At 58.9% G+C, this 54,857-nt stretch carries 52 protein-coding genes and 1 pseudogene; 32 read left to right on the top strand and 21 right to left on the bottom strand.

Going from position 1 to position 54,857, the window contains the following annotated elements; translation table 11 throughout:
• The 4 genes and pseudogenes from WD429_RS02260 to arsC form a co-directional block, all read right to left on the bottom strand.
• Nucleotides 1-465 (bottom strand): annotated as a pseudogene (locus WD429_RS02260) (type II/IV secretion system protein); the annotation flags it as partial.
• A gap of 12 nt (nt 466-477) precedes the next feature.
• Nucleotides 478-846: a DUF2069 domain-containing protein gene (locus tag WD429_RS02255; protein ID WP_368420552.1), complete on the bottom strand. Its 369-nt coding sequence runs from the start codon at nt 844-846 to the stop codon at nt 478-480.
• Nucleotides 847-893: 47 nt separating this feature from the next.
• Entirely contained in the window at nt 894-1,496 is a 603-nt protein-coding gene (gene wrbA, locus WD429_RS02250; RefSeq protein WP_368420551.1) for an NAD(P)H:quinone oxidoreductase, read from the bottom strand.
• 12 nt (nt 1,497-1,508) lie between these two features.
• On the bottom strand, nt 1,509-1,862 hold the full coding sequence (gene arsC, locus WD429_RS02245) for an arsenate reductase (glutaredoxin) (RefSeq protein ID WP_368420550.1): 354 nt from the start codon (nt 1,860-1,862) through the stop codon (nt 1,509-1,511).
• A 69-nt stretch (nt 1,863-1,931) separates the two neighbouring features.
• Here arsC and WD429_RS02240 point away from each other — a divergent pair, with 69 nt between their 5' ends.
• The 17 genes from WD429_RS02240 to WD429_RS02160 all read left to right on the top strand — a co-directional run bounded on the left by WD429_RS02240 (nt 1,932) and on the right by WD429_RS02160 (nt 20,705).
• Nucleotides 1,932-2,399 carry a TlpA family protein disulfide reductase gene (locus WD429_RS02240; RefSeq protein WP_368420549.1) on the top strand — a complete coding sequence of 156 codons (468 nt, stop codon included), beginning with the start codon at nt 1,932-1,934 and terminating at the stop codon, nt 2,397-2,399.
• Between the two features lie 44 nt (nt 2,400-2,443).
• Nucleotides 2,444-5,926 (top strand): DNA polymerase III subunit alpha, encoded by a 3,483-nt coding sequence (gene dnaE / locus WD429_RS02235; RefSeq protein ID WP_368420554.1) that lies wholly within the window; start codon nt 2,444-2,446, stop codon nt 5,924-5,926.
• Nucleotides 5,927-6,105: 179 nt separating this feature from the next.
• Nucleotides 6,106-7,059: an acetyl-CoA carboxylase carboxyl transferase subunit alpha gene (gene accA / locus WD429_RS02230; protein WP_368420548.1), complete on the top strand. Its 954-nt coding sequence runs from the start codon at nt 6,106-6,108 to the stop codon at nt 7,057-7,059.
• Nucleotides 7,043-8,401, top strand: coding sequence for a tRNA lysidine(34) synthetase TilS (gene tilS / locus WD429_RS02225; RefSeq protein WP_368420547.1), 1,359 nt, complete (start codon nt 7,043-7,045; stop codon nt 8,399-8,401). Before accA ends, tilS begins: the two co-directional genes overlap by 17 nt.
• Before the next feature lie 88 nt (nt 8,402-8,489).
• Nucleotides 8,490-10,118: a CTP synthase gene (locus tag WD429_RS02220; protein WP_368420546.1), complete on the top strand. Its 1,629-nt coding sequence runs from the start codon at nt 8,490-8,492 to the stop codon at nt 10,116-10,118.
• Between the two features lie 2 nt (nt 10,119-10,120).
• Nucleotides 10,121-10,966, top strand: coding sequence for a 3-deoxy-8-phosphooctulonate synthase (gene kdsA / locus WD429_RS02215; protein ID WP_368420545.1), 846 nt, complete (start codon nt 10,121-10,123; stop codon nt 10,964-10,966).
• Nucleotides 10,967-11,149: 183 nt separating this feature from the next.
• Nucleotides 11,150-12,445: a phosphopyruvate hydratase gene (gene eno / locus WD429_RS02210; RefSeq protein WP_368420544.1), complete on the top strand. Its 1,296-nt coding sequence runs from the start codon at nt 11,150-11,152 to the stop codon at nt 12,443-12,445.
• 202 nt (nt 12,446-12,647) lie between these two features.
• Nucleotides 12,648-12,920, top strand: coding sequence for a septum formation initiator family protein (locus tag WD429_RS02205; RefSeq protein WP_368420543.1), 273 nt, complete (start codon nt 12,648-12,650; stop codon nt 12,918-12,920).
• 9 nt (nt 12,921-12,929) lie between these two features.
• Nucleotides 12,930-13,631: a 2-C-methyl-D-erythritol 4-phosphate cytidylyltransferase gene (ispD, locus tag WD429_RS02200; protein WP_368420542.1), complete on the top strand. Its 702-nt coding sequence runs from the start codon at nt 12,930-12,932 to the stop codon at nt 13,629-13,631.
• Nucleotides 13,632-13,684: 53 nt separating this feature from the next.
• Nucleotides 13,685-14,164 (top strand): 2-C-methyl-D-erythritol 2,4-cyclodiphosphate synthase, encoded by a 480-nt coding sequence (gene ispF, locus WD429_RS02195; protein ID WP_368420541.1) that lies wholly within the window; start codon nt 13,685-13,687, stop codon nt 14,162-14,164.
• Entirely contained in the window at nt 14,161-15,258 is a 1,098-nt protein-coding gene (truD, locus tag WD429_RS02190) for a tRNA pseudouridine(13) synthase TruD (protein ID WP_368420540.1), read from the top strand. Before ispF ends, truD begins: the two co-directional genes overlap by 4 nt.
• Nucleotides 15,259-15,352: 94 nt before the next feature.
• Nucleotides 15,353-16,114, top strand: coding sequence for a 5'/3'-nucleotidase SurE (gene surE / locus WD429_RS02185; RefSeq protein WP_368420539.1), 762 nt, complete (start codon nt 15,353-15,355; stop codon nt 16,112-16,114).
• Nucleotides 16,114-16,770 (top strand): protein-L-isoaspartate(D-aspartate) O-methyltransferase, encoded by a 657-nt coding sequence (locus WD429_RS02180; protein WP_368420538.1) that lies wholly within the window; start codon nt 16,114-16,116, stop codon nt 16,768-16,770. The genes surE and WD429_RS02180 overlap by 1 nt, the downstream gene beginning before the upstream one ends.
• Nucleotides 16,771-16,817: 47 nt before the next feature.
• Nucleotides 16,818-17,708 carry a DUF368 domain-containing protein gene (locus tag WD429_RS02175; protein ID WP_368420553.1) on the top strand — a complete coding sequence of 297 codons (891 nt, stop codon included), beginning with the start codon at nt 16,818-16,820 and terminating at the stop codon, nt 17,706-17,708.
• Nucleotides 17,709-17,958: 250 nt separating this feature from the next.
• The gene (locus WD429_RS02170; protein ID WP_368420537.1) at nt 17,959-18,732 is read left to right on the top strand and encodes a peptidoglycan DD-metalloendopeptidase family protein; all 774 of its coding nucleotides are present in this window, start codon (nt 17,959-17,961) and stop codon (nt 18,730-18,732) included.
• A gap of 196 nt (nt 18,733-18,928) precedes the next feature.
• Nucleotides 18,929-19,927, top strand: a complete 999-nt coding sequence (gene rpoS / locus WD429_RS02165) for an RNA polymerase sigma factor RpoS (RefSeq protein WP_368420536.1) — start codon at nt 18,929-18,931, stop codon at nt 19,925-19,927.
• Nucleotides 19,928-20,129: 202 nt separating this feature from the next.
• Nucleotides 20,130-20,705: a chalcone isomerase family protein gene (locus tag WD429_RS02160; protein WP_368420535.1), complete on the top strand. Its 576-nt coding sequence runs from the start codon at nt 20,130-20,132 to the stop codon at nt 20,703-20,705.
• Here the strand turns inward: WD429_RS02160 and nth are convergent.
• Genes nth through metG form a run of 8 tightly spaced genes read right to left on the bottom strand, consistent with a single transcriptional unit; the run spans nt 20,696 to nt 28,941 of the window.
• Entirely contained in the window at nt 20,696-21,334 is a 639-nt protein-coding gene (nth, locus tag WD429_RS02155) for an endonuclease III (protein WP_368420534.1), read from the bottom strand. The genes WD429_RS02160 and nth overlap by 10 nt on opposite strands.
• 1 nt (nt 21,335) lies before the next feature.
• On the bottom strand, nt 21,336-22,052 hold the full coding sequence (locus tag WD429_RS02150; RefSeq protein WP_368420533.1) for an electron transport complex subunit E: 717 nt from the start codon (nt 22,050-22,052) through the stop codon (nt 21,336-21,338).
• Between the two features lie 2 nt (nt 22,053-22,054).
• A complete protein-coding gene (gene rsxG / locus WD429_RS02145; protein ID WP_368420532.1) occupies nt 22,055-22,756 on the bottom strand; it encodes an electron transport complex subunit RsxG in 702 nt (233 codons plus the stop codon).
• 3 nt (nt 22,757-22,759) lie between these two features.
• Entirely contained in the window at nt 22,760-23,812 is a 1,053-nt protein-coding gene (gene rsxD, locus WD429_RS02140) for an electron transport complex subunit RsxD (protein WP_368420531.1), read from the bottom strand.
• A 40-nt stretch (nt 23,813-23,852) separates the two neighbouring features.
• Nucleotides 23,853-25,637: an electron transport complex subunit RsxC gene (rsxC, locus tag WD429_RS02135; protein ID WP_368420530.1), complete on the bottom strand. Its 1,785-nt coding sequence runs from the start codon at nt 25,635-25,637 to the stop codon at nt 23,853-23,855.
• Nucleotides 25,637-26,215, bottom strand: a complete 579-nt coding sequence (rsxB, locus tag WD429_RS02130) for an electron transport complex subunit RsxB (protein ID WP_368420529.1) — start codon at nt 26,213-26,215, stop codon at nt 25,637-25,639. Before rsxB ends, rsxC begins: the two co-directional genes overlap by 1 nt.
• 50 nt (nt 26,216-26,265) lie before the next feature.
• A complete protein-coding gene (rsxA, locus tag WD429_RS02125) occupies nt 26,266-26,847 on the bottom strand; it encodes an electron transport complex subunit RsxA (RefSeq protein WP_368420528.1) in 582 nt (193 codons plus the stop codon).
• Between the two features lie 60 nt (nt 26,848-26,907).
• The gene (metG, locus tag WD429_RS02120) at nt 26,908-28,941 is read right to left on the bottom strand and encodes a methionine--tRNA ligase (RefSeq protein ID WP_368420527.1); all 2,034 of its coding nucleotides are present in this window, start codon (nt 28,939-28,941) and stop codon (nt 26,908-26,910) included.
• Nucleotides 28,942-29,130: 189 nt separating this feature from the next.
• Between metG and apbC the strand changes: the two genes are divergently transcribed.
• From apbC to WD429_RS02100, 4 genes are all read left to right on the top strand, one after another.
• On the top strand, nt 29,131-30,231 hold the full coding sequence (gene apbC, locus WD429_RS02115) for an iron-sulfur cluster carrier protein ApbC (RefSeq protein WP_368420526.1): 1,101 nt from the start codon (nt 29,131-29,133) through the stop codon (nt 30,229-30,231).
• Between the two features lie 241 nt (nt 30,232-30,472).
• Nucleotides 30,473-31,039 (top strand): dCTP deaminase, encoded by a 567-nt coding sequence (dcd, locus tag WD429_RS02110; RefSeq protein WP_368420525.1) that lies wholly within the window; start codon nt 30,473-30,475, stop codon nt 31,037-31,039.
• The gene (locus tag WD429_RS02105; protein WP_368420524.1) at nt 31,036-31,635 is read left to right on the top strand and encodes a YjaG family protein; all 600 of its coding nucleotides are present in this window, start codon (nt 31,036-31,038) and stop codon (nt 31,633-31,635) included. Before dcd ends, WD429_RS02105 begins: the two co-directional genes overlap by 4 nt.
• A gap of 64 nt (nt 31,636-31,699) precedes the next feature.
• Nucleotides 31,700-32,971: a valine--pyruvate transaminase gene (locus WD429_RS02100; protein WP_368420523.1), complete on the top strand. Its 1,272-nt coding sequence runs from the start codon at nt 31,700-31,702 to the stop codon at nt 32,969-32,971.
• Here WD429_RS02100 and WD429_RS02095 read toward each other — a convergent pair.
• From WD429_RS02095 to purM, 3 genes are all read right to left on the bottom strand, one after another.
• Entirely contained in the window at nt 32,968-33,720 is a 753-nt protein-coding gene (locus WD429_RS02095; protein ID WP_368420522.1) for a DUF3108 domain-containing protein, read from the bottom strand. The genes WD429_RS02100 and WD429_RS02095 overlap by 4 nt on opposite strands.
• 78 nt (nt 33,721-33,798) lie before the next feature.
• Nucleotides 33,799-34,473 carry a phosphoribosylglycinamide formyltransferase gene (purN, locus tag WD429_RS02090; RefSeq protein ID WP_368420521.1) on the bottom strand — a complete coding sequence of 225 codons (675 nt, stop codon included), beginning with the start codon at nt 34,471-34,473 and terminating at the stop codon, nt 33,799-33,801.
• Nucleotides 34,470-35,534: a phosphoribosylformylglycinamidine cyclo-ligase gene (gene purM / locus WD429_RS02085; RefSeq protein WP_368420520.1), complete on the bottom strand. Its 1,065-nt coding sequence runs from the start codon at nt 35,532-35,534 to the stop codon at nt 34,470-34,472. The genes purN and purM overlap by 4 nt, the downstream gene beginning before the upstream one ends.
• 154 nt (nt 35,535-35,688) lie before the next feature.
• On the opposite strand from purM, the gene WD429_RS02080 reads away from it, so the two are divergent.
• The 5 genes from WD429_RS02080 (at nt 35,689) to WD429_RS02060 (ending at nt 39,468) form a co-directional block, all read left to right on the top strand.
• Nucleotides 35,689-36,960 carry a DUF2066 domain-containing protein gene (locus tag WD429_RS02080; protein ID WP_368420519.1) on the top strand — a complete coding sequence of 424 codons (1,272 nt, stop codon included), beginning with the start codon at nt 35,689-35,691 and terminating at the stop codon, nt 36,958-36,960.
• Between the two features lie 24 nt (nt 36,961-36,984).
• Nucleotides 36,985-37,542 (top strand): CDP-alcohol phosphatidyltransferase family protein, encoded by a 558-nt coding sequence (locus WD429_RS02075; protein WP_368420518.1) that lies wholly within the window; start codon nt 36,985-36,987, stop codon nt 37,540-37,542.
• The gene (gene hda / locus WD429_RS02070) at nt 37,539-38,237 is read left to right on the top strand and encodes a DnaA regulatory inactivator Hda (RefSeq protein ID WP_368420517.1); all 699 of its coding nucleotides are present in this window, start codon (nt 37,539-37,541) and stop codon (nt 38,235-38,237) included. Before WD429_RS02075 ends, hda begins: the two co-directional genes overlap by 4 nt.
• An 81-nt stretch (nt 38,238-38,318) precedes the next feature.
• Nucleotides 38,319-39,116, top strand: a complete 798-nt coding sequence (locus tag WD429_RS02065) for a ParA family protein (protein ID WP_368420516.1) — start codon at nt 38,319-38,321, stop codon at nt 39,114-39,116.
• 13 nt (nt 39,117-39,129) lie between these two features.
• Nucleotides 39,130-39,468 (top strand): YqcC family protein, encoded by a 339-nt coding sequence (locus WD429_RS02060; RefSeq protein ID WP_368420515.1) that lies wholly within the window; start codon nt 39,130-39,132, stop codon nt 39,466-39,468.
• A 7-nt stretch (nt 39,469-39,475) separates the two neighbouring features.
• Here the strand turns inward: WD429_RS02060 and nadC are convergent, their stop codons facing one another.
• Nucleotides 39,476-40,315: a carboxylating nicotinate-nucleotide diphosphorylase gene (nadC, locus tag WD429_RS02055; protein ID WP_368420514.1), complete on the bottom strand. Its 840-nt coding sequence runs from the start codon at nt 40,313-40,315 to the stop codon at nt 39,476-39,478.
• Between the two features lie 262 nt (nt 40,316-40,577).
• Between nadC and WD429_RS02050 the strand changes: the two genes are divergently transcribed.
• The 4 genes from WD429_RS02050 to WD429_RS02035 all read left to right on the top strand — a co-directional run bounded on the left by WD429_RS02050 (nt 40,578) and on the right by WD429_RS02035 (nt 46,531).
• Nucleotides 40,578-42,779: a DUF1631 domain-containing protein gene (locus WD429_RS02050; protein ID WP_368420513.1), complete on the top strand. Its 2,202-nt coding sequence runs from the start codon at nt 40,578-40,580 to the stop codon at nt 42,777-42,779.
• Between the two features lie 70 nt (nt 42,780-42,849).
• The gene (gene ampD, locus WD429_RS02045; RefSeq protein WP_368420512.1) at nt 42,850-43,491 is read left to right on the top strand and encodes a 1,6-anhydro-N-acetylmuramyl-L-alanine amidase AmpD; all 642 of its coding nucleotides are present in this window, start codon (nt 42,850-42,852) and stop codon (nt 43,489-43,491) included.
• Complete coding sequence (locus WD429_RS02040; RefSeq protein WP_368420511.1) at nt 43,491-44,378, top strand: histidine kinase; 888 nt, start codon at nt 43,491-43,493, stop codon at nt 44,376-44,378. Before ampD ends, WD429_RS02040 begins: the two co-directional genes overlap by 1 nt.
• A 122-nt stretch (nt 44,379-44,500) precedes the next feature.
• On the top strand, nt 44,501-46,531 hold the full coding sequence (locus WD429_RS02035; RefSeq protein ID WP_368420510.1) for a methyl-accepting chemotaxis protein: 2,031 nt from the start codon (nt 44,501-44,503) through the stop codon (nt 46,529-46,531).
• Nucleotides 46,532-46,545: 14 nt separating this feature from the next.
• Here WD429_RS02035 and WD429_RS02030 read toward each other — a convergent pair whose 3' ends face one another.
• From WD429_RS02030 to WD429_RS02010, 5 genes are all read right to left on the bottom strand, one after another.
• Nucleotides 46,546-47,103 carry a cob(I)yrinic acid a,c-diamide adenosyltransferase gene (locus WD429_RS02030; protein ID WP_368420509.1) on the bottom strand — a complete coding sequence of 186 codons (558 nt, stop codon included), beginning with the start codon at nt 47,101-47,103 and terminating at the stop codon, nt 46,546-46,548.
• Complete coding sequence (locus tag WD429_RS02025) at nt 47,096-48,016, bottom strand: ketopantoate reductase family protein (protein WP_368420508.1); 921 nt, start codon at nt 48,014-48,016, stop codon at nt 47,096-47,098. Before WD429_RS02025 ends, WD429_RS02030 begins: the two co-directional genes overlap by 8 nt.
• Before the next feature lie 5 nt (nt 48,017-48,021).
• On the bottom strand, nt 48,022-50,874 hold the full coding sequence (locus tag WD429_RS02020) for a valine--tRNA ligase (RefSeq protein ID WP_368420507.1): 2,853 nt from the start codon (nt 50,872-50,874) through the stop codon (nt 48,022-48,024).
• 168 nt (nt 50,875-51,042) lie between these two features.
• On the bottom strand, nt 51,043-51,546 hold the full coding sequence (locus tag WD429_RS02015) for a DNA polymerase III subunit chi (protein WP_368420506.1): 504 nt from the start codon (nt 51,544-51,546) through the stop codon (nt 51,043-51,045).
• Nucleotides 51,533-53,029 carry a leucyl aminopeptidase gene (locus tag WD429_RS02010; protein ID WP_368420505.1) on the bottom strand — a complete coding sequence of 499 codons (1,497 nt, stop codon included), beginning with the start codon at nt 53,027-53,029 and terminating at the stop codon, nt 51,533-51,535. Before WD429_RS02010 ends, WD429_RS02015 begins: the two co-directional genes overlap by 14 nt.
• Nucleotides 53,030-53,163: 134 nt before the next feature.
• Between WD429_RS02010 and lptF the strand changes: the two genes are divergently transcribed.
• Nucleotides 53,164-54,261 (top strand): LPS export ABC transporter permease LptF, encoded by a 1,098-nt coding sequence (lptF, locus tag WD429_RS02005; RefSeq protein WP_368420504.1) that lies wholly within the window; start codon nt 53,164-53,166, stop codon nt 54,259-54,261.
• Nucleotides 54,258-54,857: LptF/LptG family permease (locus tag WD429_RS02000; protein ID WP_368420503.1), on the top strand; the 600-nt coding region annotated here is incomplete at its 3' end. The genes lptF and WD429_RS02000, both read left to right, overlap by 4 nt.

Raw genomic sequence — 54,857 nt, 5'->3', positions numbered from 1 at the left:
CCCAGGGTTGGCAACCACTCGGCGGATATCTTTCTGCACCGCCTGACGCAGGTTGCTTTCCCAGTCATGCTTGAAGGGCTCGGCGCTGGCAATCAAAACTTCGTCTTTGCCAATTTCAACGGCGAGAATGCCATGGCGTTGGGCGAATGCGTAGGACATCACCCGGGCAATGGCGGGGGTGTCTATTTTTAGTGGGTCTATGTGATACCAGGGTTGCCCGGCCCAGTCCGCCAGCCACTGGGTCAGCCTGTCCAGGTCCAGCGTGCGGCCGGAGGTCTGGCTTTTCAGCGCTGCCAGCGCAAACAGCTCAAGCGGATGGCGGTCGTTGGTGTCGGCACCAATGTTGGCCTGAAGAATCCGCTCTGCGTCTTCCTGCGCCAGTTCGCCGCTGGTAACCAGCGCGGTTGCCAGATCACGCAGGGTCAGCGTGCTTCGCGCTGGCGGGGGTGCCTGATGAGTGGTCATAACAGAATCCGCTCAGGTCACCGGTGGGGCGATGGGACGGTTGACCTTCAGGTGCACCATGGACACGGTGAACAGCAGGAACGTCAGCACCGTGAGTATCATCGGGGCGGTGGTGCCCTCGTTCAGCCACGCTGTTACCACGGCCTGGGTGAAGTAGAAAATCACCACGAACGCCAGCCAGATGTAACCCCGGTTGTGGCCCCGGAACACGGGTATGGCAAATGCCAGCAATGGCAAAAGTTTAACGGTAAGCATCAGTGGAACCGACACGCCCTCCACCGGAGCCGGATAGAAGGTGGTAATCAGCAGCGTGGCCAGAACCGCGATGTACAGCGCGATGGTGAGCCTGGCGGTGATGCGGGCTTTGGGGTTATGAAGCATGGGTGCTTTCCGTCAATAAATACGAGTGAATGTCCGCGTTGGCGGTCTTAACGAAGTTTCAGGGCCAGCGTGCCCAGGCGCTCGCCGAAGCTCTGGCAGACCGATTTTTCATGGTCGCTCAGGGGCAACTGTTCACCGGTTCCTGCCCAGTGAGAGGGCCCGTAGGGCGTGCCGCCGGACGTTGTCTCATTCAGTGCCGGTTCGGCGTAGGGTACCCCACACAGCACCATGCCGTGATGCAGCAACGGCATCATCATGGTCAGCAGGGTGGTTTCCTGGCCGCCATGGAGGCTACCAGTGGAGGTAAACGCGCCGGCAGGTTTGTTGGTCAGTGCGCCCGACAGCCAGAGGTCCCCGGTGCCATCCAGGAAATGCTTCAACGGCGCGGCCATGTTGCCGAAGCGGGTCGGGCTGCCAATCGCAAGCCCGGCACAGTGGGCGAGGTCGTCCTTGCTGGCATAAGGTGCCCCGTGGTCGGGAACGGCTGGCAAGGAGGAATCGGTGTCCGGTGACACCGGAGGCACAGTGCGTATGCGGGCCTCAATGCCATTGACTCGCGCAATACCACGGCCAATCTGGCTCGCCATGTCAGCCGTCTGGCCACTGCGGCTGTAATACAGCACAAGCACGTAGGCGTTTTCAGGTGGCATCAGTTGCTCCGGTCAAAAAAGGGTCAGTACGTTTTCTGGCGGGCGGCCAAGCGCTGCCTTGTCGCCCCGAATCACGATGGGTCGTTCAATGAGTTTTGGCGTTGCGACCATGGCGCGGATCAATTCCTGATCACTCAGCTCATTGTTATCCAGGTTCTGGTCGCGGTATTCCTGCTCACCTTTGCGCATGAGCTGGCGTGGTTCCATGCCCAGAACTGATAGAATCTGTCGCAGTTCCTGCGCTGTCGGTGGTGTTTCAAGGTAGCGTATAATTTCCGGCTCCAGGCCACGCTCAACAAGCAGTTCAAGGGTTTGTCTGGATTTTGAGCAGCGCGGGTTGTGGAAAATGCGGGTTGGTTCTGTCATCTTCTGGCCTGAGTTAAATAGGGCTGTCCTGAAATCGGGATGTTCCGTAGTCTAACAGGAGGATTCCCTGTGCAGTACCCTGCAACGTACCGTTTTCGAACGCTGATGATGCGAATGGCCGCCGTGCTGGGCATGGTGATGCTTGCCGGTTGCGACAAAGTCGCCTTTGAGCAGGCCGGGGGCGATCCGGTCGAGTGGGACAGCCTGCGCGGGGATTGGGTGCTGGTAAATTACTGGGCGGAATGGTGCAAGCCCTGCCTGGAAGAAATTCCTGAGCTGAACCAACTGGATGACCGCGACCGCATTACGGTCCTGGGTGTCAATTTTGATGGTATTCAGGGGCAGGAGCTGATTGATCTCGGCGACACCATGGGGATAGATTTTGTCATGTTGACCGACGACCCGGGCACCGAATTTGGTTGGAAAACGCCGGTGGCGTTACCAGCGACGTTCGTGATTGATCCGGACGGAGAGTTGCGTGAAACCCGCTTTGGCCCGCAAACCGAAGAAGAACTCAGAGCACTGATGGGCGGCTGATGCCCGCCATCACTGGAATTCAACAGCAGGAACAGCCCGACGATATGGCGAACACCTTCGTACACCTCCGCGTACACTCCGAATACTCCCTGGTGGATGGACTGGTCCGGGTGAAACCACTGATCAGTCGGGTCGCGGAATTGGGCATGCCGGCCGTTGGGCTCACTGAGCAGTCCAACATGTGTTCACTGGTGCGTTTTTACAAAGCGGCGACCGGTGCCGGTGTAAAGCCCATTATTGGTGCGGACCTCTGGCTGGAAAATCCGGAGGAACCGGAAAGCCCGTTCCGCCTGACGCTTCTTGCTCGTGACAACGAGGGTTATCGCCATCTGACCGAAATCATCAGCCAGGGATACACCGAGGGCCAGCGATACGGCAAGCCGATCATTCAGCGGCCCTGGCTGGAGGCCAGGGCGGGTGGTCTGATTGCGTTGTCGGGCGGAAAAATGGGCGATGTCGGCAAGGCTTTGCTGGCGGGTAAGCCAGAGGTCGCGAGGGAGCGTGCGCAGTACTGGATGGATCTGTACCCGGACAGTTATTACCTTGAGCTCCAGCGCACGGGCCGGGGTGGCGACGAAGATTGCCTGCACCTGAGCATAGAGCTGGCACAACTCCTGAATCTGCCGGTGGTCGCCACCAACGACGTGCACTTCATCAATGCCGAAGATTTCGAGGCGCACGAAGCCAGGGTCTGCATTGGTGAAAGTCGCACTCTGGACGACCCCCGCCGTGACCGCAGGTTCAGTGATCAACAGTACCTGCGCAGCGCCGACGAGATGATCGAGCTGTTCAGTGACATCCCCGAAGCGGTTGAGAACACGGTCGAGATTGCCCGCCGATGCTCGGTGACCGTGCGCATGGGTGAATACTTCCTGCCGAATTATCCCATTCCGGATGGCATGACCATGGACGACTACTTCCGCAAAGTCTCGGAGGAGGGCCTGGAAGACCGTCTGGCGAAAACCCTCAGCAAAGACGATCCGGAATACGATGCGAAGCGGGAAGCCTATTACAAACGTCTGAATTTTGAGCTGGATATCATCATTCAGATGGGGTTCCCCGGTTACTTCCTGATCGTGATGGACTTTATCAAATGGGCCAAGAATAACGGCGTGCCAGTGGGCCCGGGCCGAGGGTCCGGTGCCGGTTCTCTCGTCGCCTACGCCCAGTTGATCACCGACCTGGACCCGCTGGAATACGACCTTCTGTTTGAGCGCTTCCTGAACCCGGAACGGGTGTCCATGCCCGACTTCGACGTCGACTTCTGTATGGAGGGTCGTGACCGGGTCATCGAGTACACCGCTGAGAAATACGGCCGTGAGGCGGTGTCGCAGATCATTACGTTCGGCACCATGGCGGCGAAAGCGGTGGTGAGGGATGTCGCGCGTGTGCAAGGCAAGTCCTACGGGCTGGCGGACAAACTGTCGAAGTTGATTCCGTTCGAAGTCGGGATGACCCTGGAAAGGGCCATTGAGGAAGAGCCGCAGTTAAAGGAGTTCCTGGAGCAGGACGAGGAAGCCCAGGAAATCTGGGAAATGGCGTTGAAACTTGAGGGCGTGTGTCGTAACGCGGGCAAGCACGCCGGTGGTGTGGTGATCGCGCCCACCAAGATTACCGATTTTTCGCCACTGTACTGTGATGACGAAGGCGGTAGCCTGGTGACCCAGTTCGACAAGGGTGACGTGGAAGATGCCGGCCTGGTGAAGTTTGACTTTCTGGGGTTGAGGACGCTCACCATCATCAAGTGGGCGCTCAATATGATCAACCCGCGCCGCGAGAAACGCGGTGAGGGGCTGCTGGATATCAACGATATTCCGCTGAATGACGTTCCCTCCTTCAGCATGCTGAAAAAGGCGGAGACCACGGCGGTGTTCCAGCTTGAATCCCGCGGCATGAAGGACCTGATCCGTCGCCTGCAGCCGGATTCGCTGGAAGACATGATCGCATTGGTGGCGCTGTTCCGCCCCGGGCCGCTGCAGTCCGGCATGGTTGACGACTTTATCGACCGTAAGCACGGCCGCCAGCCGGTGTCATTTCCGCACCCGGATTACCAGTATGATGGCCTGAAGCCGGTACTGGAGCCCACTTACGGGGTCATCCTCTACCAGGAGCAGGTCATGCAGATCGCTCAGGTGATGGCGGGTTACTCCCTGGGCAATGCGGACATGCTGCGGCGGGCCATGGGTAAGAAAAAACCCGAGGAAATGGCCAAACAGAAGCAGTTTTTCCTCGATGGCTGTGAACATAACGGCATCAATAAAACGCTGGCAGAAAACATCTTTGATCTGGTGGAAAAATTCGCCGGTTATGGTTTCAACAAGTCTCACTCTGCTGCGTATGCGCTGGTGTCCTATCAGACGCTCTGGCTAAAAGCCCACTATCCGGCCGAATTTATGGCCGCAGTACTGACGGCTGACATGCAGAACACCGACAAGGTGGTGACGTTGGTGGAAGAGTGCCGGAATATGAAGCTGGACCTCCTGGTGCCGGACGTCAGTCGATCGGAATACACCTTTACCGTTAATGACGAGGGTCAGATCATTTACGGCCTGGGTGCCATCAAGGGCCTCGGTGAGGGGCCAATCGATAGCATTGTGGACGGTCGGGCGAATGGCGAACCGTATCAGGATATCTTTGATTTCTGTCGCCGGGTGGATCCCAAGAAAGTGAACAAGCGGGCGATGGAAGCGTTAATTCGTTGCGGTGCGATGGACAAACTGGGCCCGGGCCGAGCCCAATTGATGGCGAGTATTGAGAAGGCGGTGCAGCAGGCCGGCCAGCAATCCCGCAACGATGCCGTGGGCATGACCGATATGTTTGGCGAGGCCCTGGAGGCTGAGGGCGATGCCAACCCCTATGAAGACGTGTCACGGGTTCGGGAGTGGCCGGAGAAAGAACGGCTGAAAGGTGAAAAAGACACGCTTGGCCTTTACCTGACCGGGCATCCGTTTGATGAGTATGAGAAGGAAGTGCGCCGGTTTGTGCGTTCACCGATTGCTGACCTGAAACCTAACCGGTCCCCGCAGCGGGTTGCTGGTCTGGTGGTTGCCCAGCGCACGATGAAAACCCGTACCGGGTCGACAATGTGCTTCATTACGCTGGACGACCGCAGTGCGCGTATCGAAGCGACGCTGTTTTCAGAAGCGTTCTTCGAGAACCGCGAACTGTTGCAGTCGGATCAGGTGATTGTCGTGGAAGGGCAAGTCAGCCACGATGACTACTCGGGCCAAATGAAAATGCGCGTCAGCTCGGTGATGGACGTAGGCACCGCGCGTCAGCAGTTCAGTCGGGGGCTCCAGTTGTCTTTGCATGCGGACCAGCTTCAGAATGGTTTGCTCGATAAGATCGACAGCACCCTCAGGCCGTTCCGATGTGAAGGCAGCCCGGTCTGGATTGAATACAGCAGCAACGACGCCAGTACCCGAATAGAGCTTGGACAGGCGTGGCGAGTTCAGCCCGATGATGATTTGTTGGTGGAACTTCGCTACCTGGTGGGCGACCAGGCGGTAGAACTGGTCTATGATTGAGGTAGTCCGGCAAGGTTCGGTCCGGTATCGCTGCTGACATCTTGAAAAATTACAGTTTTGTCAGAAAGCGGACTCATACCAATGTCCGCTTTAGCCATGGTCCGGGCACTGTTATCTTTGTCCAAAATTCTGGTTTGGCGGGACGACGGTTCCGTCTGGCAATCAAATGATGGAACATCATGAACCCTAATTATCTGGATTTCGAACAACCCATTGCCGACCTGGAAGCGAAGATTGAAGAGCTTCGTATGGTGGGTAACGACACCGATCTCAATATCTCGGATGAAATCAATCGGCTCAAGAGCAAAAGTGTCAGCCTGACTGAGACTATTTTTTCCGACTTGCAGCCCTGGGATGTGGCCAGGCTGGCACGGCACCCTCGCCGTCCTTACACCCTGGATTATATCGATTTCATTTTCGATGATTTTGACGAGCTGCACGGCGATCGCCGGTACGCGGACGATCTGGCGATTGTCGGCGGAACGGCCCGTCTTGATGATAAGCCGGTGATGATTATTGGCCACCAGAAGGGCCGGGAAGTGCGCGATAAGGTGAAGCGTAACTTCGGCATGCCCCGTCCGGAAGGTTATCGCAAAGCCCTGCGTCTGATGGAAATGGCCGAGCGATTCAAAATGCCCATTCTGACCTTTATTGACACGCCGGGTGCGTATCCGGGTATCGGTGCCGAAGAACGCGGGCAGAGTGAGGCGATCGCCTTTAACCTGGCGGTTATGTCTCGCCTGAAAACACCCATTATCTCGACAGTTATCGGAGAGGGCGGCTCCGGCGGCGCGCTGGCGATTGGCGTGTGTGATCAGCTGAACATGCTTCAATACTCAACCTACGCGGTTATTTCGCCGGAAGGCTGTGCCTCCATCTTGTGGAAGAACGCCGAATACGCGTCTCAGGCTGCAGAGGCCATGGGCGTCACGGCGGATCGGCTCAAATACCTGGGGTTGGCGGACAACGTGATTAACGAGCCGCTGGGTGGTGCACACCGGAACCCCGAAAAGATGTCCGAATCGCTTCGTGATACCCTGAGAAAAGGCGTTGCCGAGCTCAGCCGCCTACCTGCCGATGAACTGGTGTCTCGTCGCTATGAGCGGCTGACCCGATATGACACGGGGCGGTAACTCCGCCCCGGAATTTTCCTGGCCGGCTGCCTTGTGCGAGCCGGTCAGGTGCCTTCCCGATGCGTCACATGTGTGGGTCGCCCTCAGCGGTGGCCTCGATTCTGTACTGCTGCTCCACCTGGTGCGTCACTGCTGTGGCCGTGACCGTACCGTTCAGGCCGTCCACATTAATCATCAGTTGCAGCCCAACGCCGACGTCACCGAGCGGTTCTGCCGGCAGCTGTGCCAGTCGCTGGGTATTGCGTTGACCGTCAGGCGCGTGACCGTGCCGATCAAAGGTGGGAAGCAGTCGACCACCGGCGGAGTTGAGGAGGCGGCGCGCCATGCCCGATACCAAGCGTTCGAGCAGTTGCTTCAGCCTGGTCAGCTTTTGCTGATGGCCCACCACGGTGATGATCAGGCCGAGACGGTACTGTTCCGCCTGTTGCGAGGCAGTGGGGTGAGTGGCCTGGCGGGAATGCCCGCGACACGCCCGTTGGGTGAGGGAGACTTGCATCGACCTTTGCTCGCGTTCAGTCGCCGGCAAATTGACGACTGGGCTCGTCAGGCTGGCCTGACCTGGATCGACGATCCCAGTAATGACAGCGAACAATACGACCGCAACTTCCTGCGCCATTCAATCTTGCCATTGCTTACCGCGCGTTGGCCGTCTCTCGTAAAACGGCTGAACCACAGCGCCCGGGCTTGCGGCGAGCAGGAAGAGCTGGCGGCTGCTCTGGCACAGATTCATTATGCCTCCGTCGCCGGCGGGGAAGGGCGGCTGAGGGTAGCCCAGATGCTGGGGCTGACGGTGACTGAACAAAAAAATCTGCTGCGCTGGTGGATCACCCGGGAGGGCTACCACTTCCCGGCTGTTGCCGACTGGCATCAGGTGCTCGATGACCTTCTGTTGTCCGCGGAGGACCGGAAGCCAGAACTTCGCGGCCAGGGCTTTGCGCTAAGGCGCTTCCATGGCTGGGTGTACCTGGTGCCCGACCAGCCGCCGGAGCCTGTGGCGTCACAACGGCTGTTGCCCGACCACCCGGTGGTGTTGGGGCCGTGGCGCATGGCGTTGAAGCCTGGCGCTACACCCGTTGGCCCCCCGCCGCCAATACGAATATCTACGAGGCGTGGCGGTGAACGCGTCAGGCCCCGCCCCGGTGGTCCGTCAAAACCACTGAAAAAATGGTTGCAGGAGCAACGGGTGCCACCCTGGGAAAGAGCACGGATACCGCTGGTATTCGAGGGTCCTGAGAGCCACGGTGAGCTGGTCGGCGTTGGCGATTTGTGGCTTTCTGACAAATACTGTGGGGAGGCCCCGGCCACCGGCTGGCGCATCATTGTGGAGCGGGAATGTGATTGAGTAAGGGGCGCTCTTCTGGTAGTCTGGCGTCCCATCTTGAGATGACAATCTCCCTCCTTCACCGAACCAGACAAATCACGGAATCTGCATGACGCGTTATATTTTCGTCACCGGCGGTGTCGTGTCCTCCTTGGGGAAAGGTATCGCATCTGCCTCGCTGGCAGCGATCCTCGAGGCACGCGGCCTGAAGGTCACTATTCTCAAGCTGGACCCGTACATCAACGTGGACCCCGGCACCATGAGCCCGTTCCAGCACGGTGAGGTTTTTGTCACCGAAGACGGCGCGGAAACCGACCTCGATCTGGGCCACTACGAGCGTTTTATTCGTACCCCGATGAGCAAGCGCAATAACTTCACCACCGGCCGCGTCTACGAAGAAGTGATCCGCAAGGAGCGCCGTGGTGATTATCTGGGCGGCACGGTTCAGGTTATTCCCCACATCACTGACGAAATCAAGCGTCGGGTCGTTGAGGGCGCAGCCGGAGCTGACGTGGCAATGATTGAGATTGGTGGCACCGTAGGCGACATTGAATCACTGCCGTTCCTTGAGGCCTGCCGTCAATTGAAAGTGGAAGTGGGTGCGCAGCGTGCGTTGTTTATGCACCTGACTCTGGTTCCCTATATCGCGACCGCGGGCGAAATCAAAACCAAGCCGACTCAGCATTCGGTGAAGGAAATGCGCTCCATCGGCTTGCAGCCGGACTTCCTGTTGTGCCGTTCCGAGCATGAGGTGGATGCCAGCTCCCGTCGCAAGATCGCATTGTTTACCAACGTTGAAGAGCGCGCAGTCATTCCGCTGCAGGACGCCAAGTCCATCTACGCCATTCCACGCATGCTTCACGAGTACGGCCTTGACCAGCTAGTGATCGAGCGTTTCAATCTGGACGCCCGCCCGGCCGATCTGCGCGAGTGGGACGACGTTGTCGATTCGCTGATGAACCCCGAGGACGAAGTCACCATATCGATGGTCGGCAAATACATGGAGTTGCTGGACGCCTACAAGTCACTGATTGAATCGCTGCTCCACGCCGGCATCAAGACCCGTACCAAGGTGAACATCAACTACATCGACTCCGAAGACATCGAGCGCGACGGTACCGGTGCACTCGAAAGTGCAGACGCCATTCTGGTGCCCGGCGGCTTTGGCGAGCGTGGGGTAGAGGGCAAAATCCGCACCGTGCAGTACGCCCGTGAGAACAAAGTACCCTACCTGGGTATCTGCCTGGGTATGCAGGTGGCGGTCATCGAATACGCCCGTAACGTCGCCGGCTTGAAAGACGCGCACAGCACCGAGTTCCGTGAGCACACTCAGGAGCCGGTGGTGGGTCTGATTACCGAATGGCTGGACGCCAGCGGCGAGCGTGAGGAACGCACCGAAGAGTCTGACCTGGGTGGCACCATGCGCCTGGGCGCGCAGGATTGTGTCCTCGCTGAAGGCTCCACCATTGCCAACTGTTACGGCAAGAAGACCATTCGTGAGCGCCACCGTCACCGTTACGAGGTGAACAACCATTTCCTGCCGAATCTGGAAGGTGCCGGTTTGAAGGTTTCCGGCCGTTCCACCGATGGCCGGCTGGTGGAAGTGGTTGAGGCTCCCGATCACCCCTGGTTTGTGGCATGCCAGTTCCACCCGGAATTCACGTCAACACCGCGTGATGGTCATCCGCTGTTCAAGGGCTTTGTGCAGGCAGCACTGGCGCGCAAGAAGGAATCCTGAGCATGGCGCAGAGTAGGGTTAACGTCGCAGGTATTGAGGTCGCCAACGATAAGCCTTTTGTGCTGTTTGGCGGCATGAACGTACTGGAATCGCCGGAAATGGCCATGGAAGTGGCAGCAGCCTACGTAGAGGCCACCGGCAAACTGGGGATTCCCTACGTCTTCAAAGCGTCCTTCGACAAGGCAAACCGCTCTTCCGTGAACTCCTTTCGCGGCCCGGGTCTTGAGAAAGGGTTACAGATACTGGCGGACATCAAGAGCAAATTCGGTGTCCCTGTTATTGCTGATGTCCACACTCCGGAACAGGCAGCACCCGCGGCCGAAGTGTGTGACATTATTCAACTACCGGCGTTCCTGAGCCGCCAGACCGATCTGGTGGTGGCCATGGCAAAAACCGGGGCGGTGATCAACATCAAGAAAGCCCAGTTCCTCGCGCCTCAGGAGATGAAACACATCATCACCAAGTGCGAGGAAGCGGGCAACGATAAGGTCATCCTGTGTGAGCGAGGTAGCAGCTTCGGTTACAACAATCTTGTCGTCGATATGCTGGGCTTTGGCATCATGAAAGCGATGAACGTGCCAGTGATGTTCGATGTGACTCACTCTTTGCAGATGCCTGGTGGGCGCGCCGATTCCGCCGGCGGTCGACGTGCACAGGTCACCGACCTGGCGCTGGCGGGCATGTCCCAGGGCCTGGCAGGATTGTTCCTGGAAGCACACCCGGACCCGGATCAGGCCAAATGCGACGGCCCCTGCGCCCTGCGTCTGAGCCAGTTGGAGCCGTTCCTCCAGCGAGTGAAAGCCGTGGACGATCTTGTTAAGAGCTTTAAACCTATCGACACCGCCTGATTGGCGGTGTTTGCGTTTCTGAAGAACTATGGGAGCGAGCGGGGGATGGCTTTACGAAAATGTGCGGAGCCATGGATGGCGGAGCCCAAGCGCACATGGATGTGCTTGTAGCGTTTTTCGTAAAGCCATCCCCCGCTCGCTCTTGCTCCCAATTGTGAAGATATAAACTGGAGACCCAGAAGAATGACCAAGATTGCCAATATCAAAGCCCGTGAGGTTCTGGATTCACGCGGTAACCCCACCGTGGAAGCGGACGTGATTCTTGACGATGGCACGCTGGGCCGTGCTTGTGCGCCTTCTGGAGCCTCAACAGGTTCTCGCGAAGCCCTGGAACTGCGGGACGGTGATCAGTCCCGTTACCTTGGCAAAGGTGTTCGTAAAGCTGTAGAGGCGGTGAACAGCAGGATTCGTGAAGCACTGCTGGGCAAGGACGCTGCCGACCAGCGTGGCCTGGACAACATCATGTTGGAACTGGATGGCACTGAAAATAAGGCCAATCTGGGTGCCAACGCGATTCTGGCGGTGTCTCTGGCGGCCGCCAAAGCCGCGGCGATTTCTCTGGGCAAGCCGTTGTACGAACACATTGCGGACATCAACGACACCTCTGGCAAGTTCTCCATGCCGGTGCCGATGATGAACATACTGAACGGTGGCGAGCACGCAGACAACAACGTAGATATCCAGGAATTCATGGTTCAGCCGGTTACCGCCAAGAGCTTTGCTGAGGCTCTGCGTATCGGGGCCGAGATTTTCCACAGCCTGAAAAAAGTATTGAAAGCTCAGGGTCTGAACACGGCCGTAGGTGATGAAGGTGGCTTTGCGCCAAACCTGCCGTCCAACGAAGCGGCACTGGCGGTGATTCAGGAAGCTGTTGAAAAAGCCGGTTACAAGCTGGGCACCGACGTGATGCTGGCGCTGGATTGCGCGTCTTCCGAGTTTTACAAAGACGGCCAATACCAGCTCTCCGGTGAAGGTAAGAGCTTCGATGCCGAAGGCTTCGCGGATTACCTCGCCGGCCTGTGTGAGCGTTACCCCATCGTTTCCATCGAAGACGGCATGGACGAGAGCGATTGGGACGGCTGGAAGATTCTGACCGACAAACTCGGCAGCAAGATTCAGCTGGTCGGCGACGATTTGTTCGTCACCAACACCAAGATCCTCAAGCAGGGCATCGACAAGGGCGTGGGTAACTCCATCCTGATCAAGTTCAACCAGATCGGCAGCCTGAGCGAAACACTGGATGCCATCAAAATGGCACAGGACGCCGGCTTTACGGCGGTAATCTCCCACCGTTCCGGTGAAACCGAAGACACCACCATTGCCGACCTGGCGGTCGCGACTTGCGCTGGCCAGATCAAAACGGGCTCCCTGTGCCGCTCTGATCGTGTGGCCAAGTATAACCAGTTGCTGCGCATCGAGGAGGCTCTGGACGGCAAGGCACCGTACCGCGGTCTGGTCGAAATTAAAGGGCAGGGCTGAACCCCACAGGCCCATCTGCGGCCTGCCGCTCGGTAGATAACAGGTAACAGAATGTTAAGGCTGTCGTGTTCTGAATGAAAAATCAGTCACGATGGCCTTTTTACACAATCGTTTAGAAGAATTTGTTGTTAATCTACTCTAAGGTCTATACTCAACATTCGATGTTGATTTTTTGTTCAGCTTTTACGAAACGGAATGCGCAATGAAGTTGCTGTGGTCCATCATGGTTGTGCTGATACTCCTGCTGCAGGTTCGCCTGTGGATCGGGGAGGGCAGTTATGCGCAAGTGTGGGCACTGGAGCAATCTATTGCCGAGCAAACGGAAGAAAACGACGAGCTCTCAGTCCGTAATGAACGCCTTTATGCCGAAGTGCGCAATCTGCGCGGCGAGCAGGGTGCCGTTGAAGAGCGGGCGCGAATGAACCTCGGTCTGATTGGTGAGGGTGAAACCTTCTTCCTGGTCGTTGAAAACTGACAGTTGCTGATGACGCCTCCCCGCTTCTGGTTGATTGTCCCCGCCGCCGGCATTGGTCAGCGAATGCAGTCCGAATGCCCCAAGCAGTATCTCCAGATTGACCATCGTTATATCCTCGATATTACCCTGTCCCGAACGCTTGACGCTGCGCCTTTTGCCGGGTGTGTCGTGGCGCTCAGCCCGGAAGATCAGTGGTGGCCCTCCACAGACGCCAGCAAAAGTGGCCGCGTTCAGTCCTGCGTTGGCGGCTCTGAGCGTTTTCAGTCGGTTCTGGCGGCGCTCCATTCGCTGTCCGGACAGGCAGATCCCGAAGACTGGGTGTTGGTTCATGATGCCGCCCGCCCGTGTCTGCACCGGGATGACCTTTCCCGGCTGATGACCCAACTCAGGGATCACAAGGTCGGCGGCCTGCTCGCGGCACCGGTGGCCGACACCATCAAGCAGTGCAGCACCGGTGAACCGCCGGAAATACAGCGTACGGTAGACCGATCGCGACTGTGGCGGGCGCTCACACCACAGATGTTTCGTTATTCAGCGCTGGTGACAGCGTTGCAATGCGCGGTTGATGAAGGTCGCCCGGTCACCGATGAATCCTCTGCGATGGAATTTTCAGGTAACATGCCTGTAGTGGTAGAAGGTCGGTCGGATAACCTCAAGGTGACCGTGCCGGCCGATCTTGCCTTGGCAGGATTTATTCTCAGCCAACTCTGAATATTTCGGCACTTTTTCAGGTACCTCTTCGGCATTTTTCGGGACCATCATGTATGCGTATTGGCCAGGGCTTTGATGTCCACGCCTTCTGTGAAGGCAGTTCTGTCACCCTTGGTGGCGTTCGAATCCCCCATTCACACGGGCTGAAAGCCCATTCCGATGGTGATGTGCTGTTGCACGCGCTGGCAGACGCTCTGCTCGGAGCTCTGGCGCTCGGCGATATTGGCCACCTGTTTCCGGATACCAGCGAGGAGTGGGCCGGGGCCGACAGCCGAGACCTGTTGAAGCGGGTCATGGTGCGAGTGCGGGAAGAGGGTTACGGCGTGGTGAATGTGGATTCCACCCTGATTGCCCAGGCCCCGAAGATGGCACCACATGTCGACACCATGCGGCTCAATATTGCCGAGGATCTTGGGGTTGCCGCCAGCCGTGTCAGTGTAAAGGCAACGACCACGGAAGAGCTCGGTTTTACCGGCCGCCGTGAAGGGATTGCCTGCCAGGCAGTCTGCCTGTTGGAACCGGTGGCCTCATGACGTCAGAATCCGGAACAACCTCGCACTGGACAATCGATTGGCCGACCTCTCGAGGTGGCCGTATCGCCAGCGCAGTACTGAAACAACACCCCGAAGACTTCAAAGTGTTTGAAGACCTGGGCCTTGCCGGCTTTCCCGGGGACGGCGGCGTCGCGGGCGTGTCGGAAGGTGAGCACCTGTGCCTGCTTCTGGAAAAAACCGGTGACAATACCGATTATGTCGCCCGGCAATTGGCGCTGCTATGCGGTTGCCGCCACTTCGATGTGGGCTTCTGCGGGTTGAAAGACCGCCATGCGGTGACGCGTCAGTGGTTCAGCCTTTATCGGCCGGGTATGGAAGGCGAGGATGACGCCTTTATCGCGCGGGTCGAAGAACGCTGGCCGGTGATTGCCTATACCCGATCCCCGCGCAAGCTTCGCCGTGGTGATCACCGTGGCAATGGCTTCGAGATCACCTTACGGGACGTCTCTGGTGAGGTTGAGGCCATTGATCAGGCTCTTGAAATGTTGCGAGCCTCGGGTGCCCCCAATTATTTCGGTCCTCAGCGGTTTGGTCATCAGGGTGGCAACCTGGACCGGGCCCTCACCCTGGACCCGGCCCGGCTGCACCGCTCGGGACGAAAAGGTGGAAGAAAAGGCAGCCGGGGGCGTTCGGGTTCTGGCAGTCAGGACAGTAAAAACGTATTGTACTTTTCTGCCGCGCGGTCATGGCTGTTCAACGAAGTTCTGAGGCAGCGTGTTGCCGACGGCAGCTGGCGTCAGGTTATGGAGGGTGAGCCGGGGCCCGCCGGTCCGGATTCGCGGCCATGGGTCACGGGGCCGCTCTGGGGTGACGGTGGCACCGCCGCAGTGTCAGACCAGGGTGCTCTGGAACGGAGCATCGTCGCGCAATCGCCCGGGCTGGCGGCATTATTCTCCACAACCCGGATGAAACCTGAACGACGCCTTCTGGTTGCCATGCCCGGTCAGTTGCACTGGCGGTGGCTTGAAGAGGGTGTGCTACGGGTAGACTTCTGGCTGGCACCCGGGCAATACGCCACCACCATACTGGCGGATATATTTGAGTTGCGAGACGGGGCAATTGACCCCGAATAAAAAGTATCCGGGCAGGTAATCTGTTACTGGCTGCGAATGGCAGTCTGCCGGACAGATGCGATGCCCCGGAACAGAAAGGCTAGCGGAGAAAATTGTGCGCATACTGTTATCTAACGATGACGGTGTTCATTCACCGGGTCTTCAGGCGTTGTATGAGGGGCTGGCGGGCATCGCAGATCTGGAGGTGGTTGCTCCTGACCGCGATCACAGCGGTGCCAGCAACGCCCTGACACTGAATCGCCCGCTGACGGTGGAAGAACACCCCAATGGTTTCCGGTCCGTGGATGGCACGCCGACCGACTGCGTTCACCTGGCGGTGAATGGGCTGTTCAGCGACGCCTTCGACCGGGTGGTCTCGGGTATCAATACCCACGCCAACCTGGGCGATGACATCATCTATTCTGGCACGGTGGCGGCGGCCACCGAAGGGCGCAACCTCGGTTTGCCCGCCATTGCGGTATCACTGGTAAATGAGGGGCGCTTCCATTATGAGACTGCCGCCCGGGTGGTTCGGGCGCTTCTGGAGCGTAAAAAGCCGCTCTCGCTGGGGCCACGCTGCATATTGAATGTGAACGTGCCGGATGTGCCCTGGTCGCAAATTGCCGGGTTTCGTGTCACCCGACTCGGGCACCGGGATCGCGCTGAAGGAGCCATTCCCATGACCTGCCCGCGAGGCAAGGAACGGTACTGGATCGGTGCCGCCGGCCAGGGGAGTGACGCGGGCCCCGGCACGGATTTTCACGCCGTGCGCGAGAATTATGTGTCAATCACGCCGGTCCAGGTCGATATGACGCGCCACGAAGCGTTGTCATCCCTCCGGGAATGGGTGGAAGACGTTAACGGGGAGGGGCGCTGATGGTCGCGGAGTTGCAGGGCATTGGCATGACTTCTCGCAGAACCCGGATGCGGCTGATTCATCGCCTCAGAGAGGAAGGCATCCAGGACGAACGGGTTCTGGCGGTAATGGCAGAGTTACCACGTCACATCTTTCTCGATGAAGCGCTGGCTCACCGCGCATACGAAGACACCTCGCTGCCCATCGGATACAGTCAGACGCTGTCCCAGCCTTACATTGTCGCGCGGATGACGGAAATCCTTATGGAACATCAGCCTACGCGGGTACTGGAACTGGGCACCGGGTCAGGTTATCAGACCGCGATCCTCGCCCGCCTGACCGATAGGGTATTCAGTGTCGAGCGGATTAAACCCCTTCAGGATCGGGCCCGTGAACGGCTGCGCCAGCTCGGTTTGCGCAATGCGTTGCTCAAGCACGCCGATGGCGGCATGGGCTGGCCAGATAAAGGGCCGTTCGACGGTATCATGCTGACGGCGGCACCCAAGGAAATTCCGGCCGAATTGAAATCGCAACTGGCCGATGGCGGCGTTATTGTGGCTCCCGTGGGGGAGCAGAGCCAGACGTTGGTGAAACTGGTTCGCAGGGGCGACAGTTATGAAGCCACGTCCATTGAGGCCGTCAATTTTGTACCGTTGCTCGGCGGGGTGGTTCGGTGACGGGCCACTCTCGCGAGCACCATCCCTTGGCGATCTTCCTTCGTGGCATGGCTATGGGTGCGGCTGATATCGTGCCGGGTGTTTCTGGAGGCACGATTGCGTTCATCACTGGCATCTATTTCCGCTTGCTGGAAGCTATCAATGCCGTTCCCGGAGCAGCGGTCAGCCAGTTGTTGCGAGGCAACGTACGGGCGTTCTGGCAGCGATGCGACGGTACATTTCTGGTCTGTCTGCTGGGCGGTATTCTTGTCAGTGTTGCCACACTTGCATCGGCAATCAGCTATGTTTTGCAAGAGTACCCCATTCTGATCTGGAGCTTCTTTTTCGGGCTCATCCTGGCCTCGGTGTGGCATGTGGGGCGGCAGGTGCGCACGGTCTCCCCTGTACTGTTGCTGCCACTGGCTGCCGGGATACTGTTTGCGGGGTGGGTGACGACGCTTCCGGCCGGCCAGGCGGACCCTTCCGGCCTGGTGTTTCTTGGTGCCGGGGCGTTGGCGATCTGCGCGATGATACTGCCTGGCATATCCGGCAGCTTTATACTGGTAATCATGGGCATGTACGCGCCAGTGCTGGCGGCGATTCAAAATCTGGAGGCGGGTGTTCTGCTGCTCTTCGCATTGGGTTGCATCGTGGGTATTCTATCCATCGCGCGGGTAATCACCTGGGCTTTTCATCGGTTTCATGATCCGGTGTTGGCGCTATTAACGGGCTTCATGATTGGCGCGTTGAACAAGGTCTGGCCCTGGAAGGAAACTCTGAGTTGGCGGACCAACAGCGCTGGCGAGCAGGTCGCTTTGAATGAAGTCAGTGTCAGCCCCAGCTACTATACTGAGCTGACCGGGCTCGACGCTCAACTGCTGCCGGCAATCGGGATGGTCATAGCCGGTTTCGTTCTGGTGTTACTGGTGGAGTGGATCGGGACGAAACAGCGCGGATAGCACTATCAAAGTGTTACTTTTTGAGCGCCAGGCGTGTGTGAACCGGTAACATGTGTGGCTGCAGAGTAACTTGGAATTGCCTAGAAAATGTGGAATAAATTAGCGAGTTACTCCAATTACTTCAGAAATTGCCGTATTTCTCATACGGAATATTCATAACGGGGCAGTTTTTATACCTGTGAGATGTTTACGACAGTTCCCCAAAGCTGGTCGACGTGCCCGTCTGCGGTCTCTCTACCTGCTCCCTCTGATGACACTGTTGCTTGCCGGCCCGATGCTGATTACCGGCTGCAACACGGCCGCTATCTATCAAGATGATCGCTACAACCCGCCCGTCCATTGGGGGCGTCATGTCGTCAAGCCGGGTGAAACGCTCTACAGTATTGCCTGGCGCTACGGTCGGGATTACCGGGAGTTAGGCAACGCCAATGGCATCAGCGCCCCCTGGACGCTAAAAGCCGGGCAGGTGTTGCGTCTCGATCTTCGTGGCAAGGTGGCATCCTCAGCGCCATCCGGGAACACCAGCAAGGCCGCCACCAGGCCCGCGACGAGACCGACCACCAAAGCACCATCAAAGCCCGAGCCCAAACCTGAGGTTTCCAGAGCCCCGAATAAAAAGTCCGCGCTACCGAATCAGACCCAGACGGTATCGAACATCAGCTGGCGCTGGCCTCACGTTGGCACCGTAATTGCAGGTTATTCAACGTCTGGTAAAGTCAATAAAGGTGTTGATATTGCTGGAAAATCGGGAGATGCTGTCAAAGCAGCCGCCGGTGGCAATGTGGTGTATGCCGGAAGTGGCTTGCTTGGTTACGGTAACCTGATTATTGTTAACCACGATGAGCACTATCTCAGTGCTTATGCCCACAACCGCAAGATACTGGTGCAGGAAGGGGAGGATGTAAAAGCCGGGCAGGTTATCGCAGAGCTCGGCAGCAGCGGCTCAGATCGGCCCAAGTTGCATTTTGAGATTCGTAAAAATGGCAACACGGTAGATCCCATGCATTACTTGCCGCCACGCTGACCGTGAATCCGTAACCGGTTACAGATGTTCCCGGCACTGACAGAAACAGCCGACAGCAAATAATAAAAACAAGGGTTACAGCGGTTGTAACCAGCCAATAGCTAAATGTCCTGAAAAAAGCGAATACAGCAGGTGCTCACAATAATAAGAAGTCGTGGGCAAACAACCAGGATGATTGAAAGGCGGGGCAAGAGACATGTCAGCACAGCAGGATGAACTCATCATTGATCGCGTCAGCGATATCGAAGACGCCGAAGAGCAAATTTTGGCGGAAGACAAAGTCGATAAAGAAACTTCTGATACCGAAGTAGCAGAAGTTGAAGAAGGTATTCCGGCTCAGGGCCGTTATTTCACCAGCCAGAAGCAACTCGACGCGACCCAGCTTTACCTGAACGAGATTGGCTTCTCCCCATTACTTACCCCCGAAGAAGAAGTCTACTTCGCCCGCCTTGCGCGCAGGGGCGAGGAATCCGGCCGTAAGCGGATGATTGAAAGCAATCTGCGGTTGGTGGTGAAAATTGCTCGCCGCTACGTCAACCGGGGCCTGACGTTGCTGGACCTGATTGAAGAGGGCAACCTCGGCCTGATTCGCGCCGTGGAAAAGTTCGATCCTGAGCGTGGCTTCCGGTTCTCAACCTACGCCACCTGGTGGATTCGGCAGACCATCGAACGCGCCATCATGAACCAGACCCGCACCATTCGGCTGCCCATCCATGTGGTCAAGGAGCTAAACCTGTACCTGCGTGCAGCCCGGGAGCTGACTCAGAAGCTCGACCATGAACCGTCGGCGGAAGAAATCGCCCGTATGGTCGACAAGCCGGTAGCCGATGTAAAACGAATGCTGGGTCTGAATGAGCGTGTGGCGTCCATGGACACGCCAATCGGTACCGGCGGCGAAAAATCACTGCTGGATACGGTGGCGGATGAAGGCGCATCTGACCCCGCCGACGTGCTGCAGGATAACAACATAAGTTCCTGCGTCGAAAAATGGATTGATCAGCTCAGTGACAAGCAGCAGGAAGTGCTATCGCGCCGTTTCGGGCTGAGAGGCTATCCCATCAGTACCCTGGAAGAGGTTGGCCAGGAAATCGGCCTGACCCGCGAGCGCGTGCGGCAGATCCAGGTAGAAGCCTTACGCCGTCTCCGGGAGATTCTGGAGAAGGAAGGGCTGTCGGGCACACTGTTGTTCAAGTAAACGTTACCGTCTTGCCATCGTTGAAGGCCGGTCATGAAAATGGCCGGCTTTTCTGTTTCAGTAGACCCGCAATTGAGAACCAGGTTGCGCAAGGCCGCTTCCCCCCCCTGTTAGAATGTTTTCCCCGGGCAGGGATTGGCTGTCGAAACCCGGTATAAAAACGAGAAAATTCTCAATAATAACGACTGAAAAGGAAAGGACGATGAAGAAGGCTCTATCAACAGGCTTTACCTCACTACCACTCGTCGCTGCTCTGGCGGCCCCCGCTTCGGCACTCACGGTTGGTGACGTTAACGTTCCGGACACATACTCCGCGATGGACACCGAACTGAAGCTGAATGGGGCGGGCACACGGTCCAAGTGGTTCATAAATCTGTATATCGGTGGACTTTATGTGCCGGAAACCGTCGATGACGGTGATGCAGTCATCAATGCCGATGAACCCCAGGCGATTACCCTGCACATCATTTCAGGCATGATCACCAGTGAGCACATGACCGAAGCCACCACGGAAGGCTTTGAGAGGGCGACCGATGGCGACCTGTCTGCCATTCAGGATGAGGTGGACCAGTTTCTGTCGGTGTTTGAGGAAGAGATCAAAGAAGGCGATGTATTTGATCTGGTGTACCTCCCGTCAGAAGGTGTGCGCGTTCTGAAGAATGTCGAAGTCCGAGGCACGGTCGGCGATCTGGAGTTCAAGAAAGCGCTGTTTGGTATCTGGCTCTCCGATAAACCGGCACAGGAAGACCTGAAGGAAAAAATGCTGGGTCAGCAATAATCCCGCTTCTGTTTGAACTCACACAGATCTTCAATAATACAGGCACCGCACTTCGGTTTCCGGGCGGTGCAAGTATAGCGCCCGTGCAGAATCAGCCAATGATGGGCGTCCAGCAGGAATTCCCCGGGCACCAGCCTGACCAGGCGTTTTTCCACCTCCACCACGTTTTTACCCTGCGCGATGCCCGTTCGGTTGGAGACACGGAAAATGTGCGTATCGACCGCCATTGTGGGCTGTCCGAACGCGGTGTTGAGAACCACGTTGGCGGTTTTCCGGCCCACCCCGGGCAGGGCTTCCAGGGCTTCGCGGTTATCCGGAACCTCTCCGTCATGCTGGTGCAGCAGGGCTTGGCAGGTTTTGATCACGTTCTCGGCTTTGGTATTGAACAGCCCAATGGTTTTTATATACGCCTTCAGCCCATCAGCGCCCAGAGCCAGTATGGCCGCTGGCGTGTTGGCCACCGGGTAGAGTTTGGCGGTGGCTTTGTTAACCCCGACGTCTGTCGCCTGGGCCGACAAAATCACCGCAACCAGCAGTTCAAACGGCGTTGTGAAGTTGAGCTCTGTCGTCGGGTTGGGGTTCTCGGCCCGCAGCCGACTAAAGATTTCAGTGCGCTTTTCCCTATTCATATCAAGATACCTGCCCGGTTACCCGGACTCGTTTGCTGCCAGCCACCACAGGCTCTGAGACCCGGGCCTTACGGCGGTTCTCTATCCGGTTGTCGATACTGTTTTTGAGGGCAATCAACAGCCCAAGGCCGACAAACGCACCCGGAGGAAGCACCATAAATAGCACGTCGGGATAGTTCTCCAGTGGCCGGATGCCCCAATCGGCAGCCATGGGCCCGAGTAACAGGTCCATGTCGGTGAACAGGGTACCCTGACCAACCAGCTCTCGTAACGCACCCAGAACCATCAACACGACGAGAAAGCCCAGCCCCATCATGACGCCATCGAGTAACGCGGGCAGGGGCGGGTTTTTCGACGCGAAGGCATCCGCCCTGCCAAGAATCGCACAGTTGGTCACAATCAGCGGAATGAAAATACCGAGGATTTGATAGAGCTCGTAGGTAAAGGCCTGCATCATCAGCTCGGCACAGGTCACAAAGGACGCAATGATCATCACGAACGCCGGCAGACGCACCGATTCACTGACAAAGTTGCGGATCAGCGAGACTGCCAGGTTGGAGCCCATGAGTACCAGCAGGGTGGCCAGTCCCAGGCCAATGGCGTTGACCACGGTGCTGGTAACGGCCAGCAACGGACATAGCCCCAATACCTGAACCAGGGCAGGGTTATTGGTCCAGAGGCCATCGCGAATGATGTCTGCGTTCGTCTTGGTTGCCATGATCAGGAGTGCTCCGCTTCGCGCTTGTCGCCGGCTATCACCTCGGGGCTGAGCGGGCTGTTTCTGGGCGCGGGAGGTTCATTGAGTAGTTTACGGATGTCGCTCCGGTTCTGCCGGAAATAGACCAGCGTTCTCTGTACCGCTTTCACCACCGCTCTGGGGGTAATCGTGGCACCGGTAAACTGGTCAAATACGCCGCCGTTCTTCTTGACAGTCCAGCGGTCTGGCTGGGGATCGTCCAGTGAGCGGCCATCGAACGAGCCAATCCAGTCCGACTTTCGGGTTTCAATGCGATCCCCCAGCCCCGGCGTTTCGCGATGGCTGGTGACCCGCACGCCGAGAACGCGGCCTTGGGTATCGATACCGACCAGCAGATGGATATCGCCGGAGTATCCGTCAGGCGCGACGGCCGGAAGAATGAGCCCTAGGGTTCGGCCGTTGTTGCGGGCCACCCACGCGGTGACCGGCCCGTTGATGGAGAGCTGACTGCTCTGCGGAAGCGCAACAGTGTCGCGCAGAAGGTCGTTGTCGTGGCGGCTTTCAGGGATGATGTCAAACAGCGCTCCGGCCTCAGCGCGCGCGGACTGGTCCGCAATACGCTCTGCGGTCATCACCTGGGTAACCGCAATGGTTCCACCGGTGATAATGGCGAACAGGCCAAGACCGAGGGCGCTACGACTGACAGACTTCGCTATAGCAGCCATGACTTACCCCTGTGTCCTGCCGGGAAGACCCCGGCGGGCTTTATGATGGCCGTAGGTGCGCGGTGGCGTGTAATGGTCAATGAAGGGCACGGCAAAGTTCATCAGTAACACGGCGAACGCCACCGCGTCGGGATAATTGCCCCAACTGCGAATCACGTAGATCAGTACGCCGATGCCGGCACCATAAATCAGCTTGCCTTGATGGCTGGTCGCGGCCGATACGGGATCGGTGGCGATGAAAAATGCGCCGAGCATGGTACCGCCGGCCAGCATGTGGAGGCTGAGGGGGGCAGCTTGGTCCGGGTTGCTGCCGAATGCAAGGCTCATGACGGCAAGGCCAGCGAGCATGCTGACCGGAATGTGCCAACTGATGATCTTCAGGGCAATCAGCCCCAGGCCGCCCAGCAAAAATGCGGCATTGACCCACTCCCATCCACGGGCAATGCCGCCGCCAAACGTCGGGTGCTGCAGGACTTCCGCCGCGGTGCCGCTGCCGATCTGATGCTTGTACTCATCCAGCGGCGTCGCCATGGTGTAGGCGTCGACGGTGGTTTGCTGGCCGGAAGCCACAATGCTGAGCGTTTCACCAAAGCTCGGTGCCGATTGCCAAAGCAGCCCGGCTTCGGCCCAGTTGGTGGTCATCGCCACCGGAAAGGAAATCAGCACCAGAGCGTAGCCCACCATGGCGGGGTTGAACGGATTGGAGCCCAGCCCCCCATAGAGTTGTTTGGCCATAACAATGGCGGATATCACCGCAATGGCCGACACCCACAGGGGAGTGAACTGAGGCAGAGACAGCCCGAGCAAGAGGCCGGTGACGGCAGCGGTGTTGTCCCGGAGGAAAAAGGCCAGTGGTTTTTTTCTCAACGAGAGCATCAGTGCTTCGGAGCCGAGAGCAACGACAACGCACCACACCACGTTGATCAGGTTGCCCCAGCCGAAGAACAGGGTCTGCGCCAGCAAGCCGGGCAGGGCCGCCAGCATCACCCAGAGCATCACCTGGGATGTTGGCCTTGCGCTGCGTGCGTGTGGGGAAGACTGTTGTGCTAATGCCATGTCATCGTGACCCTGGTGTTCGTTAATCGGTGCATCGGGTTTACGGCGTTGTTTGAGCGTTCGCCTCGGCCAGCGCCTGCTCCGCCCGCTTTACCCGTTCGTGATTTTTGGCAACGGCCCGCTCCAGTTTATCGACGTTATCCGCCTGCTGGGCTTTGGCATCTTCAAGCATCGATTGCATGGTTTCCAGCTTGGAGGTCGCCTGGGCCAGCTGTTTCTCCAGCTCGGCCCTGTCGGGTGTGTCTGGCTCAGATGCCTGCGACTTCGCTTTCTTGCGGGCGAGCGCTTCCTGGACCCGGGCGGATTTGGCCGCACGTTCATCGGTCACATCAGTCACACCGGTGTCGGTGATCGCATGCTCGGCTTCGACCTTTTTCTTGGCCTGGGCGTCCGCTGCGGCTTTGGCCCGCTCCTGGCGGCGCAGCTCTTTTTCCTGTTGTTCCCGCTCAAGGCGCGCCTGACGGGCTTCGAAGCGTTCCCGGGCACGGTCCGCTTTCAACTGTTCCGCCTGCTGGACACGAATCTCGCCCTTGGCATACCGGTAGTATTGGACCAGTGGAATAGAGCTGGGACAAACGTAGGAGCAGGCCCCGCATTCGATGCAATCGAACAGGTTCAGGTGTTCGGCCTTTTCGAACTCTTCGGCTTTGGAATACCAGAATAGCTGTTGCGGTAGCAGCTCCATGGGGCAGGCTTCCGCGCATTGTCCGCAGCGGATACAGGGCTGCTCGGGGGCGGGGTCCGGCAATTCCTGTGCGCTGGCGGCGATCACGCAATTACTGGTTTTCACGACCGGTACGTCCGGCGTATTCAGCGTATAGCCCATCATCGGGCCGCCGAGCACCAGTCGGTGCAGGTGAGCGTCGTTAAGCCCGGCCTCTGCAAGCAAATCACGCACGGGCGTGCCAATCAGGGCCTCGAAATTGCCGGGTTCCGTCACGGCCTCGCCGGTGATGGTCACCACACGGCTGATCAGCGGTTCGTCTTTGAGTACCGCTTTGCCCACGGCGATGGCAGTGCCCACATTCTGGCACATGACGCCGATATCGGCCGGAATGCCGCCGCTGGGGACCTCCATGCCGGTCAGGATCTGAATCAGCTGTTTTTCGCCGCCAGACGGGTACTTGGTCGGCACCCCCACCACTTCAATCTGGGTCCCTTCAGCCGCCGTGCGCATCGCGGTGATGGCCTCCGGCTTGTTGTCTTCGAGGGCGACCACGCAGCGCTCGGGGCGAAGAATCCACGCCATGATCTTGAGGCCATCGACGATCTCGCCAGCCCGTTCCCGCATGGTCATGTCATCGGCGGTGATGTAGGGCTCACATTCCGCGCCGTTGAGAATCAGCGTGCCGACTTTGCGATCCCTGGGCGGGCGCAGTTTGATGTTGGTCGGAAAACCGGCACCGCCCATGCCCGCAATACCGGCATCACGAAGGTAATCCAGCACGGCTTCCCGCTCGAGTTTCCGGTAATCGGCAATCGGGTTCTTCTGGTGCCACTGGTCCAGGCCATCGGGGGTGAGGATCAGGCACCAGTCGTCCATACCGGAGGGGTGAGGCACTGGCAGGCGGGAAATCGCCTCAATAACGCCGGAAGTCGGGGCGTGAACGGGAACGCCCATGCCGTCAGTGACGTCGGCAATTTTCTGCCCTTTCAGCACCTGCTCGCCCAGCTCAACAATCGCTTCAGCGGCCACGCCAATGTGTTGCTGGAGCGGCAGCACCAGCCGCGCCGGTATAGCCGCGTGACGGATTGGACGGGTGGTGGACTGGTGTTTGTTCTGGGCGGGATGAATACCGCCAGCGAAATCCCAGAGCTGGGTCATCAGGCGTTCGCTCCCTGTCGATCCGTGGCAATGATGCCACCCGGTGGCGGGCTCCAGGTCCAGGTACGAATGTCGGGCTCGACCGTGACCATATCGATGCAGTCCACCGGGCAGGGATCAAGGCACAGGTCGCAGCCGGTGCATTCACTTTCGATAACAGTATGCATGTGCTTGGCTGCCCCGAGAATGGCATCCACCGGGCAGGCCTGAATGCATTTGGTACAGCCGATGCATTCGTCTTCACGAATGACGGCTACCCGTTTCTCCTGCTCAGTACCGTGCTCGGCATCCAGTGGCTCTGGCTCTACATCCAGCAGGTCCGCCAGGGATTTGATGGTTCCTTCACCGCCTGGAGGGCACTTATTGATGGGGCCGCCCTCGGCAATGGATTCGGCATAGGGGCGGCAGCCCGGATAGCCACACTGCCCGCATTGGGTTTGGGGTAACAGGGAGTCAATCTGCTCGACCAGGGGGTTGCCTTCGACCCGGAATCGCTCTGCTGCGTAGCCCAGCAGCCCGCCAAACACGACGGCCAGTGCCAGCAGCACAACAACGGCAATGAGAATACTTGTCCACATACGACTGAAACTCCTAACCCCTGGCCCTTACAATCTTAACTCTGACCCCGTCAAACGCTGACCAGGCCGGTGAAGCCCATGAACGCCAATGACATCAGCCCTGCGGTCACCATGCCGATCGCTGCACCGCGGAAGGCCACGGGCACATCCGCCACGGCGATGCGCTCACGCAGGGCGGCAAACAGCACCAGCACCAACGAAAAACCGGCGGCGGCACCAAACCCATACAGGACAGATTCCACGAAATTGTTGTTCCTGTTCAGGTTCAGCAAGGCCACCCCAAGCACCGCGCAATTGGTAGTGATCAGCGGCAGAAAAATGCCGAGTACTCTGTAGAGCAGGGGGCTGGTCTTGCGGACCACCATTTCGGTGAACTGAACCACCACCGCAATCACCAGAATGAAGGTGATGGTTTTCAGGAACACCAGGTCCAGTGGTTCCAGCAGGTAGGTGTAGGCCAGATAGCTGCACACGGACGCAAGGGTCAGTACAAACGTGGTGGCCAGAGACATGCCCATGGCGGTCTCCAGCTTGCCGGATACCCCCATGAACGGGCACAGCCCGAGGAACTGAACCAGCACAAAGTTGTTCACCAGAATGGTGCTGACCAGAATCAGCAGGTACTCGGTCATTCGCCTTGCTCCGTCACACTCCAACACCCGTCATCGTCACACCGCGTTTATGCCGGTGGTTTACATAATCCGCATGCCCGGGGTGGCACCGGCGTCTGGTGACAGGATGAAAATGTCCTTGCCGCCAGGGCCTGCCGCCAGAACCATGCCTTCGGATAGGCCAAACTTCATTTTCCGGGGCTTCAGGTTGGCGACCATCACCGTCAACCGGCCTTCCAGCTCCTCCGGTTTGTAGGCAGACTTGATGCCCGCGAACACATTGCGGTCACCCTGCCCGATATCCAGAGTCAGACGCAGCAGCTTGTCGGCCCCTTCCACGTGTTCGGCTTTGACGATTTTCGCCACCCGAAGATCCACTTTTGCGAAGTCCCCGAATTCTATCTCGTCGGCCACCGGCTCGAGATTGGCGGATTCCGCCGGCTTGCCGGTCGCTGCGGGCAGCTCTTCTTTGGAGGCGTCCAGCATTTTTTCGATCTGGGCCATATCCACACGGCTCATCAGCGGCTTGAACTTGTCGATGCCGTGGTTCTCCAGCCGTTTGCTACGGTTGTTCCAGTCGAGCCTGGCGTTCAGGAACGATTCGGAGGCTTTTGCCGTCTCCGGCAGTACCGGCGCCAGGTAGGTCATCAGCAAGTGGAACATGTTAAGGGCGTTGGTGCAGATGGCTTGAAGCTGCTTATCCTGGCCTTCCTGCTTGGCGATCACCCATGGCTGTTCGTCGTTCACGTACTGATTGGCGATGTCTGCGAGCTCCATGATCCGTCGCATGGCGCGGCCGAATTCACGGGCTTCGTATAAATCGGCAACCTCCTGGCCGGCATCGATAAACTGTTGCAGCTTGTCATGCTCAGTGATCTGTCCTAGCTGGCCGTCGAAGCGCTTGGTAATAAAACCGGCGCTGCGGCTGGCAATATTGACCACTTTGCCGACCAGGTCGGAATTCACCCGCGCGGCAAAGTCCTCCAGGTTCAGATCCATGTCATCCACGCCGCCGGTCAGCTTGGAGGCAAAGTAATAGCGCAGGTATTCCGGGTTCAGATGGTCCAGGTAAGTGCGGGCCATGATGAACGTGCCCCGGGATTTGGACATCTTCTTGCCGTTAACCGTCACAAAACCGTGAGCCCAGACCGCCGTTGGGGTGCGGAAACCGGCATCGTGCAGCATCGACGGCCAGAACAGGGCGTGGAAGTTGATGATGTCCTTGCCGATGAAGTGGTACACCTCGGCGGTGGAGTCTGCCTTCCAGAAGTGTTCGAAATCGATGCCTTCACGCACACACAGATTCTTGAAGCTGGCCAGGTAACCAATGGGTGCGTCCAACCACACGTAGAAGTACTTGCCCGGCGCATCCGGAATCTCGAACCCGAAGTAGGGCGCATCGCGGCTGATGTCCCACTCCTGCAGGCCGGCGTCCAGCCATTCGGCCAGTTTATTGGCTACCTGTGGCTGCAGCGTGCCGCTGCGGGTCCACTTGGCAAGGAAATCGGCAAAGTCCGGCAGCTTGAAGAAATAATGTTCCGATTCTTTCTCAATCGGCGTGGCACCGGACACCGCCGAGCGCGGGTTGATCAATTCTGCCGGCGTGTAAGTGGCCCCGCAGGCCTCGCAGTTATCACCGTACTGATCCTCGGTTTTGCACTTGGGGCAGGTGCCCTTGATAAACCGGTCCGCCAGGAACATGTTTTTTTCCGGGTCGAAGGACTGGGTGATATTGCGCGTCGCAATGTGCCCGTTTTCCTGCAACTGCCGGTAGATGTACTCCGAGAACTGGCGGTTCTCCTCGGAATGGGTGGTGTGATAGTTGTCAAAGCGGATATGGAAACCACCGAAATCTTCCTGATGCTCCTCACGGATGCGATCAATCAGTTGCTCGGAGGTGATGCCTTCCCGCTCGGCCCGCAACATGATGGCGGTGCCGTGGGCATCGTCGGCGCAAACGTAATAGCAGTTCTGGCCCCGCATCTTCTGATAGCGCACCCAGATATCGGTCTGAATGTATTCCAGCAGATGGCCCAGATGGATGGGGCCATTGGCATAAGGCAGGGCGCTGGTCACCAGAATATCGCGCTGTTGCTTTGAACTCGCTTGCGTCATGTTGATATCCGAACCTTCAATAAATAAGGATTTGGCGTTAACCGGTAAAACAGAGCCCACCGTTGATCCGGGTGAAGACTCCATATGGTCAGAAACGGGCACAGATGATACCTTCCGACCAGACTTTTTTCATCCGAAACACCCGTTTCTGTGCTTAAAATCAAGCATGAGCCATTTCCGGAGAGCCCGATGACCCAGATTTCAGAACCGGCCCTGCAAGCGGCCGTTCGCGAATACCGCGACCCCTACCGCAATCAGGACCTTTACGACCTCGGCGCGGTCAAATCCCTGACCGCGGACGACCAGGGCAAAGTGACCCTGACGGTGGAGCTGCCATACCCCTCCAAAGGCATCGCTGGCGCGTTGAAACAGCTGGTCACCAACGCCCTGGAAAATGTTGACGGGGTTGAAAGCGCCGACGTCCATGTTGGCCAGAAAATTCACTCGTATAAAGTACAGAAAGGCCTGCCGTCTGTGCCTGGTGTGAAAAATATTATTGCGGTTGCCTCCGGCAAGGGCGGTGTTGGTAAGTCCACCACCGCCGTTAACCTCGCCCTTGCACTGCAGGCCGAAGGGGCCCGGGTCGGCATCCTCGACGCCGACATCTACGGCCCCAGCATCGGCATGATGCTCGGTGTACCCGAAGGCAAGCGCCCCGACACCCGCGAAAACAAATACTTCGTTCCCATGGATGCCCACGGCCTGCAGGCCAACTCCATGGCCTTCGTGGTCACCGAGAAAACCCCCATGGTCTGGCGCGGACCGATGGTCAGCGGCGCGGTTATGCAATTGCTGCAGCAGACCCTGTGGAATGAACTGGATTACCTTATCGTCGACATGCCCCCGGGCACGGGTGACATCCAGCTCACCCTGGCCCAGAAAGTCCCCGTCACCGGTGCCGTGATCGTCACCACGCCCCAGGACATCGCCCTGCTGGACGGCAAGAAAGGCATCGAAATGTTTCGCAAAGTCGACATTCCGGTGTTGGGTGTGGTTGAAAACATGAGCGTTCACATCTGCAGCAACTGCGGCCACGAAGAACCCCTTTTCGGTCATGGCGGCGGCGAACGCATTGCCGAGGAATACGACACCACACTGCTGGGCCAGTTGCCCCTGCACATGACCATCCGCGAACAGACCGACGGCGGCACCCCTTCGGTAGTTGCCGAACCGGATTCCGAAGTGGCTCGCCGTTACCGCGATATAGCGCGGAAGGTCGGGGCAGAGCTGTCCACGCGGGAAAGAAATCTGAGCGGATCAATCTCCAGCGTATCGGTTACCGAACATTAGTCTCAAGAATGCAGGAAGCCCACTCCGTTGTTGGATCGAGGGGGCAGGAAGGGCGGTCCAAAAATTTCGGAGGCCATGGATGGCCGGAGAGAAGCGCACATGGATGTGCTCGTAGCGGTTTTTGGACCGCCCTTCCTGCCTCCGAAGCCCCCAAGTCCCAGAAGGGATGAAGCTTCGACAGACTCTAAGGGAACAGGTAGACTACGCCTCAATTTTTCCCAGCGAAAACGAGACTTCACCCATGAGCATCAAATCCGATAAGTGGATCCGCCGGATGTCCGCCGAACAGGGCATGATCGAACCCTTCGAAGCCGGCCAGGTTCGTGAAACCGAAAAGGGCCGTGTTATTTCTTACGGCACCTCCAGTTACGGCTACGACGTTCGTTGCAGCAGTGAATTCAAGATTTTCACCAACGTCCACTCCGCGACTGTGGACCCGAAGAACTTTGATGAGAACAGCTTCGTCAACTACACCGGCGACGTCTGCATCATTCCGCCCAACTCCTTCGCACTGGCCCGCACCGTGGAGTATTTCCGTATCCCGCGCAGCGTGCTGACCATCTGCCTGGGCAAATCCACCTACGCCCGGTGTGGCATCATCGTCAACGTCACACCGCTGGAGCCGGAGTGGGAAGGGCAGGTTACCCTGGAGTTTTCCAACACCACCAATCTGCCGGCCAAGATCTACGCGAACGAAGGCGTGGCCCAGATGCTGTTCTTCGAGTCTGATGAAATCTGTGAAACCAGCTACAAAGACCGGGGCGGCAAATATCTTGGCCAGACCGGCGTGACCCTGCCGCGAACATGAACGCCAACCAGTTTCTGAAAGCAGTGTCACAACTCCAGGGCTGGCGGGAATGCGTATTCCTGCTGGCGCTGGCAGAACGTTCGTTTCCCAACTACGCCCTGTTTGCCGAGGCCGTTGGGCTGAAAACCGGTGCCAAAATGCGCCAGCTTCTTGATCTGGGCTGGGACATGCTGCAGAAAGACGCCTCCGAGGCGGCCATCCCTCAACTTCTGGCAAAACTGGAAGCCCTGTCGCCAGACGTAAACGGCTATTACGCATACGGCGTATACCCCGCGTTTGATTTTTGCCAGTTGCTCGAGCAGGCGCTACTGAACCGGCTCAACCCGGGCAAGCACCGCGCCACCGAGGCCTCAGGGATCGCCACGACCACCGTCATGAACTTCGTCGAAATGTCGGAAGGGGAAGACCTTGATGAAGACGGGTTGATCCGCCTGCTGGAGCAACACCCGCTCATGAAGGAAGACAAAGCGTTCCAGCGAGACCTCGTACTTGATCTCAAGCGGCAGCGCACGCCCACCAGTCAGTTTGTCAAGCGGTGGCACCAGCTGGCCGCCAATGACGGTGTCAGCAATCTGGGTATTTCACTGGGCGACTGAACCTGCGGTCGCCCCCGCTCTGTCCTACACTGAACCCATCATCTCCCGTTGAATTGGTAAGCCCATGAAACTTTCAGCTTTTGGTCGGAAATTTACCGCCGATGCCGGCATCACCTCGTTAATGGATGATTTGGGCAATGCGCTGGCCTCCGGTGATGACATGATCATGATGGGGGGAGGTAACCCTGGGCACATTCCAGAGGTTCAGCAGCGGGTGAAAGATATTCTCGGGGATATTACCGAGAGCCCTGCTGATATGCGCCGGTTGGTCGGGAATTACGATCCGCCGCAAGGTGAGAAGCAGTTTATAGCATCACTGGTTGAGCTGTTGAACCGGGAGTACGGTTGGGGCCTCAAGCCGGAAAACATTGCGCTGACCAACGGCAGCCAAGCCGCGTTTTTCATGCTGTTTAACATGTTCGGCGGTGACTATGGCGACGGGCATCGTAAACACATCCTGCTGCCGCTGGCACCCGAGTACATTGGTTATGCGGATGCCGGCCTGGAGCCGGGGCTGTTTCGAGCCGTTCAGCCAGACATTTCGTTTACCGACGCCCATGAATTCAAGTACCGGGTGGATTTTGACGCGGTTGAGGTGACTGGTGAAACCGGTGCTATTTGCGTGTCTCGCCCCACCAACCCAACCGGTAACGTCGTCACGGATGAGGAGTTGGCCAGGCTGGAGCAACTGGCCCGTCAGCACGATGTGCCGCTGATTGTCGATGGAGCTTACGGCACGCCTTTCCCAAGCCTGTTGTTTGTGGAGGCCACGCCGACCTGGAATGAGCAGATTATTCTATGTCTGAGCCTTTCCAAGTTTGGTTTGCCGGCGGCTCGGACCGGCATTGTCATCGCGGCCGAGCCGGTGATTAAGGCGCTTTCAGGGATTAACGCCATCATGAATCTCGCCACCGGCAGTTTTGGTGCAATGATCGCGGAGCCGCTGGTGCGCTCCGGTGAAATACTGTCACTGAGCCGTGATGTGGTGTGCCCGTTTTACCGGGCCAAAATGGAAAAAGCGGTTGCCGTGTTCCGCCACGCGATGGGCGAGGATACTGCACACTGGTATGTGCATAAACCCGAAGGTGCCATGTTCCTGTGGCTGTGGTTCCCGGAGTTGCCAATCACCAGCCTGGCGCTCTATCAGCGCCTGAAAGCCCGGGGCGTCCTGGTAGTGTCAGGGCACTATTTCTTCCCCGGTCTCCCGGAGGACGGCTGGAGGCACCGCCATGAATGTCTGCGGGTCACCTACTCCCAGGACGACGAGCGGGTGGCGGAGGGCCTGAGAATAATTGCGGATGAAGTTCGCGCGGTCTGGGCCGATCATAACGGCTAGCGGCGGACCTCCGCTTCATCAATAACGATCTCGTAGCGACTGCCGTCCGGTTCGACCTGGAGCAGCCGAACCAGCAAATACTCCTGATCCGGGGCAAACCACATCAGGGTCTGGCGCTTGCTGTCACCGTCGCGCACTTTCTCTGCCTTGATGGTGGCAACATGGCCCTTGCTGGTGCGGAGTGTTTCCTCGTCGATCACTGCAAACTGGTCAGTATCGTAGCTGCCTTTGTCGATGACCCGATATTCCATTTCCCGTTTGCCGGCACGAATATCCTGGTGTAGCTGAAGCTGATAGCCCATGGGGTCCAGCGTACCGTCCTCCAGCTCCAGCGAGAAGCGGTCTCCCTCGTGGTGGCCCGTCGCCGTTCCCGACTCCCAGTCAAAATCGATGGCCTCTTTCCGGTTTTTGATAAGAAAGCCGGACAGCTCGTAGCGGTATGTCAGCGGGATGACCTGGCCATCCTGCCACCGCAGGATCAGGGATTCGTCGATGTCAGCAATAAATGAGTTTACCCGGGTGCGATAAACCCAGGTGCCATCGTCGCGCTCTTCCAGCGTGCGGCTTGCACTGCCGTTGAGCGAAATGCCCTTGTCCATGGAAGCGTTGTAGCTGGCTTTCAGTGGGAGCAGGGGCGGGATCTCGGTTTTGCCCTCGGTTTCAGATGCAGTGGCGGGGGCGGGCGTCATCGCCAGCATCAGCCAAGCGGTGAACACGACCAAGAGTCGGGCAAAAACGAATAACGGCATGGTGTCGCTCCTGTTGCGCAAGGCTACATGATGCGCACAGTGTAGCCCGCCGGAGCGGGCGGGAGGATGACAATCTGTTTAATGAGTGACGCGGTCGTCGGGCAGTCGCATGGGTTTTGACAGCAGCTCGCCGTCAAACAGAACATAGTCGGAACCAAGGTGGATGCGACCCTCGCAGAACCAGCGAACAACGATGGGGTAGAGCAGGTGTTCCTTCTGCTGCACCTTTTCCGCCAGGGATTCAGCGGTATCGTCCGGGTCCATTGTCACCTCAGCCTGGGCCACGACGGGGCCGCCGTCCAGTTCCTCGGTGACAAAGTGAACAGAAACACCGTGAGCCGGATCACCGGCGTCCAGCACACGCTGATGCGTATTCAGGCCGGTGTATTTGGGCAGCAGCGACGGGTGTATGTTGAGCATGGTTCCCCGCAACGCGCGCACGAAATCGGTGGTGAGAATGCGCATGAACCCTGCCAGTACCACCAGGTCCGGGTTGTGGCGACGGATCTCGGCCATCAGTGCACCCTCAAATTCTTCCCGTGAACCATAATCCTTGTGGTTGACCACGAAGGTATCGATGTGGGCCTGGGCAGCTCTCTCAAGCGCAAAGGCGTCAGGGCGGTTACTGCCCACAGCGACGATCTGCCCCGGGAAATCACGTTCGCGACTGGCATCAATCAGTGCCTGCAGGTTAGTGCCATTGCCAGACACGAGAACCAGGATGCGGGGGAGCGGAGCGGGATCTGCATTCATTCCGCGAGCAACCCCGGTGCATACCGAACAACGGGTTTCGCCGATGCGTCATCCGCACTTTCGATGACGCCCACCTGCCAGGCTTTCTCGCCCATGGCATTGAGTGTGTCGAGGGCCAGGTCTTTCTGGTTGGCCGCCACGCAAACCACCATGCCAATACCACAGTTAAACGTTCTGTACATTTCCTCACTGGCAACGCCGCCGGCATTCTGTAACCACTGGAAGACCGGGGGCAGGCTCCAGCTGCCGGTATCAATGGCGGCCACAGCGCCATTGGGCAATACCCGGGGAATGTTCTCCGGAAGCCCGCCGCCGGTGATGTGCGACAGAGCACGAACGTCTACTTCGCGAATCAGTTGTAGCAGGTTCTTTACATAAATACGGGTAGGGGCCAGCAGTGCTTCCGCCAGTGACACGTCTCCGATCGGCTGGGACAGGTCGGCGTTGCTGACCTCAATGATCTTGCGAATCAGCGAGTAGCCATTGGAGTGGGGGCCTGATGAGCCTAGCGCCAGAAGGACGTCTCCGGTCTGGACACGGCTGCCATCGATAATTTCGCTGCGCTCCGCCACACCAACGCAGAACCCGGCCAGGTCGTAATCATCGCCCTCGTACATGCCCGGCATTTCGGCGGTTTCGCCGCCGACCAGTGCGCAACCCGACTGCTCGCATCCCTCGCCAATGCCGGCGACCACCTGGGTCGCCACCTCAACGTTCAGTTTGCCCGTTGCGTAGTAGTCCAGAAAAAACAGTGGCTCAGCGCCGCCCACGACCAGATCGTTTACACACATGGCGACCAGGTCTATGCCGATGGAGTCGTGCTTATCCAATTGCATGGCCAGGCGCAGTTTTGTGCCGACACCGTCGGTCCCGGACACCAGCACCGGCTCGTGGTATCCGGCGGGTATCGCCACCATGGCACCGAAACCGCCGAGTCCTCCGAGCACTTCAGGACGGCGGGTGCGTGCTGCCGTGTCCTTTATGCGGTTGACGAGTTCGTTTCCGGCGTCGATGTCTACGCCGGCATCACGATAGGTGAGGGAGGGCTTCTGTTCGCTCATGGTGTGCTTAACCGTTTGGCCAGTGGGTCAGGTCGCGGATTTTAACAGGTGACGGGTGGCGCTCCAAATTGATTTTCCGAAATCCCCGTTAGCTACTCACGCCTTGGGCCTTGGTGTATCCTATGCGCCATTCAAGCGAATTGCAGGGTGTTTCATGTCATTATCAGGACGAATTTCGACACAGGCAGCGCGCGCGTTCCGACAGACACTGCTGATTACCGGCAGCCTCGCGGCTCTGATTGCAGCGCCGGCCGGTGCGGTGACGGTGAGCGGCCTCTATTCAATTGAGGTTCCCGTTGAGGGATCGCAGCCCGGTGAGCTGAAGCAGGGGTATGCTGACGGCCTTGAAAAAGTATTTGTGCGGGTGTCTGGCAGCCGGGAAGTACTCGACAACGCAGGTGTGGCGGAACGTTTGGATGACGCAGAGTCGCTTTTGCAGTCCTATCAGTTTCTACGCAGTGATGATGGCGACCGCTTGCGCATGACTTTCGGTGCCGTTGGCGTTAACAGCGCTCTGGCGTCGGTTGATGCGCCGGTTTGGGGAGCCAACCGCCCGTTAACCCTGGCCTGGGTCGCGGTTGAGGAACGGGGCACGAGAACCCTGCTTACCGTTCAGGATTCTGACGATGAAAGCAGTGGTGGCGGAGACAGCCGCTGGTCCAAAGCATTTCAGCAGGCTGCGTCCGACCGTGGGTTACCTGTCAGTCTCCCGCCCCGGGACATGGCGGGGGACCGGGAGCTGCTTTCCGATATATGGGGCCAATTTACTGCCCGCGTGAAATCGTCCTCGGAAGAGATCGGTCACGATGCCATGGCGCTGGTTCGGGTCAGTCGCTCGGGCGGCGAATGGCGGGCCGGGTGGATTTTTGATGGCATGGGTATGGATGAGGGCGAACAGTCCGTTACCGCCGGCACGGAACAGGCATTGGCGGAAAAGGTCATTGGGCGCTGGGCCGATGCCTACGCCAGCCGCTATGCGGTAGCCGCCGGCGATGTGGACGAGTTACCGAAAGTAGACATTGTTATCAGCGGCGTCAGCAATCTGAAGGATTACGGCAGCATTATCGATGTGCTTGATGACCTTACCCCGGTGCAGGATGTTGGGGCTTCACGAGTGGCGGGTGATCAGCTTACGCTGCGGGTGGCGTTCTCTGGAGAGCTGGAACAGTTGCGGGAGTATATTGCCCTGGACGCCCGCCTGGTGCCCTTGTCGGATGCGGAAGAATCGAACCGTTCGGAAGAAGAAATACCGGCCGACACAACCGCGGAGACGGACCCTTCCGGTTCAGTTTCCGACCCGCTGTTTGTTTACCAGCCTTTGCTCGGGGGCGCGGAAGAGTCTGAGGAGGCGTTTGAATCGCTGTACGAGATTCTTCGTTATCGGTGGCAGCCCGCATCGGTTATCGGCTCGGATGTTGCGGAGTAATTCAGCGGCGGAGGGAACCTGTTAATGTCAGAACGCTGGCGGTGGATACCGAATGCCCTGACGTTTTTACGAATCTTGCTGATCATCCCGTTCGCAGCAGCTTTGCTGGCTGCTCAGTATCGGCTGGCCCTCGGTATCTTTTTTGTTGCCGCAGCGACAGACGCGATTGATGGCTTCCTGGCCCGGCAGTTCAACTGGAAGTCGCGCTTTGGTGCCATAGCCGATCCACTGGCGGACAAGGCGTTGTTGATCACCGCCTACCTGGTGCTGACGTTGACCAGCGTTCTGCCAGTCTGGCTGTTTGCGCTGGTTCTTGGTCGCGATCTTCTGATTGTTGCGGGTGGGCTGGCTTTCCATTATTGGGTTGGCCGATTTGAAATGGAGCCCAGTATCCCAGGCAAGCTCAACACCCTGATACAGATACTCGTAATCCTGGCCATTATTATTTTGCTCGGCGGTCTTCTCATGCCGCCCTGGGTACTTAATGCAGGGATATACCTGGTGGCCGCCTCCGCGATTTTTAGTGGTGTCCACTATCTGGTGGTCTGGAGCATCCGGGCCTGGAGGGTGAAACGCCCATGAGTCCCTCTCAGATGGTACTTGGGGTCAGGCTGCGTGACGATGCGCGGTTTGATAACTTCCACGGTGACAGAAATGCCAGCGCGGCCGCACGCCTGGAGTCGGTGTGCCGCAATGCGTCGGGCGTGCCAGTGGTGGTGGTTTGCGGAGATGCCGACACCGGCAAAAGTCATTTATTGCAGGCTGTCTGCCATTTTTCCGAGAGTCGCGGTCAGACTGCGGTATGCGTCAGTCTTGAGGAGTTATTGCCATTCGGGCCAGAAGCACTGACGGGCCTTGAGCATCAGGCGCTGATCTGTCTTGATGACCTGAATCTCATTGCCGGCCGGGAAGAGTGGGAAGAGGCGGTTTTTCACCTGTACAATCGGGTTCTCGACAATGGCCACGTGCTGGTTGTCAGTATCTCGGAAGTCCCGGCGTCTTCAGGATTTGTTCTGCCTGACCTGATTTCACGGCTGTCCCATGGTTTGCTGATACAACTGGGTATCTACCGGGATGACGACCGCCTCAGAATATTGATGGCGCGGGCTGAGCAGCGCGGACTGGTTATGGGCGAAGACGTAGCGGGTTTCATACTGCGACGCGCCCCGCGAAAGCTCGGCGATCTGCTGGCGATGCTGGATCGGCTTGACGAAAATTCGTTGCAGGCTCAAAGGCGGCTGACTATCCCGTTTGTGAAGTCGGTTATGGGATGGTAGCCGTCATACATTATTGAAATAACATCGAACGACCGGGGCCTGGCAGTGCCAGTGCCTGCCGGAAGCGCGTCAGGGGGAAAGATGAGACGAGTCGTATTCAATCAGAAGGGTGGTGTCGGGAAGTCCAGTATAACCTGTAACCTGGCCGCCATCAGCGCCGCCCAGGGCAAGCGCACGCTGGTGGTCGATCTTGATCCCCAGGGCAACTCCACCCACTACCTGCTTGGCAAGCCTGCCAGTGAGCTGCGAGATACCGTGGCGGACATGCTCGAGCAAACCGTGGCGTTTACGGTGTTCAATCGCCGCCCAGACGAATTCGTTCATGCTTCACCGTTTGATAACCTCTTCGTGATGCCGTCCAGCCCCGAACTGGATTTTCTGGAGCGCAAACTTGAGGCCAAGCACAAGATATACAAGTTGCGTGAAGCCCTGAAGAAGCTGGGAGACACCTTTGATGCGATTTATATTGATACCGCACCGGCTCTCAATTTTTACACGCGTTCGGCGCTGATCGCGGCGCAACGTTGCCTGATTCCGTTTGATTGCGACGACTTCTCTCGCCAGGCGCTCTACAACCTCCTCAATGAGATCCGAGATTTGCAGGAGGACCATAACGAGGACCTGGTGGTGGAGGGTATTATTGCCAACCAGTTCCAGCCGCGGGCAAGTTTGCCCAAGCAGTTGGTTCGTGAACTGACGGAAGAGGGCCTGCCCATGCTTCCGGTGCGCCTGTCCAGTTCGGTCAAAATGAAAGAGTCACACCAGAGCCGGCAACCTCTGATTCATATGGCCCCGAAACACCCCTTGACCAAACAGTACGAAAACCTGTTCCGGGTATTGCACGGCGAGACCGTGGAGCTGGAACCGCTTGCGGACTGACTCCGGATTACCTATGACTGAATCGCCCAACCAGATCGGCAGTGTTGCCGATAGCCTGCTGCAGATTGAGCTGACGCTCCGTGAGCTCAATCTGTGGGAGAACGAGCCGCCCGCCCCCGAGTTGTTACAGAGCAGCCAGCCTTTCTGTCTCGATACCCTGTCGTTCACCCAGTGGCTACAATTTGTGTTTGTGGCACGGATGAGCGTGCTGGTGGAGAATGGCAGCCCGCTGCCGGAGGTGTCAGGCATGGCCCCCATGGCAGAAGAGCATTTTCGCGGGCGGCCTGAATCTGGCTCTGCGGTTATCCGGGCGCTGGAAGAGATGGACCGGCTGCTCTCGCGCAACACCTGAAGGGCCGTTAGTCCAGGCGCATGGACAGGTCAATGGCCTTGAGGTCCTTGGTCAGCGCGCCAATGGAGATGTAGTCCACGCCGGTTGCTGCAATGGGTACCAGGGTGTCCGCATTGATGCCGCCGGACGCTTCCAGCCGGGCTTTACCCGCAGTGATCGCCACCGCGTGCTTCATGTCGGACAGTGTGAACTCATCAAGCATGATAATGTCAGCGCCAGCGTTCAGCGCCTGATCCAGTTCATCCAGATTTTCCGTTTCCACCTCCACTGGGCGGCCCGGTGCGATACTCCGGGCTTCAGTGACGGCGGCAGCAATAGAGCCACAGGCCGCAATGTGGTTCTCCTTGATCAGAAATGCATCCCAGAGGCCAAGGCGATGATTGAAGCAGCCGCCGCAAGTGACCGCGTATTTCTGGGCAAGGCGTAAGCCTGGCAGGGTTTTCCGGGTGTCGAGCAGGCGGACGTCGGTATGAGCTACCCGGTCAGCGTACTCTGCGCAGGCGGTGGCAGTGCCGGAGAGCGTTTGCAGCCAGTTCAGTGCTGCCCGCTCAGCAGTCAGCAGGCTTCGCGCCGCCCCTTCAAACTGGAACACCACGCTGTCGGCGCTGATGCGGTCACCGTCGCTGGCGAACCAGGTGAGCGTCACCGCCGGGTCCACCTGGCGGAAGACTTCCTCGACCCAGTCACGGCCTGCGAGCACTGCGGATTCCCGGGTAATCACGCGCCCTCTACCGGTTTTGTCGGCCGGAATGAGCCGGGCGGTGATGTCACCGTCGCCCACATCCTCACGCAGGCTGTAAGCAACGGAGTCAACACGGGATTGGCGAAGCAGGTCGGCTGGAATCATTGTGGGGTCCGGGGCTCTCGTAGCATGTTGGTGGCTGATCCTGTGGGCGCATGGCCCGACGAATGATTCTATAGGCAGCCAGCGGATTCGCCAAACCGGAAGGGGGTGGCGGAATGCGAAAGTGAGAGGGCTGCTAGAATGTGAACTGCGTCGCCCGGTCACAAAAGGTGACAAATTCTGACACAAGGTGACGTCGCAACCGCCTAAGATGCAGTGTCGAAAAGTGTTTTTTCCGTTGTCAGTCACCATCCGGAGCAGCCTCATGGCGCAGGATAACAAAGTCGTCAACTTTGGCGCTCAGAAGTCCGGGGCCCGGTTTGAGTTGCCCCACGCATTGGTGCGGCTGCGTGACGTTTCTGGTCAATCCCTCAAGAAGGTGATGGCGGGCTTTTTTGACCGCGCGGATGATGCGTTGTTCGAGTTGGCGGACAAAGCCAGCGCCAATGAGGATCAGGCGGCTTACTTCGACGCCATGCGTGAGATGCGGTTGCGTCGCAAGGCCATGACGTTGTCCATGCTGCAGTACGTCAGCCGGGCCTTCAACGATGTGGGTAAGTTCAATCCCGCCAACTCAGGTGCCAGCCTGGATGACGTGGACCAGGATTCGCTGTCGTTGCTCGACCATTCGGAACTGGAGCAGCGGGTTGCTATCGAGAACCTTGTGCAAAAGTTGCGCAGCCAATACAGCGATGCGATTCGCCTTCTGAATGTCCGCTTCAGCCACCTGATGCCCGCTGTCAAACTGTCTGACAGCCAGATGCCCCTGAGCCCGGAAGTGATTTGTGGCGGTGTGGCCGAAGCCTGTTCCGACCTGGATATTGATATCCGGGCCAAGCTGGTGGTACTCAAACTGTTTGACCGGCTGCTGGCGGACAATCTGGGTAGCTTTTACCAGGAAGCCAATCAAACGCTCATTACGGAAGGTGTGTTGCCCGATATGAAGCGCCTACCGGTGGGCGATCGCCCTGCACAGCGGTCTCCGCAAGGGGGCAGCCAGGCGCAGAGCGGGGAAAGTCAGGCCCCGTCAGCGGGCACCAGCGCGGCTCAGGCGACCACATCCGGTTCGTCCGGGGGGACGTTTTCGGAGCTGAGTGCCCTGCTGCATCAGGGGCGCTCTGGCGCGGCTGAGGGGAGCATTGCCGGTGGGCAGGGGTTTCTGGACACCGGTGCGCTGATGGCTCGACTCAATGACGTTCAGGCGCGTCCGGCAGACTCTTCCGACACGCAGGTGTCGCCGCTGACGGAACAGCTTGCGCCGGTACTCAGGGCAAAGGATGGGACAGCGTTTACGGTCGGTCAGGTGGACAGCGATGTCATCAATCTTGTCTCTATGCTTTTCGATTTTATCCTCGAAGATCGACAGCTTCATCCGGTGATGAAAGTGTTGATTGGCCGGCTACAGATCCCGGTTCTGAAGGTGGCGCTGAGTGATAAGAATTTTTTCAACCGGGGAGGGCACCCGGTTCGCAAACTGCTGAATGAACTGGCCATGTCGGCGATCGGCTGGGCTGAGAAAGAGAGCGGGCAACGGGATCTGCTGCTGGAGAAAATCGAATCCGTGGTAAGCCGTGTGCTCAACGAGTTCATCGACAACGTTGGTCTGTTCGAGGAACTGCTGAATGACTTCAGTCATTTCATGGACCTGGATCGTCGGCGACGTGAGCTGGTAGAGCAGCGCCTGCGGGATGCCGAAGAAGGGCGGGCGAGGCAGGAACGAGCTGCGGATTCTGTTAACCGTCTGATCGCCGACGCCACCGCAGGGCGCGAGTTGCCGGAGCCCGTTCAGGCACTATTGTCAGAAGCCTGGAGCAAGTATCTACAGTGGACGATACTGCGAGAAGGTGCGGACAGCGACGCCTGGAAAAAGGCGGTGGAGTTGTCCCATAAATTGATCTGGAGCCTGGACCCGCACCCAGTAACCAATGACACTCGGGCAGAATTGCTGCGGTCGATCCCATCGATCGTGGACAATCTGCGCCGCGCCCTGCAGGAAATTTCCTGGGACCCGTTTGCCACCGACGCGTTTATTCGGGATCTGGAATTGGCCCACGTTGATGTGTTCCAGCAACTGGTCACTACCCGTTCTGCACCGGCACCACAGCAGCCGAAGATGGAAATGCCAGCCCAGCCAGAGCCGGAACTGGACACCGTCATGGAGCGACTCGAGGAATCGCCTTCTGTCGATCTGTCATGGCTTGAGCAAGCTGACCGGCTGCGGGTAGGGTCCTGGATTGAACTCAGCAGGGAGGGTGTTAAAACCCGTTGCAAGCTGGCAGCGCTTATCAAGGCAACCGGTAAATACATCTTCGTGAACCGCAGTGGTGGCAAGGTCGCTGAGTACCAGCGTGAGTCTCTGGCCACGGCCATGGCCTGCAACGAAATCACCTTGCTTGATGATGGGCTGATCTTCGACCGCGCGCTGGAATCCATCATCGACAACCTGAGAACCAGCCGCAAGGACTGAGACAGCGTAGCAACCGGGGCAAGTTTGTGCTTCAATCAGGGCACATAGCAACAGCAACAAACCCGCTGGAATGACCTTGCCTGATTCGACTCAAAGCCGGAACCACGACCTGGCGCTCCTTACCAGAACCTCGATTGATCACCTGCGCGAAACCGGCCGGGTTGCGCCGGTCCGGTGGTGCCCGTCACCCAATTTCGGGCCGCGCCCGGAGGATGCTGTGATCTCGCTTCTGGTGGTCCATAACATCAGCCTGCCACCTGGCCAGTTCGGCGGTGACGCGATTGAGCACCTTTTCTGCAACTGCCTGAACCCCTCTGAACACCCCTATTTTGAATCCATTGCCGACCTGAAGGTGTCCGCGCATGCGTTGGTCCGCCGTGACGGCAATGTGGTGCAGTTTGTCAGCTTCCTTGACCGGGCATGGCATGCCGGGCGCTCCAGCTTTCAGGGTGAGGAAGAGTGCAATGACTTTTCCATTGGCATAGAGCTCGAGGGAACCGACGACACCCCCTACACCGAAGCCCAGTATCAGCGCCTGGCTGAGCTGTCTGCATTAGTGATGAAGGTATGGCCCATTATCACCAGTGAGCGAATAACCGGCCATTGTGATATCGCGCCCGGCCGAAAGACCGATCCGGGCCCGGCGTTTGACTGGCACCATTACCGTCGCCGGTTGCAAGCCGTTTTGGCGGATGCCGGAGGGGCCTCCTGATGGTGTTGGTCACGTTTCTTCTCGCCTGGCTGGTTCGCCGTCGTCTCGACGTGACAGGTTATCTGTCTGGTGATCACCTGTGGCTATCCTGGTTTCAGACCGGCCGCAAGACGACTGCCGGCCAGGAGTCGCGACTGGGTCGTGGCCTTGTCAAGGTAGTGTTGCCCGCGATCCTCCTGATGGGGCTGGTATGGGCAGCGAAAGAGAGTGGTTGGCGGCTCGCGCTTTATCCGCTGGAGTTCGTGTTGTTGCTATTGCTGATGGGAGCACCAGGCTGGAAGCCGTTGCTGACGGCCTACAGCGAAGCTTGGAGCCGCGGCGATATGCAGGGCGCGTGGCATCACGTCAAGGACGCGCTGCCGGCCAATGAGCGCGGAGCGGCACTGTCTCCGGATGACATGCATCTGTCGCTTTGCAAGACGTTGGTGGTGTCGTTGTTTGAGCGGTTTTTCCTGGTGGCGTTCTGGTATGTGGTCGGTGGTATCGGGCTGGCCTTTCTTGCCCGTGGCCTGGTTGCGCTGCAGGATCACTGGCCTCAGGCAGCCGCCCGCCCGCGCTTTGCCAGAATTGCAGGAATTGCCAACTGGATTCCAGCCCGGTTGCTGGCCTTCACTTTTGGTCTCGCGGGCGACCTTGCGGGCTGGCTGAGTGAAGCCAGGGCCCTGTTGTTTTCTCCTGTGGCCAGTACCGACCAGGTGCTGATGCGAGCGGCAAACGGCGCACTCACGGGGTACGCACTTGATCCCGCGCGCTTTTCGCAGGTGCATCCGGATGAATGGCCCGGTTTTGGTGGGCGCAGCCTGAGCGCCATCCGGAACCTGTTGAATCGAAGCATGCTGGTGTGGGTGTGTGGCATCGCATTGTTGGTGATTGCCGGGGTGGCCTGACGCTCGGATTATAAAAAATATTACACATTAACAACAAAAAGAGCTCAAGTTTCTAAGACTTTAGGCGACAATATAAAAAAGGAATAACTATCCATCTTTTAGATGCACTGTGCGGGGCCAACGTGAAACAACTTATAAAACCTGCAGTGGCACTGATGAACCGGCTGCCAATGTTCTACAAATTCAGTCTGATCAGTGTGCTGTTTCTGCTTCCGATCGTGGGCCTGTCATGGCTCGTTATCAGTGAGCTGAACCGCTCGGTTGATACCATGACCCGGGGCGTGGAAGGTCTGGCCCAGCTCGAGCAGGTGGATCACCTTCTGGATGCCGCCTTTGACTATCGTGATTACCGCGCTCCGGGCAAAACCAGGGATGAGAATGCCTTGCTGTCTCGTTCGGATGAGGCGGGCGAGACCATCAGCGGTATCCTTGACGAACTGTTCTCCCGCACACCGGCTTTTGATACTTCTGGCAACTGGAGCCAGCAGATTGCGCAGCTGAAGGAAGACTGGGAAGCGCTGCAATCGTCTGACAGCTATCAGGGCAATATTGACCCCCAGTTCAAGTACTACCAGGAATTCGTTCAGAAGGCCCGGGCCATGCTGTCTGCAACGATCGAGATTTCGGGTCTCGGACAGGATGCCTCCCGGGATAATTTATTGCTGCTCGGGCTGGTTCGTGAGTCCTTGCCAGACGCCAGGCATGTCGTCGGGCGGGCCCGCTCTTTCGGCACGTTTGCATTGGTTGAAGGGCAGGTCGGCCACGGCCTCAGTGATGCGCTGAACGAAATTTATGACGAACTGACCAACCGTAGCTCGTTGCTGGAGCCCGCGCTCGCCGTTGCCCTGGACTCCTCGCCTCAGCTCTCAGCAGGTGCCGGTAACGCAGTGAAGAATATCAACAACAGTCTGGGTGTGGTTCGCGATGAACTGGACCAGAACATTATTACGCCGATGCGTCTTGAGCTGCCCTGGCAGGAATTTGATAGCCTCGTTGCCGGAGAACTGGCGCATTACGAAGACCTGAAAGCGTCGGTTTTCGATGTGGTGGGCAGCAATCTCGATTCCCGGCTGCAAGGCGAAATTCGACAGCGTCAGTTGATTGTCGTGGCGCTGGTCCTGATCCTGTTGATTGTGGTGTATCTGTACATCGGTTTCTTCATGTCGGTGCGAACCGCCATCAACCAGTTCAGTAAAGCCGCACGAACAGTTGCCGCCGGTGACATGACGGCGCATATCCAGCTCGATAACCGTGATGAGCTTGGTGAGCTGACCACAGAGTTCAACAATATGACGGACCGGATCGCTGAGCTGGTGCGTTCGGTGACTAGCACCGCCTCTGACGTGGACCAGCAGGCGACCCGCGTGAAGGATACAGCGTCCGCGAACAGCGACGCGGTGGCGCGCCAGATGGAAGAGTCCGGCCAGATCAACGAGGCCATGACCCAGATGGTCGAAGCCGTGCACGAAGTGACGGAAAGCGCGCATCGGGTGTCGGATAGTGCCGGTACCGCCGAGCGCGATACCGATAAGGGCCGTGAGGTCGTTGCGGACACGGTTGAAACCATCAACCGGCTGGCGACCGAGATTGCCGGTGCGGTGGAAGTGATCAACCGGGTCAGCTCGGACAGTGACAATATCAGCCAGGTGTTGGTCGAAATCAAAGCCATCGCTGAGCAAACCAACCTGCTGGCCCTGAATGCGGCCATCGAGGCAGCCCGGGCAGGTGAGCAGGGCCGGGGCTTCGCGGTTGTTGCTGACGAGGTGCGGTCCCTGTCCCAGCGAACCCACAAATCGACGGAAGAGATTGAAGGGATGATTTCGCGGCTGCAAAGCGGCGTGAAGGACGCCGTCTCCGCGATGACCAACAGCCACGAAGTGACGGCAACCACTGTCCGTAAATCCTCCGAGGTGACGGAAGCTCTGGACCGCATCGCCCAGGGCATATCGACCATCGTGGATATGAGCCATCAGATCGCTCAGGCGGCCGAGGAACAGTCGGCGGTGTCGAAGAACGTGAACGACAGCGTCGAGCAGATCAGCGAGTTGGGGCAGGTGACCGCCCGCAATGCGGAAGAAACGCTCGGCTCCTCTCGCCAGATGTCGGAGTTGACCGCGTCACTTCAGCGCCTGGTCGACGCCTTCAAGGTCTGACTGAAAATCCGGTCTCAGAGGCCGGATTTTTTCTGTTCCCACAGAATTTCTTCTCCGTTTTCCCGCCGTGCCAATACCCGTGCAATGACAAACAGCAGATCAGAAAGCCGGTTCAGGTAATGGCGTGAGGCGGTATTAATGGAGTCTTCGTGGCCCAGTGCCACAACCACACGTTCCGCCCTTCGGCACACGGCACGGGCCAGGTGGCACTGCGCTGCGGCGGGGCTGCCGCCGGGCAGTATAAAGTTTTTCAGCGCGGGCAAGTCTTCGTTGTGGTGGTCCAGGGTGTTCTCCAGCCATTGGATATGGTCGTCGCCAATCACGCGGCTGCCCGGAATCGCAAACTCACCGCCCAGATCAAACAGATGATGCTGAATTCGGCGGAAGCTTTCGACCAGCTCGTTGTCGCTGTCCAGAGTTTCTATCAATAGACCCATATGGCAGTTCAGTTCATCGGCGGTCCCCATGGCTTCAACACGCAGTGCATTCTTGGCGATGCGGTTGCCATCGGCCAGCCCGGTGGAGCCATCATCTCCGGTGCGGGTGTAGATCTTGGAAAGGCGATTACCCATCGGTCTGCTCCTGTTGATGTGACGACAATAGTGTTACCCGTTCTGTCAGCATTTGGTTCACCGGTGTCTCGATCCCGAGTTCTTTGCCCAGATTGACCAGGTAACCATTGATGTAGTGGATCTCTGTGGTGCGACCCTGGCGCACATCGGCGCGCATGGACGACGTATTCTTGGCCGTGCTGCGCGCCACCTTTTCTATCTGCTGGCGAAGGGTGGCGGGAGCTGATTCTTCGTGGTGACCACTGGCCTGCATCAGCTCTGCGAGTTCACGGCACAGGTCGTCAATGGTGTCCTGGTACAGCGACGACGCAAGAATTTCGCCGTTTGGACAGTCCAGCAGGGCGGTGTAGGGATTGATGCCGGCATTGATGACCAGTTTTTGCCACAGGCGCTGGAGAATATTGGCGTCTGGGTGAACGGTCAGCCCGCTGGTGCTCAGCAACGCCACGACCGTATTGAGGTGATGGCAGGCGGAGTCTGTCATCGGGCCGACCCAGCTATGACCGGTGCCGGCGTGGACCAGCAGCTTGGGCTCCGGCCGATTGGCTCCCTCGGTGGTACTGGCGGCCAGTATCGGGCGATCCGGCCATCGTGCGGCGACCGCCTGCTGGCTGCCGAGACCGTTCTGGAAGAGGATGACCGGTGTGTCTGACGAAAACCGGTCGATCACGCCCGCCATGGCTTCGGTGGTGTCGCCGGCTTTGGTGGTGGTCAGGATGAGTTCAGGTTGCTCGCCAACGGCTAGCCAGGGTACCCGGACCGTCGATATCGCGCCGCTAATCGACTGGAAACGATAGGCGAGGCTCGAGGCGGAAGCTTTGTTATCCGGCCTAGGAATGAACGCCACCCGGCCAGCTGGCAACAAGGCGGCCCACAGCCGCCCCAGAGAGCCTGCACCGAGAATGGCGATCATACCGCTTACATGGCCTCGATGTCGGCCCGTTGCTGGCTCAGGCGGTCCTGGCTGCCTTGGGCGTCGCGGAGCTTTTCCTGTTCCTTCTCGACGACCTCCGCTGGCGCTTTGGCCGTGAATTTTTCATTGCCCAGCTTGCCCTCGAGGCGGCCAATCTCTTTTTGCAGGCGCTCCAGCTCCTTGTCGAGCCGCTTGAGTTCCGCGTCTTTGTCGATCAGGCCGGCCATGGGGACCAGCACTTCCATGTCACCCACCAGTTGGGTGGCGGACATGGGGGCTTTGTCGTTCCCCAGCCATTCCAGACTTTCAAGTTTGGCCAGCGAGCCCAGGAACTGGCGGTTGTCTTCCATGCGGCGCTGGTCTTCGGCGTTCTTGCTGCGTAGCAGCACCGGGATTGTCTTCGCCGGGGAAATGTTCATCTCGCCACGGATGTTGCGCACGGCGACGATCACGCCTTTCAACCACTCAATGTCAGCGGAAACCGCGTCATCCTGCTTGCTGGCATCCGGTTCCGGGAAAGGCTGCAGCATGATGCTGTCGCCACTCTTGCCGGCCAGGGGCGCAATGCGTTGCCAGATTTCCTCGGTGATGAACGGCATCATCGGGTGCGCCAGGCGCAATACCGCCTCCAGTACCCGCACCAGCGTGCGGCGGGTGCCGCGCTTGGCTTCCGGGCTGGCGCTGTGGTCGCTCAACGCGGGCTTGGACAGCTCAAGATACCAGTCGCAGTATTCGTTCCAGATGAACTCGTACAAGGCGTAGGCGGCCAGGTCAAAACGGTACTGCTCCAGGTGACGGATCACTTCCTGCTCGCAGTGTTGCAGTTCGCTGATGATCCAGCGGTCGGCCAGAGACAACTCTACCGGCTCGTCGTTGACGCCACAGTCTTCGCCTTCGGTGTTCATTAGCACGTAGCGGGCGGCGTTCCACAGCTTGTTGCAGAAGTTGCGGTAGCCTTCCAGGCGCTTCATGTCCCAGTTGATGTCACGGCCGGTGGTGGCCATGGCAGCGAGGGTGAAGCGCAGGGCGTCGGTACCGTGGGCGGAGATGCCTTCGGGGAATTCTTTCTGGGTGCGTTTGCCGATCTTTTCGGCCAGTTTCGGTTGCATCAGGTTGCCGGTGCGTTTCTCCAGCAGGTCGTCCAGTGCAATGCCGTCAATCATGTCCAGCGGGTCAATGACGTTGCCTTTGGATTTGGACATTTTATCACCGTGCTCGTCACGGATCAGGCCGGTGACGTAAACGGTTTTGAAGGGCACCTGCGGGGTGCCGTCTTCGTTTTTCATGAAGTGCATGGTCATCATGATCATCCGGGCCACCCAGAAGAAGATGATGTCAAAACCGGTCACCAGCACATCCGTCGAATGGAAGGCTTTCAGGCGCTCGGTGATTTCCGGCCAACCCAGGGTGCCGAAAGTCCACAGGGCGGAGCTGAACCAGGTATCCAGTACGTCGTCGTCCTGCTTCAGTTGCAGATCGGCGGACAGGCTGTGCTTCTGGCGCACTTCGTCTTCGTTGCGGCCAACATAGATGTTGCCCTCGGCGTCGTACCAGGCCGGGATGCGGTGGCCCCACCAGAGCTGGCGGGAGATGCACCAGTCCTGGATGTCGCGCATCCAGGAGAAATACATGTTTTCGTACTGTTTGGGCACAAACTGGATGCGACCGTCTTCCACCGCTTCGATGGCGGGCTTGGCCAGGGTTTTGGCGTCGGCGAACCATTGGTCGGTGAGCATGGGCTCGATGATCAGGCCGGAACGGTCACCGCGGGGCACGCTCAGCACATGGTCTTCAACTTGGTGAACCAGCCCGGCGGTTTCCATGTCGGCGACGACCTGCTTGCGGGCTGCTTCGCGGGTGAGGCCGGCGTATGCGGCGGGCAGGGTGCCGTCCAGCTCGGTGTTTTCGGTGCCGTCGGCGTTGAATACTTCGGCCACGCCGCGGATGTTGGCATCCTGGGTCATCACGTTGATCATCGGCAAGTCGTTACGTTTGCCAACGGCGTAGTCATTGAAGTCGTGGGCCGGGGTGATTTTTACGCAGCCGGAACCTTTCTCCGGGTCGGCGTGGTGATCGGCGATAACCGGAATCCGGCGATTCGCCAGCGGCAGCATCACGTGCTTGCCGATCAGGTGTTGATAACGTTCGTCGTCCGGGTGTACGGCAACGGCGGTGTCGCCCAGCAGGGTTTCCGGGCGAGTGGTGGCGACGACCACGTAGTCTTTGCCGTCCTGGGTTTTTGCGCCGTCAGCCAGTGGGTAGCGCAGGTGCCAGAAAAAGCCCTTTTCTTCCTTGTTCTCCACTTCCAGATCGGAGATGGCGGTGTGCAGCTTCGGGTCCCAGTTAACCAGGCGTTTGCCTCGATAGACCAGGCCTTCGTCGAACAGACGGATGAACACTTCCTGCACGGCCTTGTAGAAGCCATCGTCCATGGTGAAGCGTTCATTGCTCCAGTCCACGGAGTTGCCCAGGCGGCGGATCTGACGGGTGATGGTGCCGCCGGAATGCTCCTTCCAGTCCCAGATGCGTTTGATGAATTCTTCGCGGCCCAGGTCGTGGCGGGTTTTGTCTTCTTCCGCTGCCAGCTTGCGCTCGACCACCATCTGGGTGGCGATGCCGGCGTGGTCGGTGCCAACGGTCCACAAGGCGTTGCGACCCTGCATGCGTTTGAAGCGGGCGAGGGTGTCCATGATGGTGTGCTGGAATGCATGGCCCATGTGCAGGCTGCCGGTAACGTTGGGCGGCGGTATGGCGATGCTGTAGGACTCACCTTCTCCGCTGGGGCGGAAGTAGCCTTTGGCTTCCCAGTTTTCGTACCACTGGCGCTCGATGTTTTCTGGCTGGTAGGTTTTTTCCATGGGGTTCTGCGATGACCGTTTGGTTGATTCACAAGGGAAAATTGAGAGGCCCGATTATACATGGTCACCGGGGGTGCGGCGAACTCCGCAAATCTGACCTAGTGCGTATCGCAGGAGCAAAGGGGCTTAAAGCGTAGGTCGGGTTAGCGAAGCGTAACCCGACAAAAACTAACCGCGCTTCCTCTGATCATGCACCCGGGGTTCAATCCCCAGCGCCCGCAATTGCTTGAAATGCGATCGGGCCTGATCCAGCACCGCCGGGTCGTTGTGCGCGACCAAGGCCAGCCGTTTAAACCGATCCGCACCCGCCGGCAAGGTCGCCGAGAGGATGATCACGGTATCCCAGTCCTCAGCAACGGGCGGACATAACAGGATGCCAACCGGATCGGTGCAGGTGGCGGCAGAATCGGGGACGACGCTGTGGGGAATGAAGGCGTCGGGGCTGAGGTTCCACAGCAGATCGTCGAGTTCTTCGGCGTGTCCTGCGGTATCGCACACGATGCAGACGCGGTCGCCTTGTTGCCAGGCTTTGTCCACCAGTTTTGCGGCGTGGAGGTTGCGGGCAGCAGGGGTGTCCTGGGTGAGAATGTGGAACCAGTAGCGCTGGTTCTGGTCGTCCTGTCCGGACGAACCGGCAGCGGGGCTGCCGGGGTCCAGGTTATTTTCCGGCATGGGACATCAGGTAGTTGACCAGCAGGGGTACCGGGCGGCCGGTGGAGCCTTTGGCTTTGCCGGAATTCCAGGCGGTACCGGCGATGTCCAGGTGCGCCCAGGGGAATTGGTCGGCGAAGCGCGATAGGAAGCAGGCGGCGGTGATGGTGCCCGCCGGCTTGCCGCCGATATTGGCGAGATCGGCGAAGTTGGAGTCGAGCTGCTCCTGATACTCGTCCCACAGCGGCAGATGCCAGGCGCGGTCCCAGGCGGTGGTGCCGGCCTCGAGCAGGTCGAGCGCCAGGTCGTCGTCGTTGGCGAGCAGGCCGGTGGCGTGGTGGCCAAGCGCCACAATGGCCGCCCCGGTGAGGGTGGCGATATCGACCACGCTCGCCGGCTGGAAGCGCTCGACGTAGGTCAGGGCGTCGCACAGCACCAGGCGTCCCTCGGCGTCGGTATTGAGCACCTCGACCGTGAGCCCCTTGAGGGTCTTGAGAATGTCGCCGGGCTTGACGGCGCGTCCGTCGGGCATGTTCTCGGCCGAGGCGACGACGAAGACCAGGTTGAGCTTCGGCTTGATGGCGAGTATCGACTTGACGGTACCGAAGACGCTGGCGGCACCGCACATGTCGAACTTCATCTCGTCCATGGCCGCCCCAGGCTTGAGCGAGATACCGCCGGTGTCGAAGGTGATGCCCTTGCCCACCAGCACATGCGGGGCATCATCGGGGCTTTCCGCGCCCTGGTAGCTCATCACGATCAGCCGCGACGGCTCGGCACTGCCGCGGCCCACGGCGAGCAGGCTATTGGCGCCCAGGCGCTCCAGCGCCTCTTCATCGAGGATATCGACCGACAGCGCGCCGTTCGACGCCGCACCCAGGGCCTCGGCCTGCTCGGCCAGGTAGCGCGGCGTGCACACGTTGGCCGGCAGGTTGCCCAGGGTGCGGGTGTAGGCGACCCCTTCGCCGATGGCGTCTCCGATGCGCGCCCCTTCGCGGGCAGCCGCGGAATCGCCGCTCTCGCTGACCAGCAAGGTCACCTGCTCGAGAGGCGAACGCGGGGCCTTCTCGGACTTGAACTCGTCGAAGCGGTAGACGGCGCGATGTGTCGCCTCGGCGACCATGCGGGCCTTCCAGCCGCAGGCGCGCTCGGGCAGAGGCACATCGGTGAAGGCCACGGCGGCATCGTCCACCGGCAGTTGCGCCAGGGCGGTGAAGGCGGCATCCAGCGCCTTGCGGAAGGCACCTTCCCGGTGCTTGTCGCGTTCTCCCAGGCCCACCAGCAGCAGGCGCTCGGCACCGATGCCCGGCGCGAAGGGGATCAACTGGACATTGCCCAGCTTGGCCTCGAAGTCGCCGCGCTCGATCAGCTGGCCGATCAGGCGCTCGGTGGCGTCGTCGAGCTTGGCCGCGGTGGGCAACAGATCGCCGTCCTTGAACACCGGTACCACGAGACAGGACGTCTCGGTCTTGACGGGGTTGGCGGTCTGAACTGGGAATTCCATGGTGTCTCCACAAGACAAGCGATAGGGTTACGGTCCGGGGTTACAAGCCCAAGGGTTACAAAAAAAGAGGGAATCTGGATAATGCCGGCACTCGGCCGTGTCACGTCAGTGTACCCAACGCATGGCCCGAATGCATGGAAGGCCGCTGGATGATCATCTTTCGTTACCTGACCCGCGAGATCCTGCTGACCATGACGGCGGTCGCCGGCGTGCTGCTGCTGGTGATCATGGGCAGTCGCTTCATTCGCTACTTCAGCAATGCCGCCGAGGGCGAGATCCCGGCGAGCATTCTCGGCACCCTGATGCTCTTTCATCTGCCCGGCTTCCTGGAGCTGATCCTGCCGCTGGCGTTCTTCCTGGGCATTCTGCTGGCCTACGGTCAGCTCTATCTGAACAGCGAGATCACCGTGCTGGTGGCCTGCGGGATCAGCCCGCTCAAGCTGCTGCAGGTGAGCCTGGTGCCGGCCGCCGTGGTGGCGGTGCTGGTGGGGCTGTGCAGCCTGTTGCTCACGCCGGCCGGCGCCTTGCAGAACGAGATAATGATCGAGGATCAGCGCAGCCAGATCGATTTCTCGGCCCTGGCGCCGGGGCGCTTTCAGGATTTCGGCGGTGGTCGTACCGCCTATACCGAGGCCTACAACGACGATCGCACACGCATGCAGAATGTGTTCATCAGTGAACGCCAGCAGCGCCGCGATGGCACCCCCGAGAGCGTGGTCACCCGCGCCGAGGAGGGCTATCAGGTGGTCGACGACGAGACGGGCAGCCGCTTTCTGGTGCTGGCCGACGGCGAGCGCTACAGCGTCGAGCCGGGCCGCCATCAGGCCGAGCGGCTGATCTTCGAGACCTATGCCGTGCGCCTGTCGCGGGCCGAGGATCGCGCCGAGCTGTTCTCGCCGGAGTACGCCACCACCGCCGCGCTGATCGATGACGACGACCCGGAGGCCCAGGCACAGCTGCAGTGGCGCCTGAGCATGCCGCTGATGGTATTCGTGCTGACGCTGCTGGCCATGCCGCTGTCTCGCGTCAATCCGCGCCAGGGCCGTTTCGCCAAGCTGTTGCCGGCGATCTTCCTGCATATCGCCTACCTCAGCCTGCTGCTCGCCGCACTGGACGCCATCGGCCGCGGCAGCCTGTCGGTGGCGGTGGGCATGTGGCCGATACACGCCGGGTTTCTGGCCCTCGGTCTGGCGATGATGGCCAATGCACAGCGCAAGGGGATGAGCGGATGATCACCGACCGTCTGGACCGCTACATTGCCCGCCACGTGCTCGGCGCCATCCTCGTAGTGCAAGTGGTGCTGCTGGGGCTCGACCTGGTGATCACCTACATCAACGATCTGGGCGACATCGAGGGCGACTATGGCGCCTTCCAGGTCTTCGTCTACCTGCTGATGCGCCTGCCCTGGCGCTTCTATCAGTATGCTCCGGTGGGCGTGCTGATCGGCGCGCTGATCGGACTGGGCAGCATGGCCTCGAGCAACGAGCTGACGGTGATGCGCGCCGCCGGGCGCTCGCTGACCCGCATCCTGTGGGGCGTGATGAAGCCGGTACTGCTGGTCGTCGTGCTGCTGCTGCTGGTCGCCGAGTACGTCAGTCCGCGTACCGAGCAGTTCGCCAGCGCCTGGCGGCTGGAGCAAGTGCAGGGCGAGGGTGCCGTGGTCACCCAGCGCGGCGGTTGGCAACGCGAGGGCGACAGTTTCTACCGCTTCGGGGCCATTCGCGCCGATGACACCGTGCTCGACCTGACCCGTTACCGCTTCGAGGGGCAGCAGCTGCTCGAGGCCGTCAGTGCGCGGCGGGCGGTGTGGCAGGGCGACCAATGGCAG

It is taken from the genome of Marinobacter sp. (assembly GCF_040904845.1).
GTDB lineage: Bacteria > Pseudomonadota > Gammaproteobacteria > Pseudomonadales > Oleiphilaceae > Marinobacter.
Note: the sequence above shows the minus strand (reverse complement) of the source record. Positions and strands in the feature narration are given on the sequence as shown.

Bases quoted from the DNA above. Each gene is read 5' to 3' on its own strand.
- WD429_RS02105 (WP_368420524.1), top strand. From the start codon at position 31,036: ATGAACGCCAACCAGTTTCTGAAAGCAGTGTCACAACTCCAGGGCTGG.
- WD429_RS02205 (WP_368420543.1), top strand. From the start codon at position 12,648: ATGAAGTTGCTGTGGTCCATCATGGTTGTGCTGATACTCCTGCTGCAG.
- WD429_RS02170 (WP_368420537.1), top strand. From the start codon at position 17,959: ATGACACTGTTGCTTGCCGGCCCGATGCTGATTACCGGCTGCAACACG.
- WD429_RS02095 (WP_368420522.1), bottom strand. From the start codon at position 33,720: ATGCCGTTATTCGTTTTTGCCCGACTCTTGGTCGTGTTCACCGCTTGG.
- eno (WP_368420544.1), top strand. From the start codon at position 11,150: ATGACCAAGATTGCCAATATCAAAGCCCGTGAGGTTCTGGATTCACGC.
- ampD (WP_368420512.1), top strand. From the start codon at position 42,850: ATGACCTTGCCTGATTCGACTCAAAGCCGGAACCACGACCTGGCGCTC.
- rsxB (WP_368420529.1), bottom strand. From the start codon at position 26,215: ATGTGGACAAGTATTCTCATTGCCGTTGTTGTGCTGCTGGCACTGGCC.
- WD429_RS02075 (WP_368420518.1), top strand. From the start codon at position 36,985: ATGTCAGAACGCTGGCGGTGGATACCGAATGCCCTGACGTTTTTACGA.
- hda (WP_368420517.1), top strand. From the start codon at position 37,539: ATGAGTCCCTCTCAGATGGTACTTGGGGTCAGGCTGCGTGACGATGCG.
- metG (WP_368420527.1), bottom strand. From the start codon at position 28,941: ATGACGCAAGCGAGTTCAAAGCAACAGCGCGATATTCTGGTGACCAGC.
- WD429_RS02050 (WP_368420513.1), top strand. From the start codon at position 40,578: ATGGCGCAGGATAACAAAGTCGTCAACTTTGGCGCTCAGAAGTCCGGG.
- ispF (WP_368420541.1), top strand. From the start codon at position 13,685: ATGCGTATTGGCCAGGGCTTTGATGTCCACGCCTTCTGTGAAGGCAGT.
- ispD (WP_368420542.1), top strand. From the start codon at position 12,930: ATGACGCCTCCCCGCTTCTGGTTGATTGTCCCCGCCGCCGGCATTGGT.
- rsxG (WP_368420532.1), bottom strand. From the start codon at position 22,756: ATGGCTGCTATAGCGAAGTCTGTCAGTCGTAGCGCCCTCGGTCTTGGC.
- WD429_RS02255 (WP_368420552.1), bottom strand. From the start codon at position 846: ATGCTTCATAACCCCAAAGCCCGCATCACCGCCAGGCTCACCATCGCG.
- WD429_RS02010 (WP_368420505.1), bottom strand. From the start codon at position 53,029: ATGGAATTCCCAGTTCAGACCGCCAACCCCGTCAAGACCGAGACGTCC.
- purN (WP_368420521.1), bottom strand. From the start codon at position 34,473: ATGAATGCAGATCCCGCTCCGCTCCCCCGCATCCTGGTTCTCGTGTCT.
- kdsA (WP_368420545.1), top strand. From the start codon at position 10,121: ATGGCGCAGAGTAGGGTTAACGTCGCAGGTATTGAGGTCGCCAACGAT.
- WD429_RS02100 (WP_368420523.1), top strand. From the start codon at position 31,700: ATGAAACTTTCAGCTTTTGGTCGGAAATTTACCGCCGATGCCGGCATC.
- WD429_RS02020 (WP_368420507.1), bottom strand. From the start codon at position 50,874: ATGGAAAAAACCTACCAGCCAGAAAACATCGAGCGCCAGTGGTACGAA.
- WD429_RS02180 (WP_368420538.1), top strand. From the start codon at position 16,114: ATGGTCGCGGAGTTGCAGGGCATTGGCATGACTTCTCGCAGAACCCGG.
- WD429_RS02015 (WP_368420506.1), bottom strand. From the start codon at position 51,546: ATGCCGGAAAATAACCTGGACCCCGGCAGCCCCGCTGCCGGTTCGTCC.
- WD429_RS02175 (WP_368420553.1), top strand. From the start codon at position 16,818: ATGGCTATGGGTGCGGCTGATATCGTGCCGGGTGTTTCTGGAGGCACG.
- WD429_RS02080 (WP_368420519.1), top strand. From the start codon at position 35,689: ATGTCATTATCAGGACGAATTTCGACACAGGCAGCGCGCGCGTTCCGA.
- purM (WP_368420520.1), bottom strand. From the start codon at position 35,534: ATGAGCGAACAGAAGCCCTCCCTCACCTATCGTGATGCCGGCGTAGAC.
- rsxD (WP_368420531.1), bottom strand. From the start codon at position 23,812: ATGGCATTAGCACAACAGTCTTCCCCACACGCACGCAGCGCAAGGCCA.
- WD429_RS02025 (WP_368420508.1), bottom strand. From the start codon at position 48,016: ATGATCGCCATTCTCGGTGCAGGCTCTCTGGGGCGGCTGTGGGCCGCC.
- WD429_RS02150 (WP_368420533.1), bottom strand. From the start codon at position 22,052: ATGGCAACCAAGACGAACGCAGACATCATTCGCGATGGCCTCTGGACC.
- WD429_RS02040 (WP_368420511.1), top strand. From the start codon at position 43,491: ATGGTGTTGGTCACGTTTCTTCTCGCCTGGCTGGTTCGCCGTCGTCTC.
- rpoS (WP_368420536.1), top strand. From the start codon at position 18,929: ATGTCAGCACAGCAGGATGAACTCATCATTGATCGCGTCAGCGATATC.
- lptF (WP_368420504.1), top strand. From the start codon at position 53,164: ATGGAAGGCCGCTGGATGATCATCTTTCGTTACCTGACCCGCGAGATC.
- WD429_RS02220 (WP_368420546.1), top strand. From the start codon at position 8,490: ATGACGCGTTATATTTTCGTCACCGGCGGTGTCGTGTCCTCCTTGGGG.
- rsxA (WP_368420528.1), bottom strand. From the start codon at position 26,847: ATGACCGAGTACCTGCTGATTCTGGTCAGCACCATTCTGGTGAACAAC.
- wrbA (WP_368420551.1), bottom strand. From the start codon at position 1,496: ATGCCACCTGAAAACGCCTACGTGCTTGTGCTGTATTACAGCCGCAGT.
- nadC (WP_368420514.1), bottom strand. From the start codon at position 40,315: ATGATTCCAGCCGACCTGCTTCGCCAATCCCGTGTTGACTCCGTTGCT.
- dcd (WP_368420525.1), top strand. From the start codon at position 30,473: ATGAGCATCAAATCCGATAAGTGGATCCGCCGGATGTCCGCCGAACAG.
- rsxC (WP_368420530.1), bottom strand. From the start codon at position 25,637: ATGACCCAGCTCTGGGATTTCGCTGGCGGTATTCATCCCGCCCAGAAC.
- tilS (WP_368420547.1), top strand. From the start codon at position 7,043: ATGACACGGGGCGGTAACTCCGCCCCGGAATTTTCCTGGCCGGCTGCC.
- WD429_RS02060 (WP_368420515.1), top strand. From the start codon at position 39,130: ATGACTGAATCGCCCAACCAGATCGGCAGTGTTGCCGATAGCCTGCTG.
- apbC (WP_368420526.1), top strand. From the start codon at position 29,131: ATGACCCAGATTTCAGAACCGGCCCTGCAAGCGGCCGTTCGCGAATAC.
- dnaE (WP_368420554.1), top strand. From the start codon at position 2,444: ATGGCGAACACCTTCGTACACCTCCGCGTACACTCCGAATACTCCCTG.
- nth (WP_368420534.1), bottom strand. From the start codon at position 21,334: ATGAATAGGGAAAAGCGCACTGAAATCTTTAGTCGGCTGCGGGCCGAG.
- WD429_RS02160 (WP_368420535.1), top strand. From the start codon at position 20,130: ATGAAGAAGGCTCTATCAACAGGCTTTACCTCACTACCACTCGTCGCT.
- truD (WP_368420540.1), top strand. From the start codon at position 14,161: ATGACGTCAGAATCCGGAACAACCTCGCACTGGACAATCGATTGGCCG.
- WD429_RS02030 (WP_368420509.1), bottom strand. From the start codon at position 47,103: ATGGGTAATCGCCTTTCCAAGATCTACACCCGCACCGGAGATGATGGC.
- arsC (WP_368420550.1), bottom strand. From the start codon at position 1,862: ATGACAGAACCAACCCGCATTTTCCACAACCCGCGCTGCTCAAAATCC.
- accA (WP_368420548.1), top strand. From the start codon at position 6,106: ATGAACCCTAATTATCTGGATTTCGAACAACCCATTGCCGACCTGGAA.
- WD429_RS02065 (WP_368420516.1), top strand. From the start codon at position 38,319: ATGAGACGAGTCGTATTCAATCAGAAGGGTGGTGTCGGGAAGTCCAGT.